Raw genomic sequence first — 57,671 nt, forward strand, 5'->3', positions numbered from 1 at the left:
CTGAAAGTCTCTTAGTTAATTACTTACCTATAAAATAGGATATCATATCATTACTATGCCATTTTTTTTGGTATATTTGGAGTAAATTTAAAATATAAAACGAATGAGTTTTTTTGCAGAGAAAAGAAGGGAAGTAATGTTGCATATCGAGACTTATATGCTTGATATGATGGATTCATACCTGAAACCAATTGATACCAATTGGCAACCATCTGATTTTTTGCCTGATTCAACAAGTGATACATTTTTCCAGGATATAAAAATACTACGTGAAAATGCCAATGATCTATCTTATGATCTTGTGGCAGTATTGATTGGTGATACAATCACAGAAGAGGCCCTGCCTACTTATGAATCCTGGTTGACCATGGTAGATGGCATCACTAAAAATGAAGCTGGCGGATGGATGAAGTGGGTCCGTCACTGGACTGCAGAAGAAAACAGGCACGGTGATTTATTGAATAAATATTTATACCTGTCCGGTAGAGTTGATATGCGTCAGATGGAAATTTCTACTCAATATTTAATAGCCGATGGTTTTGACATTGGTACTGGTCATGACCCTTATAGAAACTTTATTTATACCAGTTTCCAGGAACTGGCTACCAATATCTCTCACAGGAGGGTGGCTTCTTTAGCAAAAAAGGATGGAGATGCTTTATTGTCTAAAATGTGCGGAGTGATAGCCTCTGATGAAGCGAGACACGCAAAGGCTTATAAGGATTTTATGAGCAAGATCTTTGAAGTGGATCCAAATGAAGCCATGATCGCTTTTGAAGACATGATGCGTCAAAAGATTGTGATGCCTGCTCACTTTCTTCGTGAGATGGGAATGAAAATTGGTCAGACTTTTGGACATTTTACTGATGCGGCACAACGTTTAGGAGTTTATACAGCGGTTGATTATGTGGAGATTATGCAGCAGCTGATTGAAGAATGGAAACTGGAAAGCATGCGTGATTTGAATGAGGCGGGCGAAAAGGCGCGGGATTATATCATGGCTTTACCTTCCAGATTACTGCGTGTTGCCGAACGTATGAAGAATCCAACAATGGAATATAAGTTTAGCTGGATACACGCTTAATTACATATTCCTTCTATATTGTCCACCTACTTCATAAAGCGCATTAGAGATTTGACCTAGTGAGCATATTTTACAGGCTTCCATGAGCTCAGAGAAAATATTCTCACCGGCTATGGCAACTTTTTGAAGTCTTCTTAAAGCTTCAGAGGTTTGATCTGCATTTCTTTCCTGAAAGGCTTTTAAGGATTTAATCTGATGTTGCTTTTCTTTTTCAGTAGCCCTGATTACTTCGCCGGGAACAATGGTAGGTGAACCACTCTTGTTTAGAAATGTATTTACACCTACTATTGGATATTCTCCGTTATGTTTCAACATTTCGTAATATAGACTTTCTTCCTGGATCTTACCTCTCTGATACATAGTTTCCATTGCGCCCAGCACTCCACCTCTATCGTTAATTCGCTTGAATTCAAGCAGCACAGCTTCTTCTACCAGATCGGTTAGGTCTTCTATAATGAATGCGCCCTGTAGAGGATTCTCATTCTTTGCAAGCCCCAATTCACGGTTGATGATCAATTGTATGGCCATGGCCCTGCGTACCGATTCCTCCGTAGGAGTGGTAATGGCTTCGTCATAAGCATTAGTATGAAGGGAATTGCAATTGTCATAAATGGCATATAACGCCTGCAGGGTGGTACGGATGTCATTAAAATCTATTTCCTGTGCATGTAGCGACCGGCCTGATGTCTGGATATGATATTTCAATTTTTGCGATCTGTTATTACCCTTATATTTATTTTTGATCGCCTTAGCCCAAATGCGCCGTGCCACACGGCCTATAACTGCATATTCCGGATCGATTCCATTGGAAAAGAAGAAGGATAGATTAGGAGCAAAGTCATCAATGTGCATCCCCCTGCTGAGGTAGTATTCTACAAAGGTAAACCCATTGCTCAACGTAAATGCGAGCTGAGATATTGGATTTGCTCCGGCTTCTGCAATATGGTAGCCGGAGATGGAAACTGAATAGAAATTGCGTACATTTTCGGTAATGAAATAATGCTGAATATCACCCATCATTCTCAGTGCAAATTCTGTAGAAAAAATACAGGTATTTTGGGCCTGATCTTCCTTGAGTATATCGGCCTGCACGGTGCCGCGTACCATACTTATAGCTTTTGTTTTGATTTTTGAGTACACTTCATCCGGTAATACCTGATCGCCGGTCACGCCGAGCAGCATAAGGCCTAATCCATTGTTCCCTTCAGGTAGGTCGCCGCTATATTCAGGTCTTTCTATTCCTTTTGCTTTATAAATGCTGTCGATTTTAGTTTGTATCTGTGCCTGCAGTTTATTTTCTATGATGTATTTCTCACATTGCTGATCTATAGCTGTGTTCATAAAAAAGGCGAGCAGCATTGGCGCAGGACCGTTGATGGTCATAGATACCGAAGTCGAAGCGGCACATAAGTCAAATCCGGAATACAGTTTTTTAGCATCATCAAGAGTGGCAATGCTTACACCGGAATTGCCTATTTTACCGTAGATGTCGGGTCTGATGTGCGGATCTTCACCATATAACGTTACAGAGTCAAAAGCAGTTGACAGGCGATGTGCGGGCTGGCCTAAAGACACGTAGTGAAACCTTTTGTTAGTTCGTTCTGGTCCGCCTTCTCCTGCAAACATACGGGTGGGATCTTCACCTTCTCTCTTTAAGGGAAAAACGCCAGCTGCATAGGGAAATTCACCCGGAACATTTTCTGTCAGCAGCCACCTGAGTGTATCTCCCCAGTCCTGATAGCGGGGTAATGAGACTTTTGGGATTTGTAATTTCGATAAAGATTCATAGAAAAGAGGCTGCTTAATTTCCTTATCCCGTACATTATAATTAAAGTATTCCTGTTTGTATTTCAATTTGGTTTCCGGCCATTCGCGGAGCAGTCGCCTGCAGTCTCCATCAAGCTGCTCTTCCAGATGTTTATAAATCTCTTTTAACGAATCGACCGCTTTGCTCTCAGAGAGACCGGCTTTCGTTTTGTCTTCGGGAAATAATTCGATAACTCCCTGTAGTTGGTAAAGTCTGCGCGCGATTTGGCTTTGTTTATCTACCCAATCATGATACGCCAGACTGGATTCCGCGATCTCAGCAAGATAACGGGTACGATCCGGAGGTATGATGTAGATTTTTTCAGACTGTCCCGCTAAACGCTCCATTTGAGGCTTAAAATCAATCTGTATTTTTTCTTTTATCTGCTGCATCAATGCCGAAAAGAGTTCATTCATGCCCGGATCATTGAACTGGGAGGCCATGGTGCTGAAAACAGGTATGGTTTCGTCTCTCGCCTCGAAGAGATTGTGATTTCGTTTGTATTGCTTGCGAACGTCTCTTAACGCATCCAGTGCACCCCGTTTGTCAGATTTATTGATGGCCACCAGGTCAGCAAAATCAAGCATATCTATTTTTTCCAGTTGGGTGGCGGCACCGAACTCGGGTGTCATTACATACAGGGAAATATCACTATGTTCAGTGATCTCTGTATCAGATTGTCCTATACCAGATGTTTCTACAATAATGAGATCGTAACCAGCCGCTTTGCAGATGTCAATGCTTTCCTGTACATTTTTTGAAAGGGCCAGATTGGCCTGTCGGGTAGCCAGCGAACGCATATAAATCCTTGGATTGTTAATTGCATTCATTCGAATTCTATCACCAAGTAACGCTCCGCCTGTTTTTCTTTTAGAAGGGTCAACAGATATTATAGCCAGTGTTTTGTCTTTTACTTCCATCAGAAAACGCCTAACCAGCTCATCAACCAGTGAGGATTTTCCGGAACCGCCAGTACCAGTTATTCCAAGTACGGGTACTTTGTTTTTTCCACCCAGCTTTTTTAATTCATTGACAAAGGTTTGTGCGCCCTCCGGATCATTTTCGGCCAGTGTAATGGCAGAAGCAATATCTTTAATACTTTTATGCGGAATGGTTTTAAGTCCGCCATCAAGGGACTTTATAGTGCTGAAGTCTGCCTCTTTCAGCATATGATTGATCATCCCCTGCAGACCCATTTTTCTGCCGTCATCTGGTGAATATATTTTGGTAATCCCGTAATTCTCCAGTTCCTTAATTTCTGAGGGAAGGATTACGCCACCTCCTCCGCCAAATATTTTAATGTGAGGAGCTCCACGTTCTTTCAGCAGATCATACATATACTTGAAGTATTCGATATGCCCCCCCTGATAGGAGGTCATAGCAATGCCTTGCACATCTTCCTGGATTGCACAATTTACCACTTCATCGACAGAACGGTTATGCCCGAGGTGGATGACCTCCGCACCTGACGACTGAAGAATCCTGCGCATGATATTGATCGTGGCATCGTGGCCATCAAATAGTGCGGCTGCTGTAACGAAACGTATTTTATGCTTGGGTTTGTAGATTTCGACCTGCTCCATTATGTAGTTTATAACTGGTGCACAAAGTTAAATAAAACTATGCGGAGCAAGTGAAAACAACAACTGAAATACACGTTTGCGATAAATACAAAAGGCCGTTATGGTTTATGTTCCATAACGGCCTTTCATTCTATCTCTGACGGAGTTCTATTGATGGGTGAGTTCAGTTATTGGCTCGCCTACGCAGCCGCTTGGCATTTGAATGTGCAGCATGGCCGCCAGGGTTGCAGCGATGTCCGTCATATAATGTGTTTTATTGGTCTTTCCGGCTTTTACATTCCAACCCATAAATACACAGGGGATGTGTGAATCATAAGGATACCAGGCGCCGTGGGTGGTTCCTGTACTTCCTCCGCCAAAATATCCTGATTTTAATACGTAGTAAATGTCGCCGCTCCTTTTAGCATTATAGCCATAAGTTACAGCTTTCTTAATCGCTTCAGGAAGTGTGGTTGAACTCAGCCTGGTAAGGTCGACCGCATCTGCAATGGCATCCTGTTTTTCCAAGGTCTCCATAGTCAGGGTTTTTATGGCTTCAAAATCCGCTTTGGCCTCTTTAATGGCATCATGATCAAAGTAAAGCTGGCTGTTGCTGGAGGTAACGATAGCCTTTTTGATCTTATACTGCTCAGCGATAGTTGTATTTAAGCTTTTGATCACCTGCGAATCGCTAAATAATCCGCCCGGAAGTTTATTTTCCTTCATAAAACCCGGGACATGTGCTACTCCATGGTCAGCTGACAGGAAGAATAAATAATTTCCTTTGCCAAGTTTGGCATCCAGGTAATTGAAGAAATCCTCGAGGTCTTTATCTAATCTTAAATAGGTATCCTCAGCTTCGACTGAATTGGCACCATACTGATGACCTACATAGTCTGTCGATGAGCAGCTTACCGCCAGGAAATCAGTGGAGCTTCCCTGACCAAGGCCCTCTGCCTGAATGGCTATTTTGGCAAGATCTAAAGTCATAGTATTGCCGTATGGCAGACTTTTGATCATATCAAAGTTTTTGTCAGTATATAATTTAGTCGGATGAGGAAAAGTGGGCGTTTGCTCACCTCTGGCTTTTCCTTCATAAGGTTTGTTGTCTGCTGTGCTTTGCGTATAGGTCTCTATAGGATATAAGGTATTCCAGTTCTGCTCAAAGTATTTATTTGGCATTTTCAGCTTGTTATATTGATCGACCCAGGCAGGAAGTTCAGTCATGTAGTGTGTGCTGGTGATCCAGTTACCCGTACCGCCATCAAACCAATAAGCTGCATTGGCCGAATGACCCGCCGGAAGTATCGCACCCCGGTCTTTAAGAGAGATACCTATGACTTTGCTTTTAAAATTTGTAGCCAGCCTCAGCTCGTCCGTAATCGTAGTAACCAGCATGTTTTTTGGGGACATTAATCCGGCTCTGGTATCACTGCCTACAGTTTTTACAGTAGTATCTTCAGCGCAATAAACATTTCTTTTCAGCTGAGGGTCATACCAGTCATTGCCTATGATGCCATTTATAGCAGGTACAGAACCTGTGTAAATGCTGGAATGTCCGCATGCGGTATAAGTCGGAGTATAGGGTATAAAAGTGTTTTCGGCAGAGAATCCCTGATTTACAAGGCGTCTGAAGCCGCCATTTGAATACCTGTTGTAGTAACGGTAAAGGTAGTCCCACCTCATCTGGTCTACCACTAACCCGACTACCAGTTTCGGTCTGCTCAATTCTGCAGCAGATGATGTTTTTGATAAGGTCTTAACAGATTTTTTCTGAGCGATTGATGTACTGCAAATAAAAAAAATCGCAGTAAATAAAAGATATGTTCTCTTCATTATTGTGTGTTAAAGAATTTTAAAGTTACTTATTCAAAGAGTAGAAAGAACTGGTATTATGTAAAGATTTCATAACACTTCCGCCACTACAAAAGTACTCCCGCCGACAAATATCAGGTCATCGTCGCTTGCATCATTTTTTGCAGCGGTCAGCGCAAGCTGAACACTTTGAAATACATCACCGATGAGCTGCTGGTCAAGCGCTTGTCTGGCCAGTTCAGCAGCGGGCAAAGCTCTTTCCAGATCTGGTTGGCAAAAGTAATACCGTGCATCAGAAGGCAATAATTTCAGCACGCCACCGATATCCTTATCCTTAACCATCCCTATTACAATATGCAAATGGTCATGCGGAGTTTCCCGGATGTTCTGCACAACTTCAGAAATGCCAGCTATATTATGCCCGGTATCACAGATAACGAGCGGATGGTTACCAAGCACCTGCCATCTTCCCTGCAAACCAGTAAGCTCCTTTACATTGCTCAGCCCTGTGCGAACATCCTGATCGCTAATCCGGTATCCCAGTTTATTTAAAACCAATGCAGACTGAACTACTGTCAATATATTTTTAAGCTGATATGACCCCGTAAGGTCAAGCGCCAGTTCCTGAAATAGCACATGATCTTTATCTCTTACGGACAGGCTCAGCAGCTCATTTTCTCTTTGAAAATGCTGAATGCTCAATTGTTCATCAGCAAATACAATTTCACTTCCGGTTTCTTCCGCCTTTTTTATAAAAATCTGATCTGTTTCCGGATGCCGTTCGCCAATCACTACAGGGATCTTGTGTTTAATAATTCCGGCCTTTTCCACTGCGATTTCAGGGAGTGTATTTCCCAAAATATTGGTGTGGTCCAAACTGATGTTGGTAATGATTGAGAGCTCTGGAGTAATGATATTTGTTGAATCCAGCCTGCCACCTAGTCCTACTTCAACAATAGCAATATCTACCTGTTCAGTTTCAAAGTATGAAAATGCCATTGCCACAGTCACTTCAAAAAAAGAGGGGCTGAGTTCTTCAATGATATCGCTTTGCGAAGCGACAAAGTCAACTACAAAGTCCTCGGATATCATAACACCATTGATTCTGATGCGTTCTCTGAAATCTTTTAAATGAGGTGAGGTATACAACCCGGTTTTAAACCCTGCCTGATGAAAAATAGCTGCAAGCATATGTGATGTGGAACCTTTTCCATTGGTTCCACCTACATGGATGCTCTTGAATTTATGTTGTGGATTGCCCAGTTTCTCACACATCACAATGGTGTTGTGTAAGTCTTTTTTAAAGGCTGTCGCACCCACACGGGTAAACATAGGCAGTTTACTGTACAGATAATCCAGAGTTTGATCGTAATTCATTAAAAAAGGTTGGATACCACAAAAATAGAATGCTTGTTCGGTTATTTCACTTTAAAATAGAAAATCACAATTTTAATCTGAACGTCCTTCCCGGCCTCTGATTTTTCCACCTTCGCTTTCATTACCGCATCCTTACATTTCTGCCAGATGTCACGGTCGTTTAGCGTAGTTCCTTTTACTCCCGGTGTAGCATCAAGTACATTTCCATTTCTATCTATCTTAAGCCGTACGGCTACTTTACCCGTTTTTTGCCCGTCATCCTGCGGCAGGACCAGGCCCACAAACTTTCTGATTTCAATGGGTGTCTCTCCAAAACCCGAGCCGCCTTCTCCATAATTCGGTGCATCCGGGTCACCATCTTTGTCACCCTGGTTGCCGGCTACAGCACCCGTTCCGTCGCCACCACCTGTTCCTTTGTTGGCTTTACCTTTATACAAGGCATTTTGATTAATGACGGGCTTGGCCGGTTTGGTTTCAGTAAGAGCAGTAGGAGTAGAAGTTTTGGTCTTGCTTTTTGTATTTACGCTGACTGCCTCCTCCGAATTTTGGGTGACGATCTCTTTTGCACTATTGTCCGATGTCGGAGTTTCCGGCTTAGGCTCTGTTGGCTCCACCTTATCCGGAGGCCTGTTATTTGCATTGGGATCTGCCGAAGGTTCTTCCACACTGGTATAGTCTGTACCCATACCTTCCGGAGAAGTGCCGTAGTTTACTACCATACCACCCATACCAGTTTCAACAGGTTCAAAGTTTCCGATGACCAGAAAGAAACTCAAAAGGAGCAAACCAGCCATGATACCGGTAGAGATTGCCAGTGCCTTTGGGTAATTATTTTCTTCTTTTGGATAGATCATTACTTTTTAGGTTCTACAGCCAGTACAACTTTTAATTTCAGTTTATTAGCCACATCATATACCAGCATGGTATTGTCTATAGAAACACTTCCCGCGGCATAAAGAACAATCGTCAGATCCGGAGCAGCCTTTTGATAGGCTTCTATTTCTGCCGGAAGGTTTTCCAAGGTCGTTGGCTTTTTGTTTATCGTATAATTTAACTTGTCATCTATAGATACAGTAACGGTTTTTTGGGCATTAGATTGTTGGCCTGATTCTGATTTGGGTAACAACAGCTTAACTACCTGTGGATTAACTACAGCCGATGCCAGTAGAAAAAACAAAAGTAGGAAGAACATGATGTCATTCAGCGCAGAAGTGTGTACCTCCACAGTTCCTTTATTTCTCTTGCGTAAATTCATTATTTTCCTGGTTCCTCTAGTAGATCAATAAATTCGATGGCATCTGTTTCCATTCTTAATATGATTCGTTCAACCATCATATTCAGGATATGATAGAGTACATACGCAATAATACCAATGATCAAACCGGTAGCGGAAGTAATCATTTTGGTATATAAACCACCCGATATTGTTCCGATTTCTATAGCGCCTTTGATAGATACATCATGAAAAATAGTAATCACACCGATAATCGTACCTACGAAACCAAGCATCGGCGCAATACCTGCGATAATACCAAGTATACCTATGTTCTTTTCCAGCTTTGAGACCTCATGTTTCCCGTTGTTCTCGATAGCAGCTTCAATGTCCTTAATGGGTCTGCCAATCCGCTTCAACCCTTTTTCAAGCATTCTGGCCAGAGGAGAATTGTTGTTTCTGCATAAAGCGATGGCATTGTCCAGTCTTCCATCATGGATATATTGTTTGATCTGCAGCATCAGGTTAGACTCAGTTTTAGATGCTTTTCTAATGGTAAGGTATCTTTCTACAAAAATCACCAGTCCCAAAAAAGCCAAAAAAGCCAGGGGAAGCATTACCCAGCCACCTTTAAACAGAAGGTCAATAAAGTGGATTTCTGGAGGTGCGGTAGTTACGGCCTGCGTTAAGTTATTAGCGGTATCAACGAGTTGTTTTGCGGTATCCGTGGCACCTTGTAGTAATGTGATCATATTATTTTATTTGTGTGTTTGTGTGTTTGTTCTGATAGATATATAAATCTGGGTTTTTTAACTTAACAACAAGTTCTTTACGCCCTTTCATAGCGCTTGCTTCATCTTGAAACGTTGCGACACTGATCTTTATTCTGCGTTTACCCGGAACCTTAGGAATTACTTTTGCAGTAACGCCAATTGCCTTCATCTGTGTAATGAACCAGTCGGCCTCTTTCTGGTTGATCACAGAGGCTCCAATGACTTCCCACGTGGTCACAGTGTCTGTACTTGAAGCCTGGTTTGGTGCGGCAGCAGTCTCTTTTAAAGAATCGGGGTTAACAATTGCCGTTTGAGCCGTCCTCAAAATACTGTCTGCTTTTGCAGCAGAATCAATCTTTAACTGATTGAGGTTTGCAACCGGACCTTTTGTTTGTCCTTGTTCTTTTCCAGCTTCGCCCTTAAAGAGCTCTGGTTTTATAAAATATGCGGCTACACCGATGGCTAAAAGAATAGCGCCGGCGACAATAACCTTAATATATATTGGTGTTGCTGGTTTATGCTCATTTTCTGCTTCCTCCGGACCGCTTGCAGATTCAATCTGATCAACCTTATGGGTCTTGTCAAAATTCCAGTAATGACCTGCCTTTGCCTCAGCTGCAGGAACCTCGTCTTCAAGAACAGCAGTGTCCTCAGCCGGATCTTCTTCCAAACGTTCTGCTGTTTCTATAAACAGGGGAGATACAGGTTTTTTCTGATGTTTAATCTCAGATATTTCATCATACACAGGCTGTTCGTCAGATTCAGCGGTTCCATCACTCAGATCAGCGTTGTGATCTTCCAAATCTAAGCGTTCATGAAAATGTTCTTCCTGTTCCTTTGCATAAGTTTCCTCCTCTTGAGCGGACTCCTCTTTAAAAGAAGGCAGTCCATAAAATTCAAACCCTAAATTTACTGCTCCGGAAGGAGAGAGGGCTACTCCGTTATCCGAAGCCAAAAGCCGGCCCAGCTCACCAAGATCAGCTTCCCGGTTGTCTTTTACCTGCCGGCGCAGTTCCTCAGCAAATTGTTCTATATAGTAAGATGAGGAGTCGAAAGAAATATTTTTCTTTTTGCTGATGAATTCTGTCAGAGCCTTGGTTTCCTTTACTTCTTCAGTAAATTCAAGTGCATAGCTCGGGGGTAAAAAAGAATGCGTCTGCGCATCATATCTTCCCGGAGATTTCTTTTTATAAATGGTACCCAGCCCAGGGATCCCGACTTCTTTTCGGGTTCTGATAAGCTCGGTAAGGTATGATAAGATCTCCATTCTGGTAAAAATAAATTTTAATTCCGTATCAACCAATTATTAATTAAAAACCCGCCTAGAACGAATAACTTATTCCCCCAAAAATATTCATCCCGATGGTTTGATAATACAGAAACCTGCTGTAGGATGAATCCAGTAAATTGTTAACCTTTATAAATGCCGAGAACTGATTATTTATCTTATAGCTGGCCCCTGCGCCAAGATCTACAAATCCCTTTACGGTCACAACCTGCTCATTTAAAGGATCAGGAATCAAATACGGATTGGCGGGTGCCGCCAGGTAAACCTTAGCTTTGCTATCGTCCTGAATTGCTACAGATGCTGTCAGCGAGATTTGTTTAGTAATATTATACAAGAGATCGGAACTTAGCCGCATTTGCGGTTTGAACCAGCTTTGTGTTTCCGCTGCAGGTTTGTAGTCCTCAAAATTTAGTCTGCCGGTCCATTTTAAAGCATCACTTACCTGTACAGAAAGCTCACCCTCCAGTCCGATAAGCTTCATAGTTCCAAAGTCATAGATTACGTCAAACTTATTAAAGCTGGAAAAGCTGTTTACATAAAGCGGCATGTCTTCGATCCTTTTGTGATAGACCTTCGCCTTATATCCAAATCCCGGGCCCCCAGTACCTTTAATCCCGCCGCTGATGCTCAGTTTCTCAACACTGTTTCTGATCTCTATATTGCTGTTTAGCCATGGATTTTCATCTGTGTACTGCTTCAATGAATTGCGGCTGACATCTCCCTTCACTTCACCAAATATCTGAAGGTAATCCGGTATCAGCGTGAAGTCCGCGGTTACAGCCGGAAAAATCCTGGTGGATGAAAAATCACCAAATTCCTGTACAAAATTAATCCCGGCATTGATTTTAATGCCATGCGTCTGCAGTCTGATGTAAGGATTCAGTTTTAAGATATTGTTACTTACGTTTGCGATCGAATCTTTGTTGCCTCCAAATTCTGCAGAAGCTGCAAGCCCCAGATTGAAACTGCTGATCCGTTTGTTCATGTACCCATTCAAAACAATGGAATTCTCTTTTGCACTGAACTTGTCACTCCAGATATAACCATTTACCTTAGCTGCGTAGCTAAAGGCATCAGGATCATCCGTATATTTATTGACTACTTCTCCTTCAGCCTCAAAGAAGTTCAAAGTTTGCTTCTCAGGATTTGGATTCAATGCAGGATTTGCCTCGTCAATACCGTAAAAATATAAACCATTCCTTTGAAAGTTAACCCTGCCGCTAAGTGTAGCTGTTTCGCCGATACTGCGGCCAAAGATACTTAGTCTTTGCTGGCTCGACTGTTGTTTATTGAGCTTGCCCGATTGACTTAGGTGCTGTAAATAAGCCCCTGCCTGCATGGCTTCATCCTTCCCGGTATTTACATACGCTTCAGCAAATATAGTTTTCGCCGTACCAAAGCCACCTTTTACATAATTATTGATCAGTTCCGCTTCTCTTTCAGCTGCAACTTCCTGAGCCTGCAATTTGTTGATGTCAGAATTCAGTTCCAGCTTCCTGTCGGTAAGACTGTAATTGAACCGTGCCTTGTAAGTTTTTACATCGTTCAGATCCGGACTTCTTCTTAATTTTACAGCCTCAGCCAAAACAGGTTTATAAGGTCTTACCACTTCAATTTCTTCTGTTACTGCTTTTTCCTCCGTCTTGGGTTTTACGGGGTCCTGTGCCATTAAGTGCAGCGTTCCCGAGGCGATCATTAAAACGGTAGTATATATTATTTTATGAAATCTCATATTGCTTGGTCTTATTTGATTTTTTCTAATTTCTCTTTAGCGGTCGGAACAATGTCATCCTTGCCTTCATAGTTGTCTATCAGGCTCAGCAGCGTGCTTTTTGCCTGCAAATTGTCCTTCAGCGCAACATAATTATCAGATAACAGTATAAAAGATTTGGCCACCCAGTAATCATGGGAAGGCATATTGTTGATCAGGTCAAAACAAGTTTTTGTAGAAGTTTTATAATCACCCTTTGCATATTGCAGGAAGGCAAGGTTATATTTCGCCTCGGCACCGGCAACGGTTTTAGTTTTGCTAACCACCGTTGTGAAGGCTTTCGTCGCCTGTGCGGTATCTGCTTTCAGCAGGTAAGCTTTTCCGGCGTACAGTTCTGAACTGTTCTTTTCCTCTTCAGATGCTTTTTCAGATTCCCTGATCAGTTTCACGTACTTCAGCATGTCGTCGGGCATATTCAAAGCATCATAAGCCCTGAGCAGATTATTGATTGCATAACTGTAGTGTGCCTTATAATCGGCAGTAGTTTCCAGTCTTTTTAAATAGACAATGGCCTCATTGTATTTTTTCTGATTCAGGAATACTTCAGAAATACTGACCAGGGAGCGTTCAGTATAGTCACTGGTCCAGTCGTTCAAAATGTATTCATAATCAGGCACCGCCTCTAAAGGCCGGCCCAGCTTTACCAGTGATTCCGCCCTGATGAACTTCGCCTCCTTATCATGTATTGCCTTCGGGTATTTATCAAAATAAGCATTAATGGCTTCAAAAGCACCTTGAAAGTCGCCTTTTAAATAACGGTTGCTCGCTGCCTGAAATACAATACCATCCTGCTCAGCAGCACTGTAGTTGCCCAGAGGAGTGGAGCTGGCATAAGTAATGAAGCCCTCAGAATCACCCCTGTCTACATAAATGTTTTTAATCGACTCCAGTGCCTGTTTAGCTTCTTCTGTACTGGCATACTCCCTGATCACTTTTTTAAATGACTCCAGTGCCTCATCATCCTTATCCTGATTGTACTGGACCAGGCCAATCGTCACCAAAGCTCTTGGCACGTAACTGCTTCTCGGATATTGGCTCACCAGCGTGATCAGGTCAGATTTGGATTTTTCAAAATCCCCCTTGTTGAAATAAGTATAAGCGGTCTCAAATCCGGCATCATCTGCATAATTAGAATTTGGATATTGCTTTAACAGGTCCTGCATGGTCGCGATCTTTGCGTCATTCTGGTTCTCCAGGCCCTGGATCATTCCGCGTTGGAATAATGCATAATCTTCACCCGTAGCACGACTGGCGATAATTTTGTTGTAATTGGCCATTGCGTTGCCATAGCTCTTGCTCACAAAATAAGAATCAGCAAGCCTGATGATCGCATCATTTACTGTTTTTTGATCCTTGTCGTTACCACTTAAAAAACGTTCAAAATAATTAGCCGCTTTCACATACTTTTCATCTTCAAATGCAGCATAAGCCAGTGCGTAATTGGCGAAATTATATACACCCGTTTTTTTAGCGCCTTCCATGGTTAGAAACGTTTCAAAATGCTTTACCGCCTCACCAAATTTCCTCAGCTCATAGGATGCCTCAGCTTTCCAGTAAGTGCTCAAAGCGAGGATTTCTTCATCCTGCGGAAATTTTTCAGACCGTAGAAACATAGAAAGTGCATTTGGGAAAGCGCGCTCATTGTAGAACTCCAGTCCTCTGAAATAGGTAGCCTTCTGATAGGCCTCCTTCGCTTCAGGCGATTTATTTTGCAGAGGCTCTAAAATGTCAACCGCAACCTGGTAGTTTTTGCTGGTCAGTAAAATCTCACCCAGCAGTGTTTTTGCTTCATTGATCTTCCTTGAATTGGGGAATTGCTTTAAAAAGTTTTGAATAGATTCCAGCGCCTGCTGATTAAAATCCAGCTCATAGCTCAGCCGCGTATAGTTCAGCCACGCTTCCTCCTGCACAACCTTATCAAAATCAAGTCTTGATGCCCTGAAAAATGCACTTCTGGCTTTTTCTTTATTTTTCAATTCGATGAATGAGCGGCCCAGCGTATACATACCGCTTTGAAGGTAAACATCATCGGTATCCAGTTTTTCAAGGACAGCAACTGATTCCGTATATTTTTTCTGAAAGAATAAGGAATACCCGTACTGGTAGATGTACAAATTGTTCTTCTTACCCGACTTGTCTTTCGCATAAAATTCCTTAAAATACTTTTCGGCATTGATGTAGTCGGATTTAGCAAAGTAAGAAGCCGCGATGATGCTCAGCATTTCTGATTCGTACTCCTGCTTGGAACTCTTCAAAATAGGGACCGCATAATTAATTACATCATCATAACGCTCATCCAGATAATACATGGAAGTGATGTAGTAAGGATAGCTGGCTTCATAAGTAGGAGAGCCCTTCAGTTTTTCGAAGTTGCTGAGTGCAGTTTTATATTCCTTGTTCAGGTAATTGATGTACGCAAAATAATAAGTGGCACTTTCCTGAAAGGGAGAATCGTCTTTTTTAACCGCTTCAAACAAAGGTTCCGCTTTCTCTATATCATTTTTCATAAAGTAAGCATACCCTTGTTTAAACTGATATTCTAAACGCTGCTTTGCAGAAAACAGGTTAGGGTCAGCCTTTCCGAACCACTCGAGTGCTTTCTCATAATTCTTCTGTGCAAAGTAGGCTTTGCCCACATGAAAATAAGCAAGTTTGGCATTTGGATTCAGCGGGTAGTCTTTGATAAAATTCAGAAAGAGGCTTTCCGCATCGTCATTACCAAGTTCCAGGGCGCAAACCGCTGCATAAAATTTAGCATTTTCTTTAAGCAGGGACAGCTCAGCATTACTTTCAGTCTGTGCTCCGGGCCTTTGCCTGACCTGCTCTACCAGCTTAAACTGCTGTGCGGCGGCTACAAATTTTTCATTATCTAATAACTCTAACCCGGTCTTGTAATTTTTATTGAGGTTAACTAGTATGCTAGACTGCGCAAATGTGGAGGTGACGCCTCCTGCTAGTAACAGCGGAATAAAAAGGTATTTTTTCTGCATTTGTTTCAAATATGGTTGGTACTAAGATAAATATAGTATTGGGTCTTATGGTTACAAGAAATTAACATGTGTTGATAACACTGGATTAACGAAAAGAAAATAGAATTGGTATAAACGACCTTTTTTAGTCATCTAATCTCTTTGAGAAGCCAGTAAATAAAGCACAGCCATTCTGATGGCAACGCCGTTTTCTACCTGTTCCAAAATAATAGACTGTTTACTGTCTGCTACGTCACTGGTGATCTCCACACCACGGTTTATCGGTCCCGGATGCATGACGATGATCTCTTTGTCAAGGCTGTTCAGAATTTGTTTATTCAGGCCGTACATCATGGCATATTCTCTGAGAGAGGGAAAATATTTAATGTCCTGCCGTTCCAGCTGAATGCGGAGCATATTGGCCACATCACACCAGTTCAAAGCTTTAATCAGGTCATGCTCTACTTTTACGCCAAGACTGGAAATGTATTTGGGGATCAAAGTTGTCGGTCCGCAGACCATCACCTCTGCACCCAGTTTCTGAAGGCAGAGGATGTTAGATATCGCCACCCTTGAATGCAGGATATCGCCAACGATCACCACTTTTTTGCCTGCGACGCTGCCCAGCTTCTGGCGAATTGAAAAAGCATCCAGCAAAGCCTGGGTCGGATGTTCGTGCGCCCCGTCACCGGCGTTTACAATCTGTGCTTTTATATGCCTGCTTAAGAACTGACCGGCTCCTGCGTAGGGATGCCTCATCACTACCATGTCCACTTTCATGGCCAGAATATTATTTACGGTATCGATCAGTGTTTCACCCTTGCTTACCGATGAAGAAGACGCAGCGAAATTCACCACATCGGCCGAAAGTCTTTTTTCTGCCAGCTCAAATGAAAGCTTGGTACGGGTAGAGTTTTCAAAGAAAATATTTGCTATGGTGATGTCACGCAGGGAAGGAACTCTTTTTATTGGCCTGTTGATGACATCTTTAAAGTTATCTGCAGTTTCAAAAATCAATTCAATATCATCGCGGTTAATGTCCTTTATACCTAGAAGATGTCGGGTTGATAATTTCTCTGCTGCCATACTATTTATTGCTTTCTGATAATAAGATAACTTTGTCTTCACCCTCGGTCTCCTTCCAGCTCACCCTCACCATCTGCGAGTTCAGACTGTCTACCTGGTGCCCGATATAATCAGGCTCGATCGGCAGCTGTCTGGAAAACCTCCTGTCGATCAACACCATGAGCTCTACTTTGGCGGGTCTGCCATAAGCAAGTAAAGCATCCATGGCAGATCTGATCGTCCTGCCTGTCCACAGTACATCGTCTATGAGGATCACATTTTTTTCTTCTATAATAAAATCTATGTTATTGCTGCTTGCTGATACGATGCCGTCTTTTCTTCTGAAATCATCTCTGAAAAAAGTAATGTCCAGGTCGCCTTTTTTTATGGTGTCTTTTCCAAGGATCTTTGAGAGTTCCTGTTGTACCCTGTTGGCAAAGTACGGGCCTCTCGGCTGGATACCGATTAAAACGGTATTGGAAAAATCATGGTGATTCTCAATTAACTGGTGACAAAGTCGCTTAATTGTGATCTGGAATTTTTGTCCGTCTAGCAGGATTCTTTTTTGCATTGACTAAATAATTGCACAAATATAGCCAAAAAGTTGTAACCCCAAACCCTGAATCAATTTTTAAAAATCTAATTGCCCAAAGCGCTTACACCGGTTAGCACAAGCACAGGAGGTCAATCAGAAAGGTATCGCTGGCTGTAATTGATTTTCAACAGGTCATAGCGTTTCAGCTGTGTTTTTAACCGTTGCCGAAAATCCCCGTAATCTTTCTTCGTTCTTTGGCTCCACAATACTTCGCTCAGGGCGTCCAGTCTGGGGAAAAGCATATATTCTGCTTTAGCGGGGCTGGCAATGTATTCTGACCACAAATTGCCCTGGGCGCCCCAAATGTATTTGCTTTCTTCAGCAGTTAATATTGCCGGCACCGGTTCGTAATTATATACCGTACTTAATGGCAGGAATTTAGCGGCCGTCAGCGAATCCTCTTTCAGAAACTGACTGTGATTAAAATACATAGCGTTCTCCGGAGTCATCACCACCATATGCTTTTGTTTAGCTGCCGCAATGCCACCCTTCTCGCCGCGCCAGCTCATTACTATAGCATTAGGTGCCAGCCCGCCGTCTAAAATTTCGTCCCATCCGATAATAGTTTTGCCTTTACTGTTCACAAATTTTTCTATGCGGTGTATAAAATAACTTTGCAGGGCGCTCTCATCTTTCAGCCCGTTTTCCTTCATGATCTGTTGGGAAATGGCAGATTGTTTCCACCAGATCTTTGAACCCTCATCACCACCGATATGAATGTATTTAGAAGGGAACAGCTCCATTACTTCAGTTAAAACCTCTTCAAGAAACTTAAAAGTTTGTTCAGCAGGCTGGAATACATTGTTGAACTTATTAAAGATTCCCCAGGTCTGGGCGACTTCATATTTTTTCGACGGCTCTGTCCCAAATTCAGGATAGGCGGCTAAAACCGCCATACTATGTGCGGGCATTTCGATTTCCGGAATTACATGAATATAACGGTCTGCCGCATACTTTATCACTTCTTTAACCTCATCCTGAGTGTAATAACCGCCATATCTGAGCCCGTCATTTCCGGTTCCCGGATACAGGCCCGTTATAGTGCCATTTCGCCATGCACCGATATCTGTCAACTTCGGATGCCTTTTGATCTCTATACGCCACCCGTGGTCATCTGTCAGGTGCCAGTGAAAGTAGTTCAATTTATGCATAGCCAGGTAATCGATGTATTTTTTAACAAAAGCGACATCAAAAAAATGACGGCTGACATCCAGGTGCATGCCTCTGTAGGCAAAACGGGGGTAATCAATAATATTAACCGAAGGTATATCCAGCGGCAGGCCTTGTTTTACAGGCAACAATTGCAAAAGTGTCTGAACAGCATAAAATATTCCTTCATCGGTTGAAGCATTGATGGTAATGTTTTTATTTAAGACATCCAGCATATACTGACCAGGATTCTGAGTAGTACTTGCTGTCCTGATCAACCTGATGGTATTCTTTTTCTTTTCATTTACAGCATATGCATCAGTATGCGAGGTAATGCCATAATATTTCAACAGATGATCCTTCAAATACGCAGCCGACCTTTTGAAAGCAGTATCGCTGATCAGGATCATGGTACCGTTGTCTATGGTAAACTTATCACCGGCAGCATTGATATGCAGTTCAGCGGGCTGTGGGATAATTGCCGGGAGCTGAGCCTTCGATGTATTGAACAGCAGGAAGCTGAATATAGCACTGAGCAGTATTTTCATGTGATTCGGATTGTGTGCGCTTCAAAATTACACAAAAAAGAGGGCTGTCCAGATGAACAACCCTCTCAATATTTAGATTTAAAGATTACAGCTTATTTTTTAGCCTTGTTTTCTTCACCTTCCATTTGTTGTTTTAATTGTGCAAGCACGCCTAAATCACCTAATGTAGATTTTTCAACAGAATCTTTAACTTTTTTCACTGCAGTACTAGATGCTTTAGCTTCTTTTTTCTTAGCATTTCTTTCCTCGTTGGCAGCTTCAGCTTTAGCCTCTTCCCAGATACGGGCGTGAGAAACAACGATACGCTTAGCATCTTTGTTGAACTCAATGATTTTGAAGTCATTGGTTTCTTCAGCTTTGATGGTACCACCATCTTCTTTAGCCATGTGTTTTGTTGGTACGAAACCTTCAACACCATAAGGTAAAGCAATCACAGCACCTTTATCAGTTACTTTAACAACAGTTCCCTGGTGGATTGAATCTACAGTAAAGATAGTTTCAAAAGTATCCCAAGGGTTTTCTTCCAGTTGTTTGTGTCCTAAGCTCAGTTTGCGGCTTTCCACATCCAGCTCTAAAACAACTACCGCCAGTGTATCACCTACTTTAGTGAATTCATTAGGGTGGTTTACTTTTTTAGACCATGAAAGATCAGAGATGTGGATCAATCCGTCGATACCTTCTTCGATTTCCACAAACACACCGAAATTAGTCATGTTTTTAACAACAGCAGTATGTTTGCTTCCGATTGGATATTTAGCAGCAACATTTTGCCAAGGATCCTGAGTCAGTTGTTTGATACCTAAACTCATTTTGCGTTCGTCCCTGTCCAAAGTCAATACTTCAGCTTCGATCTCGTCACCAACTTTCAGGAATTCCTGAGGACTGCGCAGGTTTTGTGACCACGACATTTCTGATACGTGGATCAAACCTTCTACACCCGGGATGATTTCTAAGAATGCGCCGTAATCAGCAACAGTAACAATTTTACCTTTTACATGAGAACCGATAGCTAAATTAGCATCTAATGATTCCCAAGGGTGCGGAGTCAATTGTTTTAATCCTAAAGCAATACGTTTTTTCTCGTCATCAAAGTCAAGAACAACCACATTGATTTTTTCATCAAGGCTCAATACTTCTTTTGGATGCTCTATGCGGCCCCATGAAATATCAGTAATGTGAAGTAATCCGTCTACACCACCAAGATCGATGAACACGCCGAAATCTGTGATGTTTTTAACGGTACCTTCAAGAACCTGACCTTTTTCCAGTTTAGATACGATCTCCACTTTTTGGCTTTCCAGGTCATCCTCGATAAGGATTTTATGAGAAACAACTACGTTTTTAAACTCATGGTTGATCTTAACAACCTTGAATTCCATGGTTTTACCCACGTATACATCGTAGTCGCGGATAGGTTTGATGTCAATTTGAGAACCTGGCAAGAACGCCTCAACACCCATGATGTCAACAATAAGACCACCTTTAGTACGGCTTTTAACAAATCCGTTGATGATTCTGTCATTGTCAAGGGCTTCATTGATGGTTTCCCATGATCTCTGAGTCTTAGCTCTTTTACGAGATAAGATCAGCTGGCCGTTTGCGTCTTCAGGAGCTTCCACAAAAACGTCAACTTTGTCGCCAACTTTCAAATCAGGTGTATCACGGAATTCAGAAGTAGATACCAGACCGTCTGATTTAAATCCAACGTTCAGTACTACGTCTTTGTTGTTGATTGAAACAACAGTTCCGCTGATGATTTCACCCTGAGTGATTTGATTGAAAGTATCGGTATACATGTCTTCAAACTTTTTACGGTCTGCGTCACTGTAATTTCCGAAAGCTTTGTCGTCTGCATCCCAGTCAAAATCCTGATCTGGAGTTGCCAATGATGATTTGATCTGTTCGATCGACACTGAATCAGCTTCTGATTCAATGGTTTCTTTTTCCGCCAGGCGAGCATCTGCGCCCTGCAGTTCAGCTGTTTTAGCCTCTAGTTCTTTTTCTGCTACTTGTTTTTTAGCCATTAAAATTAAATCTCCTTTTTCCCGTTAGGGACGGCAAAGATAGAAATTAATATTTTTGCAGCAAAGATTTTTTTTATAAATGTTATTGATATTGAATGATTTGTGTATATCTTATACCATCATTACCTGCGGTTTTAAATGACAGCTATGTCAGTGCAGCAATGATCAGGGTTTCAACCGAAATCCCTCTGGAATTCCAACATAAGATAAAGGTGCTAAATATATCATAATAAGATAATAATTATATCAGTGACCCTGTTATCACCCTGTAAGCACCCTGTTATTACCTTGTCAGTATTTTGTTAAGATAAAACCTAATGTAAGGAAAACCACAGCTGTGCCGCTCTATACTAGCCGTTAATCAATTCTTATTTTTTCTTCCTGTGCCGGCCTCTCCAGATCAGGAAACCGGTAACTGGCAGGCTTGCGGCAACCAGACTCGCGCAGAAGGCCATTATTTTTCCGGGCAGCCCGGCAACAGCGCCGATATGAATGTCATAATTGGCCCGCATCATCTTATCGGCAAAACTGGTGTTGGCAAACCGGCCATAGCTGTGCTTTACGTCCATTTCCTGAAGTGTATACTGGTCATACCACAGGTAATCGGCTTTCCAGTAAGTTTCCGTATCCGGATTCAGTGCCACCTCAATGGCGGCTTTTGGCCCGTCCGGCACATGCACTTCTATGCTGCCCGGGTAGTTTGGATTTTCCTTCATGGTTTTGGCCAGAAGAATATCTATGGCCGGTTTACGACCAGTTACAGTGTTTACCAGTGTACTGTCAGAAAAGCTTTCTTCAAACTGAACCATAGATTTTCCCCCTGCTGTGACCCAGTAAGCAGATTTGGCAAACCACTGAAAGCCCATGACCAGTCCGGAAAAAGCGATAAAGATCAGGATCCAGGTCATATAAAACCCGAAAACATTGTGCAGGTCATAATTTAACCGTTTCCATTTTGCATTCCACTTAATTGTAAAGCGTTTTTTGCTGGCGGCTTTATTTTTTGGCCACCATAAGATCAGGCCCGAACATAAAAGAAAAAAGAACATCAGCGTAGCGCTGGCCAACACTGGCTGACCTATATTTGGAGGAAGCCATAGGTAATAATGACCCATGATCATGATCCTGAAGAAGTCATCATCCATGTTCTTCACCTTTAATACCTCGCCGGAGTAAGGATTAACAAAGACGATCCAGTAATATGCAGGATCCTCAGCATAATAGACTACCGTTGTTGCTTTGCCTTTTTCATAACCCACACTGTGCGCATGTTTCCCGGGTACTTTGGCATCCGCTATGATTTTTAGCTTAGAGGGTTCGATATAAGGCCTGTTTTCGGTTTTTACAAAGCGATAAGGCTGTGTGATGTCTTCGATTTCACGTTCAAAAGCAAGGATGCATCCTGTTATTCCCAAAAAACACACAAATAGCCCGGATGTTAATCCGAGCCATAAATGTATTTGTCCGATCCAGTATTTGAATCTGTATTTCTTATTGATCACCAGGGTGTATTTTTAAAATTTATAAGCGATACTTCCCGCAAAGCTTCTCAGTTTCTGAGGGTTCGCGGTCCCGTATCCGATCCAATATTTTTCGTTGGTCAGGTTGTCTATTTTAGCCCCAAGCCTGATATTGCTGTTTTCATAAAACAGGGAAGCATTCAGCAGCGTATAAGCGGGCAGTATGAAGATGCCACTGCTCAGGCTGTTTACGACCTTGTTGTCACTTGCGTAGTTTCCGCCCAAACCAAAACCAAGCCCTTTAATCGCGTTGTCCGGAAGACGGTAACTGAAGAACAGGTTGGCGAGTATCGGCGAAGAGGCATACGCCGGCCTGCGGCCGTTCACATCCGGATCTTCAGTCTCCATTTTAGAGTCATTGTAACTGAAGCCGCCGACGATATTCAGTCCCCTGAAAGGATTGGCAATAATTTCCGCTTCTATACCTTTGCTGAGTTGGGCCCCATCCTGCACAGAAGCAAATAATCCGGCAGCAGGGAGACTTACATCAGTTCTCAGCATATCTTTTACCTTAATGTCGTAATAACTTATAGTGGCACTTAGTTTACCTTTAAAAGCGTCCAGTTTTATTCCGCCCTCAATTTGATTGGCCTGTTCAAGTTCCGCAATTACCGTTGCGGTTTTTGATGCCGATGAAGGGTCATATTTGGTATATGCACCAGGATTCGTAAAGCTGTTCTGATAATTGGCAAAAATGGAGATCACGTCTTTAATGGGCTGATATACGGCACCAAACTTAGGCGACAGGGCATTTTGGTTGTAAACAGCGTCGTCTGCTCCGCCTGTTTTCCCGCCTTTGCTTTCAAACCTGTCTGCACGTACAGCAGCCAGAATGCTGAATTTATCTGTAATGTTGATGACGTCAGAAAGGTATGCGCTATAGGTATTGGTAATGTTTACAATAGGGTAGGTGAACTCAGGCGTTGAAGTGGCATATTTTTGAGACATATTGATGCCGTTGAAACTGCTGTAATCAAACCCGGGAACATTTAGCGGAACAATATCCCAGCTGCTTCCATAGAAGTTCTGTTTGGCATCGGCCCGGATGAAATCAAGTCCAAGTACCATGCGGTTTCTCAATCCTCCGATTTTGAAATCGCCGTTGAAGTTTTGCTGGACTTCGAGAACATTGTTCTTGCTGTCGCCGGTAGACTGATCTGCGCGAGCCATGTAATTGCTTTTGCCATTTTTAGCAGGATCGGCTTCGATCACTCCGTCGGGAATCAGGTAAAAGTAAGGGGAGAAACCATTGGAAAAGCTGTTCGATGAGGTAAAATTAGTCGATGAAGTAAAAGCTTCGGAGATCTTATAATTGACCTGTGCAAAAAAGTTTGAACTTCTTGAACGCTGGAACAGTCCATCGCCAAGGTAAGATTTTTTATAATCGACAGGAAGATCGTCTGCAGTCCTCACACCGAGATCAGCAGCAGGAAAATAGAAGAAAAAAGCCTGTTTCCCGGTATTGGTACCGTAAAATACTTCAGCATCAAGATTTATAGTAAGTCTGTCGGAAGCATTGTAAGTCAGGCTCGGTGCAAAGACACTGCTTTTGGTAAAACCGATGTCCTGAAAAGTATCTTCATTGTTATAGGCGGCATTGACGCGAAACAGCAACTTATCATTAATGGGCTGATTCAGGTCTAAATGGATCCTCTGGAAATTATTATTACCTCCTGAAAAGGCGACTTCTCCGCCAAAAGTTTCATAAGGTTTTTTGGTTACCCGGTTGATCAGGCCACCGTAAGAGGTTAAGGCACTACCGAAAAGCGTAGCTGAAGGCCCCTTGATCACTTCCAGTCTTTCCAGGTTTACCGCATCGATCTCACTGGTCACGATACCGGCAATGCCATTTCTTAAATTACTTTGCACGATGAATCCGCGGGTGTTATAGTAGCTTCCGCCATCACCACCCCGGCCGGTGGCCTCCCACATCTTTTGCATACCGGGTACGTTCCTTACTGCTTCATCAACATTAAATATCAGCTGATCTGTAAGCAGTTCTTTACTTACAGTGGTGTATACCTGGGGATTTTCAAGTTTGCTGAGCGGAGTTTTGGCGACAAATTCGCTTTGTTTTTTGTTAAAGCGGTTGGTCTTGGTGCTGGAAATGACGATTTCGTCCAGTTGAGAAGAATTTTCATCAAGTGTAAGATTAATACCAGAGATATCGGAATTGGAAACCCGGATAGCCTGGTCTTGTTTCTTAAGACCGATTGCGGAAGCAATCAGCATGTAATTCCCCGCCTTCACCCGTTTAAATGTAAACTCACCGTTTTCAGCGGTCATGGTAGCCTGTCCGCTGCCTTTTAGAACAATGCTGATGCCTGAAGCTGCATTACCGTCCCGGGTGATTACTTTTCCGCTAACCTGATAGGTCGCTTGCTGGGCAAAAAGGCCCAGTGATAAAATAAGGAACAGGGCAGTTAAATTAAATAGTCTAAATTTAATCATATTGTGGATTATAGTTATTTGGATTAATTCTAATTTAACACAAAGAAAGCATCAAAATCTTTATAAACAAAATAAATTAGAATTATTCTAGATAAAGGTGCTTGTTATATCAATCCAATTAATGACTCAGGGGGGGGAATGTTAAACCCGATTTCTTATATTGCAAGATCAATGATGATTGTTTGATGGAGAAAAAGGTATCAATTAAGGATATTGCAAAACAGCTGGGAATTTCTATAAGTACGGTCTCGTTTGTTGTAAATGGCAAAGCCAGGGAAAAAAGAATTAGTGAGGAGCTTACCCAACGGGTTTTGGCCTTGGTGGAAGAGCTGGATTATAAGCCGGATGCACTGGCCAGAAGCTTCAGGACCGGAAAGACCAATATCATTGTTTTTTTGGTAGATGACATATCCAGACCCTTTTTCTCAAATCTTGCCAGATTTATTGATGAAAAGGCTGCTAAAAATGGATATAAGATCATTTACAGCAGTACACGCGGCAGTAAGAAGAAGGCCATAGAACTGCTGCAGATTTTTCAGGACAGACATGTAGACGGATATATCATCGCATTACCGGAAGGTTTGGAAACGGAAGTAGGGGCATTGACGGAAAGCCGTAAGCCGGTTGTGCTATTTGACAGGTATTTTAAGGAACTGAATACCGATTATGTGGTGATCAATAATGAAGAGAGTACTTATAAAGCGACTTGTCATCTGGTCGATAACGGTTATCAAAATATAGGTTTTGTAACTATAGATACCATAGAGCAGCAGATGCTGGACCGGTTAAAGGGCTATGAAAATGCTGTAGCTCAGGCCGGGTTGACTCCAAGTATATTAAAAATCAATTATTTAAATGCTACCACCGGACTTCCTGCGATCATGGATTATCTGACAGGACAAAAGCAACTGGATGCGGTGATTTTTTCAGCAAATTATCTTTGTATGGATGGCCTTCGTGCCATAAGACATATGGGACTGAACATTCCGGATGACCTTGCCGTGCTTTCTTTTGATGACTTTGAATTACTTGAATTCATATCACCTACAATTACCGCTATAGCGCAGCCCCTCGAGGAAATCGCGGAAAATATCATGACCATTTTAATGCAGCGGCTAAACAACCCAAAAACCGTTCATGAATACAGCCAGATCATCTTGCCTACTGCGATGACCTTAAGGCAGTCTACTGCAAAGAAAAAAAGCATAAAAAAAACCGCCTGCTAGCATACAGACGGTTTAGACAAATTTCATATTCGAATCCCTAGTACCTGCACCTTCCGGGACTTTGTGTCTGCGCCTTCCATAACTTCCAAAAAAAATAATGTGTTTTGAGGACATGTGAAATCTTTTCCTTCAAAGATTTCGAGTCCGAAAAACACATTATTTTTTACTGCCATCCCCCTCCGAGGGCTCTGTACAAATTTACTACAGCCTGCAGCTTTTGCAGCCTGTCATTGATACTGCTGAGCTGGGCAGCTAAAAGGCTTTGTTCCGATGTCAGTACATCCGTATAGTTTGTTGCAGAGCTATAACGCAGTAATTCTTTGGTAAAGTCAACGGCCTTGGTCAGAGCGGCGATCTGTTTTGCCCTGGTGGCTTCTTTTTCAGCTGCGGTCTGGTAGGCGTATAAAGCATTGGAAACTTCCTGTCCGCCAGTTAACAAGGTCTGCTGGAAGCTGTAAAATGCCTGCTGCTGCTGTGCCTCTGCAGTTCTAAGCCTGACTTTGTTCTGACCCTTGTTGAAAATTGGCTGGGTAAGTCCGCCGATCAGGTTATAAAATATTGAATTGTCGAAAAAGTTTTTGACATCCAGGCTGGACAAGCCACCATTTGCTGTCAGCGTAAGGGCAGGATAGAAGTATGTCCTGGCAACATTCTTGTTTTCAAATGCAGCACGGAAAGCAAATTCTGCGGCTTGTACATCGGGCCTGTTCTGCAGGAGCTGGGCAGATACCCCGGTCTGTAAACTGCTGTAGGCCATCTGAGCGTCAAGGTTAGACCTTTCAATACCACCAGGCCCTTTTCCCAGCAGGATACTCAGCGCATTTTCACCCTCCCTGATGCTTCTTTTCAGATCAGGAATGGTGACCTGGGCAGCATACAGATTGGCTTCACTTTGCACTACTGCTGCGCCGTTTACTACAGCACCCTCTTTCAGTGACTTCATGGTCTCTACATCTTTTTCCCTGATACCGACGGTCTGCTCGGTGATGGCCAGTTGCTTATCCAATGCCAGCAGGTTATAATAAATATTGGCGATATTGGCAATCAGCTGTGTTTGTACAGCTCTTTTTGCTGCATCTGTCTGCAATAGTGAGGCATAAGCGGCCCGCTTGCTGCTGCTCAGTTTCCCCCAGATGTCTGCCTCCCAGCTCGTACTCAATTGCGCCCTGTAGGTTTGTGTTTCTGTGTTGATATTTACACCCGGCGGAAAGTTCAATGCAGCTTTAGACTGCTTGGCATCTGTGACCGATACATCGGCCGAAAGGCTGGGCAGAAAGGCAGCTTTGCTTTGCAGCAGGGCAGCCTCTGCAATTTTAATCCTTTCTACGGCTTGTTTCAGGTCCAGGTTTTCATTTAGGCCCTGCTGGATTAGTGTTTGCAGTGTCTGGTCTGCAAACAAAGTTTTCCAGGGCAGATCAGCGATGGTAGTTGTGTCTGTAACGGTGTTATCACGGTAGAGTCCATTGCTGTTGAGCGCCGGTCGTTCGTATTTTTTGGTAACACACGCGGTTAATGCAAGTGTGCAGAAACCGATGATGATATATGACTTTTTATGGATTGGGTTCATGTTTTTCATTAAATTAATGTTCACGGGTATCAACTTCCGGAAATTCAAGTTCAGCCTGTTCTTTAACAATTCCATCTTCAAAAGGAGATTTGCTGCTGACCCGTTCCTGAAGGGACTGAAAAATAATGAACAGTGCCGGAATTACAAATACACCAAACAGGGTTCCGATCAGCATTCCTCCAACTGCGCCGGTACCAATAGATTTATTACCAGCGGCACCAACGCCGGTGGAAAGCATCAGCGGCATCAGCCCAAGAATAAATGCAAATGAGGTCATTAAAATCGGACGCAGCCTGGCAGTCGCACCATTGATTGCGGCATCTACGATGCTCATGCCCTTGCGCCTTCTGTCCACCGCAAACTCTACAATCAAAATGGCGTTTTTTGCGAGCAGACCAACCAGCATGATCAGGGTGATCTGGGTATAGATGTTGTTATCTACTTTAAAAATCTTGTCAAAAATAAACACACCGGCCAACCCGATCGGCAGTGAGATCAATACTGCCAGCGGCAGGATGTAGCTTTCATATTGCGCGCAAAGCAGGAAATATACAAAGACAACGCAAAGCAGGAAGATGAAAATAGTCTGACTACCACTGGCTACTTCCTCGCGGGAAAGACCAGAAAATTCATACCCGTAGCCGGCAGGTAAATGTATCGCTGCCTCTTCCTGTACTGCTTTCAATGCATCACCGGAACTGTAGCCCGGGTTTGGACTGCCTGTTACTGCAATAGAGGTAAACAAGTTAAAACGGGAAATGGCCTGTGGTCCGTATACCTTTTTCAAAGTAATGAATTCGCCGATAGGCGCCATATCTCCTTTAGCATTCCTTACGTAAATGCCATTTAAGCTTTGCTCATTTGCCCTGTAGGCTGCGTCTGCCTGGTACATGACACGGTACTGCTTTCCAAACTTATTGAAATTGGAAGCATATACACCGCCATAATAGCCCTGTAAAACGCCCAGTACATCATTTACATTTAACCCGGCCTGTTTTATGGTCGCTACATTGACGTCAATCTGATATTGAGGGAAATTTGGGTTGAAGGAGGTGGATGCATACTGTACTTCCGGTCTTTTGCCCAGTGCGGCAAGAAATCCGTTACCGATGGCATTGAATTTATTGATGTCACCGCCGGTCTTGTCCTGTAGCTGAAATTCAAATCCACCACTGGTACCAAAGCCCTGTATGGTTGGCGGAGCAAAGAAAATGATCTTCGCGCCTTTCATATTTGCAGTCTTGGCAAAAAGTTCCCCAATGATCGCTTTTACATCGCGTTCGCGTTCTTTCCAGGGTTTTAATCTGCTGATTACCATACCGTATGAACTTCCTGAACCACTGATCAGGCTTCGGCCCACAACCCTGATGGAATTGTTTACTTCAGGAATGGTATGTACGATGCTGTCGATTCGTGCGATGACTTCGTTGGTACGTTCCTGAGAGGTGGAGGGCGGAAGGGAAATGTCTGACATGATCGTTCCAAGATCCTCATTTGGTACAAATCCTTTAGGGGTAGTATTCATTGTCCAGATTAATGCCACTGTAAATAGTGCGATGCCTGCGAGGGCAATCCATTTTTTGCGTGCAAGGAAACTGACCGAACGTTTGTACCGGTTGGTCATCAGGTCAAATGACGTATTAAAGGCTGTATAAAAACGCTGCAGTAAATTTTTCTTTTTGCCATGGTCATCGGCATGGGGTTTTAAAAACAGTGCGCAAAGCGCCGGACTCAGTGTAAGTGCGTTGATGGCCGACAAGATGATGGCGATAGCCAGTGTCAAACCGAACTGCTTATAAAATACACCAGACGATCCCTGGATAAAGCTCACAGGGATAAATACCGCTGCCATAACCAGTGTAATCGAAATGATGGCGCCTGTAATGTCCTCCATAGCATCTACAGTCGCCTTCCTGGCCGAAGTATACCCATGATCGAGCTTGGCGTGCACCGCCTCTACCACAACGATGGCATCATCTACGACAATCCCTATGGCAAGTACGAGTGCAAACAAAGTAAGCAAATTGATGGTAAAACCAAATAAGCTCAGAAAAAAGAAAGTACCGATAATTGCAACAGGTACACTAATCGCGGGGATCAGGGTAGACCGGAAGTCCTGAAGGAAAACAAATACAACAATAAATACCAGGATAAACGCTTCTATCAAAGTATGGATTACCTTTTCAATGGACGCATCCAAAAAGTCATTTACGTTTACGATAGGCGCATAATGAACCCCTTTGGGGAAGTTTGCGGATGCATTTTCCAATACCTGTAATGAACCTTCGATCACTTCTTTGGCATTTGAGCCTGCGGTCTGATTGATAGCGACACCCAATGCAGGCTTGCCGTCGAAACGTACAGAACTGGCATAACTTTGTGCACCGAGTTCAATCCGTGCAATATCCTTTAATCTCAAAATCTGCCCGTTGGCGGCTGTTCTGATAATGATGTTGCTAAATTCTGTTTCATTTTTTAACCGGCCGGAATACTTTAAGGTATACTGGAAAGTTTGATTTCCCTGTTCACCAAACTGTCCCGGAGCAGCTTCTATATTCTGTTCAGCCAATGCAAGACTGATGTCGTTTGGAACCAGGCCATAAGTGGCCATCACATCTGGTTTAAGCCAGATCCTCATGGTATAATCCATTAAACCAAAAGCGCTCGCATCACCTACACCGTTGATCCGTTTGATCTGAGGGATCAGGTTGATGTTGGCGTAGTTCTGCAAAAATTTCTGATCATAGGATGCGCTGTCGCTGTAGATCCCGAAGATCAGCAGGTTACTCGCCTGCCTTTTGGCTGTCACTACCCCGGAACGGATCACCTCCGCTGGCAGTAAACTGGTAGCCCTTGATACCCGGTTTTGTACATTGACGGCAGCAAGATCGGGATTGGTACCCAGTTTAAAATTTATCGTAATGGTGGCCGTTCCATCGTTACTGGCGGTAGAAGTCATATAGGTCATGTCCTCCACGCCATTGATCTGCTCTTCCAGAGGAACCACCACACTGTTCATGACCACATCGGCATTGGCGCCCTGGTAGGAAGCCGAAACCTGTACTGTTGGCGGTGCGATGTCAGGATATTGCGATATGGGAAGCGTAATGAGTCCCAGGATACCCAGAATCACTATAATGATGGAAATTACTGTTGATAAAACAGGTTTCTCTATGAATTTCTTAAACATAAATTATTTTTTAAGTTCTGTGTATACAGAATCAGTACTTTGTTCTTCCGGTTTGATCGTGGCGCCATCTTTAAGGCTCTGAAATCCTTCTAAAACAATTTTATCACCAGCTTTAATGCCTCTTGTTGCTACATAAAAATTGCCTTTGGTAATCTCCATGATCTGGACTTCGGTGTTTTTCACAATTCCCTGGCCGTCAACCACATACACAAATTTTTTGCCCTGGAGGTCGGTAGTCGATTTTTGAGGGATCAGTATCGCATTGTCAAGATGCTGGGGGATACGTACAGCAGCACTTGCTCCGCTTCTGAGGATCATTGACGGGTTAGAAAAAGTGGCCCTCAAACTTGCAGATCCTGTATTGGTATTGATCAGCCCGTTGATCGACTCAATTTTACCATTTTGAGCATATATAGTACCATCGGCAAGCACCAGCGATACAGCGGGGATATTTTTCATTTGCTCCGCAAGCGTTTTCCCATTGTAGGTATTTGAGAAATCCAGTAATTGCTTCTCATTCAACGAAAAGTAAGCATAAACTCTTGAGATGTTCGAAACGGTTGTCAGCGGCTCTGCTCCGGTTGGACTCACCAGGCTTCCGGTTTTGAATGGAATGCTTCCGATGACACCATCTACCGGACTGGTGATACGGGTATAGCCCAGGTTTGTTTTTGCGTTCACCAGTTCAGCCCTGGCTTGTGCGAGCGCCGCCTTTCTGCTTTGCAGGGTCAGCTGTGCCGCATCGAGGTCATATTTACTGATGATGTCTTTTTCTACCAGGGGTTTTGTTTTATTTACCTGCAGCTGGGCTGCATTTACATCTGCCTCTGCACTGCTGATGGCGGCATTTGCAGTGCGGACCATTTGTTCATATTGTGGGGCGTTGATGCTGAAAAGCAGCTGACCTTTCTTTACGGTTGCACCTTCATCCACATAAATTTTTTCAATAAAACCATCAACCTTAGGTCTGATGTCGACATTCTGTATGCCTTCAAGGGTTGCGGGGTAATCTGTTCCCAGGGTTGTTGACTGAGGGGCAACCGCAAACACAGGATATGCCTGGACCTGGTCTGCTCCTGCAGGACCTTTCTTTTGATCGCTATTTCCGCATGAACTGATGAAGAGTAAAGCCGGTAATAATAAGTAGAGAGAGTGGAATGTTTTTTTCATTGGAATTTCGTATTTTTATGGGTAAGCCATCAGCTGGCGAAATTATTCATACTTACAAACAGATAAAACATCAAATTGTAATGTTTCGTTTAGTTATTTCTTTGTAACTAAACATTTGCAGAAAAAGTACCAGGTGATTAACTAAGTGAAGACGGAAAAAGCTATACGGGCATATGTCTGTGGACCTGCCGCAAGGCAAATTCCAGTTGTTCGGCTGGTGTGAGGTCAGTATTGTCCAGTACGATAGCATCTTCTGCGCGCGTTAGCGGGCTTTCGAGCCTCGTAGTATCGGCGTAGTCCCTGTGAGCGATGTTTTCAAATACTTCTTCCAGGGTGGTCAGGTTGTCTCCTTTGCTTTGCAGTTCTTTAAAACGGCGCTCGGCTCTGATCTTTGGATCGGCAGTCATAAAAAGCTTTACCTGCGCATCTTCAAATACAGTTGTGCCGATGTCCCGGCCATCCATGACAATATTTTTGGATTTTCCCATGCGCTGCTGCTGCTTTACCATTTCGTGGCGCACTTGTTTATTGGCCGAAACCTCACTTACATTTTCGGATACCGGCATTTGACGGATCTCTTCGGAAACTTCCTCTCCGTTTAAGGTGATGTGCGATTCGTAATCCCTGGAGTGAAAATTCAGCTCGATATGATCAAGTGCGTCTTTTACCGCCCGGGCGTCGTTTACATCGATCTGATTTCTAAGAAAATATAAGGTAACGGCCCTGTACATGGCGCCACTGTCAATATAGATAAAACCTAATTTTTTAGCCAGCGCTTTAGCTAAAGTGCTTTTTCCACAAGATGAATAACCATCTATTGCTACAACCAGGTTTTTTCTCATATAAAACAAAGGTAGTATTTTAGACAATTGGCATTGGTTTATTTTTTATTAAATGAACTACACCGTGCCTGAATTGTTATTTTTGCAGTATGTTGCCGTCAAAAGAAGAACTCATTAAGGTTGTTACTTTCAAAACTTCGAGAAGCGGAGGGAAGGGGGGACAAAATGTAAATAAGGTTTCCAGTAAAGTAGAATTGGTCCTGGACCTGAGCTTTACGCCTTTTTTTACAGAAGAGGAGCGGGTCCTCTTAAGGGAAAAGCTTGCAAACCGGCTTGATCTTGAGGGATGTCTGCATGTTGTCTCGCAGGAAGACCGGAGTCAGCTGATGAACAAAGAGCGGACACTCTTAAAACTGCTTGCCCTGCTGAAATCTGCACTTCACATTCAAAAAAAGAGGAAACCTACCAAAATCCCTAAAGCAATGATCCGAAAAAGACTTGCCGATAAGCAGTCCGTTGGCGCTAAAAAAGAATTGCGCAGGCGTCCGCAGCCTGATTAGATTTAAACTGCAATACCAGTCTTAATTAAACCGGTAGAACATACTGATCGACCCGTATTGGTGTGCTTTTGCGGGACTTTTGATCTCTTTTGTTTTAAAGATCATTCCAAAATCGAATGTAAAACGCTGTGAGCTGTAATTGACACCAAACTGCTGGGCAAAAACTACGGGCTTAATGTCAAAAGTAACCGGGCTGTCCTCATTAAACATACTTCCCTGTACTGTCGCGTCGTAGGCCACAAAATTAAGCTGTGGTTTGGCGTAAAAGAAGAGTTCACGTTTGACGAGTGCTTTTGTTTTTGCATTGTTTCCGATAACGGCCTTGGTATAACCCGAGTTGAACAATTGATTGATCCTGCCTGCCCTGAATAATACTCCTGCTCCGGCGCCGCTAAATGTGGTACCTGCGTTGACATAACCTTCAAAGGAAAAATCCGTAGCCTGGTCAGAGGCCCGGTGAAGCAACCGGGTGTATTGGGCGGAAAGATTTATTGAAAGCTCATTTTTTATCTGATAATCCCAGCCCCCGAGTTCATAGAACCCTATCACGTCGTGCAGTAGTTCCTGACCGCCTTCAGCTAGTGAATTAGGCCCGGTTGTTCCCAATTCAACGCTGGTTTTTAAAATGCGTTCATTGCTTTTAAACCAGCTCATGGCCGCGCCGGCATACAGATAGCCGGCAAATGGCCTGTCCTGCTTGTCCGGGTTCGGGGAGTAGCCTGATATCGGATTATACATCTTCTGACCAGCAGAGATCTCCCAGATCTTTTTTTCAAATCCATGTTTTAGCTTTTGCTGGTCAGTGGCGTGCCTGAAGCTGATAAAAAGCCCATTGGTATAGTATCTGTCTGAGCCCTGTGCCAAATAGGAGTCATTGTCACTTTTAAAGCCAAATTCATTTTTAAATGTCTGTGCAAAAAGAGTGCTGCCTGATAAAAGGAAGAAAAAGACGAAGGCAGGAAGAAGTTTATAGTTCATTGATTGATTAAAAAAACTCCGGCGGCTTGCCGGAGTCCGGTACAATATTTTCAGAATTTAAAATGAATAACCGAAACTGATACCGCCATAATAAGGCAGGAAAAAGTCTTTACTAAAGACCGGGCTCAAGCCTGCCCGGAAAGAAAAACCGCCATCTTCAGGCTGTACCCGGTAAAAAAAGCTCATGGTACCAATTACATTGCTTTCATTTTTATTAAAGAGCACTTCACTGTTGCCGCTGGTACTGATATAAGTTGCTCCAAGCCCCAGCTCAAAAAATTTATTATCTTTTCCAAGCAGATAGTTTAAAGATAACGGCACAGTTGTAATTTTATCGCCGTCCAATGCAAAATAACCGATACCTGCCCTGCCGCCAAGCCCGTCTTTCCGGTTGGTAAACCTGGAATCATAGTTTGCAGTAAAGGTGAGCCCCTGTCCGCCAAGTTCCACGAAAATGTTTTGCGCGCGTTTTCCGGCCTCCTGAGCTAAGGCATTCTGCAAGCTGGTTACCGCAAAAAGAAAACCTAAAAGTAATGTGATCTTTTTCATATGAGTTTGTTGGTTTGAAATGTTTGGTTGCTCAATATTAAGTAAAAATTAACTAGTTTGCAATCACGGCAGTTTTAACCACCAGGTTTTGCGGATTTTTTACTTTGTCTTGTGTCAGCGCCAAATTGATCACCTCATCCATCTCCGTCACATAATGAAAGTTCAGGTCTTTAATGTAACTTTCTTTGATCTCCAGAATATCCTTACGGTTTGATTTGCACAATATAATGTCCTTGATATTTGCACGTTTCGCGGCCAGTATCTTTTCTTTGATCCCGCCTACAGGAAGTACCTTTCCCCTCAGCGTAATTTCGCCTGTCATCGCCAGGTTGGACCTTACTTTCCGTTGGGTAAAAGCAGACGTCAACGCTGTAAGCATTGTTATACCTGCAGACGGACCGTCTTTGGGTGTTGCTCCTGCGGGAACGTGCACGTGGACATCCCACTGGTCAAATAGCGCAAAGTCTATGTTGAACAGATTTGCATGGGCCCTCAGATAAGCCAAAGCGATAATTGCTGATTCTTTCATCACCTCACCCAGATTACCTGTCAGGGTCAGTTTTCCCTTGCCAGGGCTTAAACTTGCTTCGATGAACAGAATATCGCCGCCAACAGATGTCCAGGCAAGACCTGTCACTACGCCTGCTACTTCATTGCCTTCGTAGAGATCCTTGTCGTATAATGGCGCTCCAAGAATGGTCTCCACATCACCGGCGCTTAGATTTGGCTCATAAGGAACCTCCATCGCTATTTTGGTGGCCACGCCCCTTACTAAAGAGCCTATCTTTTTTTCAAGCCCCCTTACGCCGGATTCCCTGGTATAGTCTTCTATTACTTTTTCAATCAGGACATTTTTTACTGTGATATCTTTTGTTTTGATACCGTGCTGCTCCCTTTGCTTCGGCAGCAGGTATTTTTTTGCAATTTCAATTTTCTCTTCAATTGTATAACCATTGACCTCAATGATCTCCATACGGTCGAGCAAGGCGGGTTGAATTGAACTCAGAGAATTGGCAGTAGCTATAAACAGCACATTAGAAAGGTCATAGTCAGTTTCAACATAATGGTCGTTAAATGCACCGTTCTGTTCAGGATCTAATACCTCAAGGAGCGCAGACGAAGGGTCACCCCTGAAATCTGCCCCCACCTTGTCGATCTCATCCAACACAAATACAGGATTGGCAGCACCCGCCTTTTTGATAGACTGAATGATCCGGCCAGGCATAGCCCCGATATAAGTCTTTCGATGCCCCCGGATCTCGGCTTCATCACGGATACCACCCAGCGCCATACGGACATACTTGCGGTTCAGCGCTTTCGCTATTGATTTTCCAAGGGAAGTTTTGCCGACACCCGGAGGGCCTACCAGACAAATGATAGGGGCCTTCATATTGCGCTTTAATTTTAAAACAGCAAGATATTCTATGATTCGTTTCTTGACTTTATCCAGTCCGAAATGGTCTTTGTCCAGAATCCGCTGTGCACGTTTCAGGTCAAAATTGTCTTTCGTGAAGTCATTCCAGGGCAAATCCAGCAATAATTCAAGATAATTGATCTGAACTGAATAATCCGGCGCTGCAGGATTCATTCTGCCCAATTTTTCTAATTCCTTACTGAAATGTTTTTCAACAGGAGCAGCCCATTTTTTCTTCCTGGCACGGACCTGCAGGGTTTCGTATTCCAGGTCAGAAGAATTACCGCCCAGTTCCTCCTGGATGGTTTTCAATTGCTGGTTCAGAAAGTAATCCCTTTGCTGCTTATCCAAATCTGTGCGCACTTTAGACTGTATCTGATTTTTTAGCTCAAGCATTTGCAGTTCAAGCGTAAGCAGTTCCATTACCATTGCAGCACGCTCGCGCAGATTAGTCATTTCAAGCATTTTTTGCTTGTCAGCCACATCCGCGTTCATGTTGGAAGAAATGAAATTGATCAGGAAAGATGTACTTTCAATATTTTTTAGTGCAATGCCTGCTTCACTGGGAATATTCGGAGACAATTGTATGATCTGGGAGGACATTTCCTTAATGGAAGCGACCAGTGTTTTGAACTCTTTATCTGCTTTGTGCTTTGTCTCGTTGAACTTGCTGATAGTCACTTTGATATAAGGCTCAGACTGTACTTCTTCCACCAACCGGAAACGTTGTTTTCCCTGGATGATCACGGTAGTATTCCCATCAGGCATTTGCAGCATTTTTATAATGTGTGCTACGGTTCCCACATTGTTTAACTGTTCAAACGTAGGATCTTCGATAGTTACATCACGCTGTGAAACCACCCCGATTATTCTGTCTCCCTTATAGGCCTCCTTAATCAGCTTTATAGATTTATCTCTGCCGACTGTGATAGGAATCACAACGCCCGGAAAAAGAACTGTATTTCTCAATGGCAGTATTGGCAGTATTTCGGGCGTTTCTTCATTGTTCATATCATCTTCGTCCTGTTGGGACATTAGTGGAAAGAACTCAGTATCTTCATTTATGATAGGAAGTGCATTGCTAAAATCGAATTGATCTTGTTTACTCATTAATTAGCTCATCTAAGTTAAAACGACAATTTGACAGCATGTCGTTCATGAAATTAATAATTGTGTTGAATATGCATATTTTCAACTCCTATGCCAAAAGCAGAATATGTCTTTATCTATGTTAAAAAGTCAGGCTGCAAAAATAATAATCCGGCAGTTTATCATATTTTCATTCATTCAGCGTTATTTAGCATATTTATTAAGTGGTACGATAGTTGACCTGCAATACCTTTATTAAAATAGTTTATTACATTTGTTAAGGGATTGAGTAAACTAAATATATTTATTTTTTATTAAATAAAAGTTAATGAACTATTTCAAACAGACGATAATAATATTGTTAGTTATTTCTGCTAACCGTGCCCTTGCGCAAAACACTTATGATAAGTTGGGCATGCAGGCTTTGGTCAAAGGGGATTTCAAAGGGGCGGTGACCCAACTCGAAAAGGCAGATACAAAAGATCCTAACAATGCCAATGTGTTAAAAATGCTCGGCTATTCCTATTATCAATGCGGGGATTATGAAAATTCAATTTCAACATACAGTAAATTCATTGCTTTAAAACCGTCAGACTATTCAGCTTATTATTACCGCGGAAAGGCAAGATTGAATGTCGCCAATGACCCCAAGGAATCATTAAGCCAGCTTCGTGAAAATTTTTACCTTTCAGCGATTAAGGATTTTACGAAAGCCATTGAGATTAATGGAGAAGAGGACCCTCAGCTATTGCAGAACAGGGGCCTGGCATATAAAGATTACGCAATCTATAAATCCTATAAAATTAAAAAGTCGGCCGAGAAAACGGCTTGCATAGCTTTATTTAATAATTCTGTTGCCGATTTTAACAAGATTCTTTTGGTTCAGCCACTGCGCAAAGATATCATTTCACTTGTAGAGTACGTAAAGGCACAGATCAAGAGCCTGAAGTAATTACCTGAACTTTATGCTGATCTCATAGTTTTTCTTAGCTAGCAATTTTATCTGCTGATTCTTTTTAATCCGGTATAAACTGTCAGGATAATAAGTCAGACTATCCGTTGAGGTGTAAAGCGCATTGTTGTTTCTAATGAGTACCAGGAATCCGGAAGCAGTATTGTTCCTGTAAAATACACAGAGCTCTTTAACAGGTACTTTCTTGTTATCAGATCTGTATATCACTTTGTTTTCAGACCTGGTGACACTGAACATTCCCCTCCAGGATGCTTTGTTAATGTCAGCATTGGAAATAGAGGAAAGTTCTCTTTTCCAATCCGCTATTTTTAAGGCTCTCGTTTCGTAAACACCATTAATTCCTGCGGTTTTCCTAACTGTCGGACCGGCCTTAGTCAGCCTGTTTGCCTCCTTTTCAAAGTAGCCTTTAAGGTCAAAGTATGGGGAAGCATTCTTTTGCTGTTCATCAGTTCCAGCATTGCAACCGAGTAAAAACAAAAGAATGCTGCTGGCTAACAGGGTCTTGTATCTCATTAAACTAAGCTGTTTCCAGTCATGATCTCTGGCTTCCGGATATCCATTATTTTTAAGATAGTAGGCGCAATGTCTCCCAGTTTGCCATCTGCAACGGTCTTATAATCGTTATCAATCAGGATACAAGGCACAAGATTGGTCGTGTGGGCGGTATTTACCGAACCATCTGCGTTTAACATATACTCCGAATTACCATGATCGGCAAGAATGATAAAAGAGTAGCCATTCTCAAGCCCTTTCTTTACTACCTCTTCAGCGCAGCGATCCGCAGTTTCGACCGCCTTTACTACAGCATCAAATACACCGGTGTGACCAACCATATCGGGATTAGCGAAATTCAGGCAGATAAAATCTGCCCAGCGTGTGTCCATTTCTTTTAAAATGGCCTCCGTAATGCCGGCCGCGCTCATTTCAGGTTGCAGATCGTAGGTAGCGACTTTAGGAGAGGGGATAAGGATTCTTTTTTCGTTTTTGAACTCCTGTTCCCTTCCTCCCGAGAAGAAGAAAGTAACATGAGGATATTTTTCAGTCTCTGCAATTCTGATCTGGTTCTTATGATTATTTTCAAGTACCTCACCAAGTGTCTGTGACAGATCATCTTTGGTAAAGATCACATTTACCCCCTTAAAGCTTTCATCATAGGTGGTCATGGTCACATAGTTCAGATTGAGTTTGTGCATGTCAAAGTCAGGGTAATCAGCCTGACTAAGTGCCGAAGTAATCTCTCTTCCCCGGTCTGTCCTGTAATTGAAACAGATCACAACATCATCCGGCTGAATAGTGGCCAGCGCAGACCCATCCGGATTGGTAATGACCAGGGGCCTGATGAACTCATCGGTTATCCCATCCTTATAAGATTGAGCGATAGTCGCGATCGGGTCATTTGTGGGCTGCCCGGTACCTTTGGTCAGCAGATCGTAAGCAAGTTTCACCCTTTCCCACCTATTGTCCCGGTCCATTGCGTAATACCGGCCTATCAGGCTTGCCAGCTTCACCGCTGATGTTTGCAGATGCTGCTGCAGGTCCCCGATAAATTTAATCCCTGAATTGGGATCTGTATCTCTGCCGTCCAGAAACGCATGGACAAATACTTTCGTCAGTCCCTGTTCATCTGCTGCGTCACAAAGCGCTTTCAGGTGATTGATGTGTGCATGGACACCCCCGTCAGACACGAGGCCTATGAAATGAACAGATTTATTGTTGCGCTTCGCATAATTAAAAGCATCCAAAAGAACAGGGTTTTCATGAAGGGTATGGTCACTTATAGCTTTATTTATCCTTCCAAGTTCCTGATACACCACGCGGCCCGCACCTAAATTCATATGGCCGACTTCAGAGTTCCCCATTTGTCCTGCAGGCAAGCCCACTGCTTCTCCGGAAGCCTCTAATTTAGAATTCGGATATTTTTGCAGCAGGGAATCAAAAAATGGGGTATTTGCTGCGTATGCCGCATCGGAATTGTCTTTTTTTCCATATCCCCATCCGTCAAGGATAATTAGTGCTAATTTCTTGTTGTTCATTCGCTGTTGCTTTGATTTAAAAACGGTCAAACTGACTGGACAAATATAAGCCTATTGGCGCTTTTTTTTGAACCATTTTGTTTTTTGTGATCTATTAATGGCATAATTTATGTGCTTGTACAACTGTTAGCTATGTAGAGATTATGAAGCCCTTACTTTCTTTAATTGTACTTTTCGTCAATATTTCGTCTTCTGTTGCTTTCCAGGGGGATGTTATTGATGGTTTATCGGCACATTTTAAAACCGGGAATTCTAAGGAAATTGCTGCAAGCTTTTCTCCGTCTGTAGATTTAATTATAATAGATGAAGAAGATGTGTACTCAAAAGCACAAGCCGAACAAATTTTGAGAAGTTTTTTTTCAAAATATCCTCCGGTAAAATCAGCCGTTATCCACCGCTTAAATACCAATCCTAATTATAGATATGGTGCGCTTTCACTGGCCACAAAAAACGGCACTTTCAGGGTTTCCATTACCATGAAAAAGACTGGAAGTGCTTTTTTTATAACAGAATTGAGAATTGAGACTGAGAAATAGTTCTAAAAATGCTATTTTTGGGTTTAAATTAAAGTTTTGGATAAGCAGATTATAGATAATTTTATAAAAAATGCAATCGCCGAAGACCAGGGCGACGGCGATCACACCTCTCTTTCTACCATACCGGCTTCTGCACAGGGTCAAGCTAAACTGATCATCAAAGAACCAGGCATAATAGCCGGAGTTGAGCTTGCGGAACAAATCTTTGCGCATATTGACCCCTTGTTAAAATTAGAAATATTCATCAGTGACGGGTCTGAAGTTAAATATGGAGATATTGCATTAACAGTTTCCGGGAGCGTCCATGCAATCCTGCTTGCGGAAAGGCTGGTGCTAAACTGCATGCAGCGTATGAGCGGGATCGCTACCAAAACCAACAGCATCGTCCGGTCATTAGCCCCTTATAAAACCAAATTACTCGATACCCGGAAAACTACTCCTGGCCTCAGGTACCTTGAAAAATGGGCAGTCCGTATCGGCGGAGGGGTTAACCACCGAATAGGACTGTACGACATGATCCTGATTAAAGACAATCACGTTGATTATGCCGAGGGCATTACCAATGCCATTAAAGCATCAAATCAATACCTTAGAGATAAACATAAAACGCTTCAGATAGAGATAGAAGTGAGGAACCTTGCGGAGCTTGATGAGGTGTTGCAATACGGAAATGTAGACCGGATTATGCTCGATAATTTTAATTATGAAGACCTGAAGGAAGCCGTTAGGCATATCGCAGGCAAATACATCACCGAAGCATCAGGAGGGATTACTGAGGAGAATGTTACAAAATATGCCAAATGCGGAGTAGATTATATTTCAATAGGTGCCATTACCCACTCTGTAAAAAGTTTAGATATGAGTTTAAAAGCATTTTAGGATATGATCTCCATCTATTCTATATCCGCAGTTATTTTAGCGTACCTGTTTGGGTCAATACCTACGGCTGTATGGCTGGGTCAGGCTTTTTATGGGGTAGATGTCAGGGAATACGGCAGTGGTAATGCCGGTGCCACCAATACTTTCAGGGTATTGGGCAAGAAGGCAGGCATCGCGGTAATGACTATAGATATTGCGAAAGGATACACCGCTACCAAACTTGCCTATTTTATAGGTCTTTCGGTTACAGGCCCACAGCACTCCGCACAATTTGTAAACTACGAACTTGCCTTGGGCGTGACAGCTGTTATGGGACATTTATTTCCGATTTTCGCCGGTTTCAGAGGGGGTAAAGGGGTCGCTACGCTTTTTGGAATGATTTTGGCAGTTAACTTTGAAGCGTCAATGCTTTGCGTTCTGGTTTTCGTGGTGGTATTACTTTTAACAAAATATGTTTCGTTGAGCTCTATATGCGCAGGCTTTACATTTCCGCTCAGTGTTGTGTTCTTGTTTCAGGTCTCCATAAAATCTGAAGTTTTATACGGCATGTGCGTATGTATTTTGATCTTAATTACCCATCAAAAAAACCTGGAACGTCTTTTAAAAGGCAAAGAATCTAAAGTGTATTTATTTAGAAAAAAGGCAAGTTAAAAACTACAGTTTTATGAAAAAGATATTGATAATGGGTGTCATGGCTATTGGGTTAGCCTTTTCATCGTGTTCTACTGTGCCATTAACCGGTAGGAGCAGATTGAACCTTGTTAGTGACGAACAAGTGCTTCCAATGGCTTTTCAGGCCTACGGCGAGTTCCTGGCTGAAAATAAAAGTGTCGTTTTGCCATCTACAAATGCACAGGCACAACGGGTGAAGAATATAGGTAACAGGCTTATTTCAGCTGTGCAAAATTATATGAACAATAACGGTCATGCTGATTTGATAGCCAACTACAAATGGGAAGTAAACGTTGTGCAGAGTAAAGAACTGAATGCCTGGTGTATGCCGGGAGGAAAGATCGTGGTATACACAGGGATATTACCGGTTACCAAAGACGATGCCGGTCTTGCCACGGTAATGGGTCACGAGATCGCGCATGCCATAGCCGGCCATTCAGCTGAGCGTATGTCGCAGCAGATGGTTGCGCAGGGCATCGGTGCTGCCGGAGGGGTTGCCCTATCTAAGAATCCCAAAACACAGTCCATCTTCAATACATTATACGGCATAGGTACGCCTTTGGCTATGTTAAGTTACGGCCGCAATCAGGAATTAGAGGCCGACAGATTAGGGTTGATCTTTATGGCCATGGCGGGGTATAATCCTCAAAATGCAATAAGTTTCTGGCAAAGAATGTCTGCAGCATCGCAGGGAGGCCAGAAACCACCTGAATTCCTGAGCACCCACCCGAGTGACGATACCCGTATCGGAAGAATACAAAATGCACTACCTGAAGCTCAGAAGTATTATAAGCCGAGATAAGTAAAGTATATAATACCGTCATTGCGGGGCACGAAGCAATGACGGTTAACCTCCAATTCTAATTTTCTAGCGCTCTGATCATTGCAGATGCTTTAAGCATGCATTCGTCGTATTCTGAGGCAGCATTTGCTGCATAAGTAATCGCTCCGCCAACCTGGAACGATAGATAACCGTTGGAGGCATTATACAGAATGCTTCTGATGATGACATTAAAATCGAAATCTCCTTCCGGGCTGATATATCCGAAAGCACCTGAATATGCTCCGCGCTTGCTGAACTCAAACTGCTCTATCAATTCCATGGCTTTGATCTTTGGAGCGCCAGTCATTGAACCCATTGGGAAAGCATTTCGTATGGCATCGACAAAATGAATTTCCGGTTCCAGTTTAGCGCTTATGGTCGAGATCATCTGGTAAACCTGCGGAAAGCCATAGATACCAAACAGTTCTTCTACCTTAACACTGCCTTTGATGGCACTCCTGGTCAGGTCGTTTCTTACCAGGTCAACGATCATCACATTTTCTGCCTGTTCTTTGGCGTCCTGTTTCAATCCGGCTTTTATCAGTTCATCTTCCACAGGATCCAAACCTCTTTTAGCCGTTCCCTTTATCGGCTGGGAAATCAGAAGTCTGTCACGTTTACAAAGGAACCTTTCCGGACTGGCCGATAGAATATACTGGTCCCTGATCTTGAAAAAGCCGGAGAATGGGGTCGGCGAGATCTCATTTAGCTTTTGCAAAACGAACAAAGGGTCTATTCGCGCGTTTTTCGCAAAAAACTCCTGGCAGAAATTTACTTCATATATATCTCCGCGGAGGATGTGCTGCTGCAATTCCTCTACAGTTTTTATATAAGTATCTTTAGGTATTCTACTTTCAATATTTAAAGGGCCACTTTCCCCATATCTGACTTGTTGATTGTATATGGCGTCGAATATCTGCGGTCCTCCAATAATTAGTGTTGCTTCATTATCCTTTACAGAAAGCAGGTATTTCGGAACAAAAAAGAAAAGCTCAGGGAAGCCCAGGTTGTCAGCATTATCCGAATGGAGCTGTTCTACTTCGTTTTTAAGGTCATAACCCATCAAACCAAACATCCAGGTCTTTTTATCGTTAAAAAAGGATTTTAAAGACTCAAATGCATTTCCCGGTGATCTGCGCTCCAGGTCATCGTCAATTCCCGCTGCGATCAGAAAGTCAAATCTGCCATATCTGTCAGGATAATTGTTTGAATCAAAGCAGCAGCAGGCATCAAATGTTGCGGCCCAGTGCAGCGCCTTTTTTTTAAAAGAATTGATGTCCCTGATCTTCATTTTGAGTTCGCAAATTTAAAGAATATGGGCCGGAATAATATAAATAAAAAGACGGCCAACGGCCGTCTTCAATTACCTGGTAAATATCCGGATTAGTCCGTTTTTAATTTAAAATCAAAGTCTGTGTTCTGTCGGGCCCTACTGAAAGGAACTTCACAGGTACCTGCAGCTCTTTTTCAAGGAATGCGATGTAATCTGCAAGTTTTGCAGGGATTTCGCTGACCTTGGTGATTTTGGTGACATCGGTTTTCCAGCCTTCTATCTCTTTCAGAACAGGAACAGGCTTAACAGAAATGATATCATACGGCATATAATCGATAGTCTCGCCATTATGTTCATAATGCGTACATGCATAAATGGTGTCAAAGCCATCCAAAACATCTGCTTTCATCATGATCAGTTCTGTCACACCGTTCAGCATGATCGCATATTTTAATGCCGGAAGATCTATCCATCCGCAACGCCGTGCGCGGCCTGTAGTAGCGCCGAACTCATGACCGACGCTGCGCAGGGTCTCTCCCGTTTCGTTGTCAAGCTCAGTAGGGAAAGGGCCACCGCCCACGCGTGTACAGTAAGCCTTAAATATTCCGAAAACATGCCCGATCGTATTTGGTGCAATACCTAATCCGGTACATGCCCCTGCAGTAGTTGTGTTCGAAGAAGTTACAAAAGGATATGATCCAAAATCAACATCCAGTAATGTGCCTTGTGCGCCTTCGGCAAGCACCGTTTTACCTGCTTTAAGGAATCCGTTCACGTAATGTTCACTGTCTACATGAGGGATACTCCTGATGAATTCAATTGCTTCAAAAAAAGCGGCTTCTTTTTCAGTAAGGTCATATTCGAATTCATAGTGAGAAAGGATCTCCTTATGTTTTTCAACCAGTCTGCTGTAGCGTTCTTTGAAATCTGGCAGGGTAGTGTCGCCAACTCTAAGGCCATTACGGCCGGTTTTATCCATGTAAGTCGGGCCTATGCCTTTCAGGGTCGATCCGATTTTATCTTTGCCCATTTTTTGCTCATTTGCCGCGTCCAGTAATTGATGGGTTGGCAATATGAGGTGTGCTTTGCGCGCGATAACCAGTTTGCCTTTGGCAACCGGGTCGTGACCGGCAATTCTCAGATTGTCCAGTTCTCTTTTTAAAATGATCGGGTCTATGACCACGCCATTTCCTATAAGATTCATTGTTTTTTCATTGAAAATACCTGATGGAATGGTATTTAGAACAAACTTTTTGCCATCAAACTCTAAAGTATGTCCGGCATTCGGACCGCCTTGAAAACGAGCTATCAAATCATATTGCGGACTTAGTACATCAACAATTTTTCCCTTGCCTTCGTCGCCCCATTGCAGGCCAAGAAGCACGTCTACTTGCGTCATTATTTAAATTTAAGAATAGAAATATTATAATTGGTTTTTAACTTGCATGTTTAATGTCCGTGTTCTGGCTGTTCATTGCCGCCTTTGCAGCACAGTCAAAGCAAACGCCGTACATGTTCAAAGAATGGTGCTTGATCTCAAATTTGAGCAGATCCCCCACCATACTCTGGATCTGGTGGATACGGGGGTCACAGAATTCTACAACTTTACCGCAATCAATACAGATCACATGGTCATGCTGGTGATAACCATAAGATTTTTCAAACTGCGCCATGTTCTTGCCAAACTGATGTTTGGTGACCAGGTCACATGAAACCAATAGCTCTAGTGTATTGTATACTGTAGCCCTGCTCACACGATATTTTTGATTTTTCATGTGGATATAGAGGGTTTCCACATCAAAGTGATCATCTCTCGAATAGATCTCTTCCAGGATGGCAAAACGCTCAGGCGTTTTCCTCAGGCTTTTATTTTCGAGATAGGCTTCGAATATTTTTCTAACCAGCTCGCTGTTATGGTTTGTAGACATAGTTTTTAAACTCCTTTCAAAGGTACCAATTTTTATATAAAACACCAATGATTTATAGTAAATTACGCGTCAAACCTGGTAACTCCGGTAACCCCTTTTACTCTTAACAGATTTTCAATCAGGTTGTCCAGGTGCTCCTTGTCATTTACAAAGATCATAATAGATCCGTCAAAAATCCCATTATCGGTATCTACAGTTATAGAACGCATATTTACCTTAAAATCGTTTGAAATTACTTTTGTAATGTTGTTGATCAGTCCTACATCATCAATACCGATGATGTGCAGGCCGGTCAAAAATGTCAGTTCCTGCTGTTTGTTCCATTTTGCTTTCACCACCCTGTAGCCATAATTTGCCATCAGTTGCGCAGCATTGGGGCAGTTCGTCCGGTGGATCTTGATCCCTTCATTTACCGTTACAAAGCCAAATACATCATCCCCGGGAATAGGGTTACAGCAGGCTGCCAATGTATAATCTATCTTCTGCAGATCTTCGCCGATCAGCAGCGTATCGGATTCCGGGCCTTTGATCTTGCTCAGCATGGTTTCTATCTGCTGATGCTCATTCCGTTCCGCATTTCCCCGGTTTTCTATTTCTTTTTCACTGGCCAGGTAATCCTTCAGGTCTTTCAGCTCGATCTTTCCATTGGCAACTGCAATAAACAGTTCTTGTGTGGACGGCAATTTAAAGAAATAACTGAGTTTATTTAGATTGTCAGTATTGTAAGTGATCTTCAAGGACTTGAGTTTGCGTTCCAGGGTTTCTTTACCAGTTTCCGCAATCTTTCTCTTTTCTTCTTTTAAAGAAGATTTGATCTTTGACTTTGCCTTGGCTGTTACGACTATATTCAGCCAGTCTTCCTTCGGGGCCTGCTTTCCCGAGGTAATGATCTCTACCTGGTCCCCGTTCTGCAATTTGTAGGATAGCGGAACCAGTTTATGATTTACCTTCGCGCCAATACACTTGGCCCCTACATCCGTGTGGATCTCAAAGGCAAAATCGAGCGCTGTAGCACCCAGAGGCAGCTGCAGCAAAGCACCCTTAGGCGTAAAAATAAAAATCTCATCAGAGAAGAGGTTCATCTTGAAATCGTCCAGGAAATCCAGGGCATTCGCCTCTGGGTTGCTCAGCATTTCCCTTACTTTCATGATCCATTGGTCAAGACCATTGTCATTGCTTGATTCTTTATATTTCCAGTGTGCAGCAAAGCCTTTTTCCGCGATCTCATTCATTCTCTGGGTGCGGATCTGGATCTCTACCCACTGTCCCTTCGGTCCCATTACCGTCGTGTGCAGTGATTCATAACCATTCCCTTTAGGAGAAGACACCCAATCCCGCAGTCTGTCCGGATTGGGACGGTATAAGTCGGTCACAATAGAATAGGCCTTCCAGCAATCTGCTTTCTCACGTTCCGGACTGCTGTCCAATATGATCCTGATGGCAAAAAGATCATAAACCTCCTCGAAAGGAATGTTTTTGCTTTTCATCTTATTCCAGATCGAATGGATGGATTTTGGCCTGCCATAAACATCAGCTTTTAATCCCTGCTCAGCCAGGATCTCGTTGATAGGCTCCACAAATCTTTTGATGAACAAAGTTCTTTCCGTTTTTTTCTCGTTGAGCTGCGTGGCAATGTACTTATAAGTATCCGGCTCCAGGTATTTCATGGAGAGGTCTTCCAGTTCTGATTTAATCGCATAAAGTCCAAGCCTGTGGGCCAGCGGGGCATACAGATAAATTGTTTCAGAAGCTATTTTCAGCTGTTTCTGTCTGGGCATAAAATCCATAGTCCGCATGTTGTGCAGACGGTCTGCCAGCTTAATCAGGATTACCCGTACATCATCTGCCAGCGTCAGCAACATTTTTCTGAAATTTTCAGCCTGCAGGGAGCTGTTGTAATCAAATACGCCTGATATTTTGGTCAGACCGTCAATGATCTTGGCTGTCTTTTTTCCAAACTCCCGCTCTATGTCCTCCAGGGTGATATCTGTGTCCTCCACTACATCATGAAGCAGTGCACAAACAATGGAAGTAGTGCCGAGGCCAATTTCCTCAGCCGCGATCTGTGCTACAGCTATCGGATGATAAATATAAGGTTCCCCGGATTTCCTGCGCATGTTCTTATGGCTCTCCAGCGCCATGTCGAATGCTTTCCTGATCTCTTTTTTGTCCCCCCTCTGCATCGTTGGCTTACAAGCGCGCAAAAGCGCCCTGTACCGTTTCAGGATCTCTAGTTTCTCCGCTTCTAAATCTATCACCAATGCGTTCTTCATCTATCTGTCAGTTTCAATATGTTTTTAACTTATCCCGTCCAATGAAATGCTTATTCCATTTTTATGCAAATATGATACTAATATGAACAATAATTTTTCAATAATTATGTTTTCTCATAGTTCAGGTGCTATTGTATTAATTACGTAAAATATATGGCCATATGCTGCTAAAACCTTATATTAGACTATAAATAAAAACTAAAATATAAAATTAGCCGTACTTTTGCAGGGGATATAAATTTATGAAATTTTATAGGTTATTTATTCTGTTAATTGTCATTATTACTTGCGCCGACGCAAAAGCGCAAAGTGGATATGCGTCTGTAAAGTTGCCTGTACTTGGCAAAAATGACACAATACGCGTAGCCGGTACTAATGTTGACGGAGAGATGATCCCCTGGATAGCCCTCCATGAAGTAGTTATCTATGCAAACCGCATATTTAAGTCCCCGGCCGAGAGGGCTGCCTATAACAGGCTCAGGTATAATGTAATGAAAGTTATGCCCTATGCGCTATATGCTAAAAGAAGGTATGAGCAGTTGGAAAAAGACATCGCGCTGGCTACCGAAAAAAAACAGCAAAAGGCACTGGTAAAACAATGCGATAAGGAGATCAAAGAAATGTTCAACCGGGAAATCAAAGAGCTTACCATCACGCAGGGCCAGATCCTGACCAAATTAATAGACCGCGAGGTGGGCAGGACCACATACGATATCGTGAAAGAAACAAAAGGGGGCTTCACTGCCTTTCTGTATCAGTCTGTGGCGAGGGTAGTCGGGCACAACCTAAAGAACACTTATAATCCCCAGGAGGAAAGAGACATAGAATCCATCATTGTATCATCAGGTTTTTACCAGTAACCACATGTCTGAACCTTCAAAAAGTATACACCAGTTCAAAGCAAAATTGATCACTGGCAAGGATAAAAACCTTTCCGACTATAAAGACAAAGTACTTCTGGTAGTAAACATCGCTTCAGCATGCGGTTTTGTGGGCCAGCTCAAAGAACTGCAGGAACTCCGGGAAGAGTTTAAGACGCAGGGCTTTGAAGTACTTGGATTCCCGTCCAACGATTTTGGCAGACAGGAGCCGCTTGAGGGTGCTGACATCAGTGCTTTTTGCAAGGACAATTATGGAGTACAGTTTCCGGTATTTGACAAAATGATGGTAAGGGGTGAAGAGGCAAACCCTATCTTTAAGTTTCTGACCAAAACATCCACACCAAGATGGAACTTTCATAAATACCTGATCAACAGAAAAGGAGAGGTAGTGGATTACTTTTTTCCGTTTACCAGCCCCCAGTCTTCCAAAGTGAAAAAGAAAATACAAAAATTGTTAAAATGAAATTAGACATATTAGTGCTTGCCGTTCATCCCGACGACGCTGAACTGGGTTGTTCAGGAACTATTTTAAAACACATAGCAGAAGGAAAGAAGGTTGGTATAGTTGATTTTACCAGGGGTGAGCTTGGTACCAGGGGTTCAGCAGAAATCCGCGACAGGGAAGCCGCAGACTCCGCAAAAATACTTGGTCTGGATGCCCGTGAAAATCTGAAGTTCAGGGATGGGTTCTTCAGCAACGACGAAGCTCATCAGCTGGAAGTCATCAGAATGATCCGGAAATATCAGCCGGAGATCGTACTTGCCAATGCCCTTCATGACAGGCATCCGGACCATGGACGCGCAGGAGATCTTGCCAATGACGCTTGTTTCCTGTCAGGCCTTTCAAAGATCCACACGCAGCTGGATGGGAATGAGCAGGAAGCCTGGCGCCCCGGATTAATGCTTCAATACATCCAGGACCGCTACATCCGGCCAGATATCATCATAGACATTACGCCGTATATAGAAACAAAGATCGCGGCTATAAAAGCATACAAGACCCAATTTTTTAACCCGGATGAAGACGGTCCCGAAACATATATCTCGTCACCGGATTTCTTTGAAAGTGTAATCGGCAGGGCAAGGGAGTTCGGCAAGTCCATAGGCACCACGTATGCAGAAGGTTTTACTTCCCGCAAGCTGTTGGGTGTTGACAATCTTTTTAATTTGCTGTAAGCCAACAAAAAGGGTTCCGGTTTGTTTTAATTAGCAAACTCCAAATATGGCCAGTATCTTCTCATCCTTAAAAACAGCCTATACACTCTTCAAAAGTGTTGATTTTGCAAAACTGGATGCGCTTTCTAAAAAAGTAGACATTACAAAGATTGTAGACTCGGTAGCGGGCCTCGATGATGCCCAATTGCAGGGCTTAATGAAAATGGTGGCAATCCCGGCGAAAAAAAGAGAATTACCGCCTGTAGAAGGTGATTTTTATCATCTTGGCGATGAAGCGCTCAAAGAGGAGGACAGAGAACTGCAGCTGAAGGTCAGGGCATTTTTAGAAAAGGAGGTTAAACCAATCGTCAACCACTATTGGCTCCGGGCAGAATTTCCGTTTGAGCTCATTCCAAAAATAGCAGAACTGAACATCTGCGGCCTGACCTATCAGGGTTATGGCTGCCCCAATAAATCAAATCTCATGGAGGGGTTCCTGGCCATGGAAATGGCTCGGATAGACACGTCGATCTCTACTTTTTTTGGTGTTCAGAGCGGATTGGCAATGGGCTCGATCTATCTTTTAGGCTCGGAAGCACAAAAAGCGCAATGGCTGCCATCCATGCAACAACTGAAAACCCTGGGTGCTTTTGGTTTAACGGAGCCGGAAGTTGGCTCGGGTGTAGCAGGCGGCCTTACTACGACAGCCAAAAGGCAGGGCAGCAAATGGGTACTCAATGGCCAGAAGAAATGGATCGGCAATGCGACCTTCGCCGATGTGACCATCATCTGGGCCCGTGATGTTGATGACAATGAAGTAAAGGGCTTTTTGGTGAAAAAAGGAACCAAAGGTTTTGCCGTTGAAAAGATGATGGATAAAATGGCACTCCGGATTGTTCAAAACGGCCTGATCACACTGACCGGCTGCGAGATAGGTGAAGAAGACAGACTTCAAAATGCAAATTCATTTAAAGATACCGCCAAAGTACTAAAGATGACCAGAGCAGGGGTAGCCTGGCAGGCAGTAGGCTGCGCGCGCGGTGCCTATGAAAGTGCATTGCACTATACCAGGACCAGAAAGCAGTTTGGCAAACCCATCGCTTCCTATCAGCTCATTCAAAACCACCTGGTCGAAATGCTGTCCAACCTGACGGCTATGCAAACGCTGTGTTTCCGTTTGTCTCAGCTCCAGGATCAGGGCCTGCTGACAGATGAGCACGCCTCACTGGCAAAAGTATTCTGTTCCATGCGTACCCGGGATGTAGTGAGCCGCGCCCGTGAAGTTATGGGTGGCAACGGCATATTACTCGAATATGATGTAGCCCGATTTGTAGCCGACGCGGAGGCCATTTATTCCTATGAAGGAACCAAGGAAATCAATACCCTAATCGTCGGCCGTGCCATTACCGGTTTCTCAGCTTTTGTTTAGCCCGGGCAAGATCTTTTCCATTGCCGCTATACCCTCATCGATATGTTTCTTCCCGATACAGAGCGCTGGCCTGAACCTTATCGTCTGATTGCCGCAACCCAGGAACATCACATTGTGCTGTAAGCCTTTTTCTATAAAGGCATCGCGCATAGCTTTATCCGGAAAATCAAAAGCACACAGTAAGCCTCTCCCGCGCACATTACTCATGTGGCTATGTTTCGCAGCAAGCTTCTCTAACTGTGCTTTCAGATATTCACCAACTACGGCGGCATTTTCACAAAGATGATCTTCGGCTATGATCTGCAGGATCTGCGATGAACGTACCATATCTACCAAATTCCCTCCCCAGGTAGAGTTGATCCTGGACGATACTTTAAATACGTTATTTTCGACCTCGTCTACCTTTTTTCCAACCAATATGCCGCATACCTGCATTTTTTTTCCAAATGCCACAATATCCGGACGCGCTTTTTCACTAAAATGCTGATGGCACCAGAATTTACCGGTCAGTCCTACTCCGGTCTGCACTTCATCATAGATCAGAAAAGCCTCATTTTTATCGGCGAGGGCCTTTAATTCTACCAAAAACTCCTCCCTGAAGTGATTATCTCCGCCTTCCGATTGAATCGGTTCAATGATAATTGCGCAGATTTCATCTTTGTGATCAATAAAAGCCTGTTTTACCTGGGATAAGGACTGCGCTTCAGTTTCCATGACCTGACGCAGGTTTTCACCCTCCAGTGGAAATTTTAAAACGGGAGTTGAAACCCTCGGCCAGTCAAACCTGGCAAACCATTTGGTTTTATCCGGCAATGTATTGGTGAGACTCAGTGTATAGCCGGTCCTGCCATGAAAAGCCTTTTCAAAATGAAGGACCTTAAAGCCTTTTTCTTTAGTATAGCCGCGGGCAAAGTTCTTTTGTACCTTCCAGTCCATCGCTACTTTTAGTGCGTTTTCTATGGCCAGTCCCCCGCCAGCTATAAAAAAAGCATGTGGCAGATAGTCCGGAATTCCATGTTTGGAAAAGGTATCTACAAATTGCGCATACTGCTGGGTATAGACATCAGAATTTGAAGGATTTGCTAAAGCTGCCAGCAGCAGATTTTTCTTAAATTCCTCATCATTGATCATTTTCGGGTGATTGTAGCCCAGCGGCACAGACGCAAAGCAGGTAAAAAAATCGAGTAGTGTGCGTTTGTTTTTCGAGTCATAGATATAAGCTCCCTGACTTTTTTCCATGTCATAGGTCAGGTCAAAGCCATCGGCTAAAATATGCTTGCTCAAAGTTTCATTTACCTGTTCAGGATTTACCGTTAACTGATACATAATTTGATGTTTTGGTGCAAGCCAAATGTAATCAAAACCGCTCAAAATAAACAAATTAGGCGCTTTTTGAACGCGCTGTGTAAATATGGGTTTAAACAGTTTAAAGTTGGTTTTTGAAATGAAATGGGTTTTGGTCTTTTTTAGTTTTTTTATAAATGTTGTTTTTTAATCTCGAAACAGCGCTCAATAAGTTTTAGATTAATTTGACAATTTTGCTGATCTTCATGCCATGAAACTATTACTGGAGGCAATAATACCCAAAGAAAGAATTAAAACGCGCCTCATTGATCTTGTAGCATCTGCTTCAGATGCAGGTTTTTATTATTTAAGGCCGAAGGCAGTTGTGCAGCCGGTGTCTGAACCAGAGATAAAAGCACTGTTCAGCTTTTCTCATTCACATAAAGTTCCTTTAACATTCAGGACAGGCGGGACAAGTCTTTCAGGACAAGCCATCACCGACGGAATTTTGGTGGACCTGAGTCAGTACTGGAATAAAATAAGTATCGAAGAAGGCGGAGAACTGGTGAGGGTGCAGCCGGGGATAACCGGCAGCATGGTCAATGGTCATTTGAAACCTTATAAAAGAAAGATCGGGCCGGATCCATCAAGTATTGATGCCGCGATGATGGGTGGTATCCTGTCTAATAATTCGAGCGGGATGTGCTGCGGGGTGAAACTGAATTCCTATCATACGACCAAACACATCCGTTTTATTTTGCCGGACGGCAAGACTTTTACTACGGAAAACGAAACAGATTACACGAGATTTGAGCAGGAATGCTCCCATATTTATGGGGTCGTTAAAGACATACAAGGGCAGCTTGCGGCAAATGCACATCTGTATGAACTGATCCGCAAAAAATACCAGACCAAGAATACGGTAGGTTATTCATTGAATGCCTTCATTGATCATCAGCATCCGCTGGATGTGCTTTCGCACCTTCTGATCGGTGCCGAAGGGACACTTGGTTTTATTGCGGAAGCAGTGATGCAGACGGTTCCTGATTATCCTTATAAAACTACCGCATTTTTATATTTCCCGGATATTTACGCGGCTTGTCAGGCCATCATTCCGTTAACTGTTTCAGGAGCTGAAGCGGTTGAGTTGATGGACAGGGCTTCATTACGGTCAATGGACAGTTTGAAAGGTGTTCCTGAAAGGTTAAAGACTTTGCCTAAGACTGCAGCTGCATTGCTGGTTGAGTTTCAGGCAAACAGCCTGGAAGAACTGCGGGCCAAGCGGGATTTATTTCTCTCTTCGGCATCCACTTTGTCTATGCTGGAACCGCCGGTATTTACGGAGGATGTAAAGGAGCAGGCTTTCTTTTGGAAACTTCGTAAGGGAATGTTTCCTGCGGTTGGCGCGGTAAGGGCAGGAGGCACGACGGTCATACTGGAAGATATCGCGTTTCCTGTAGCAAAACTGGGCGATGCTATTCTTGATCTTCAGGCTCTGTTTAAGAAATTTGATTATAACGAAGCGATCATTTTCGGTCATGCCAAAGACGGGAATATCCACTTTGTCGTAACACAGGCTTTTCATACAGCCACAGAAATTGAACGTTATGACTTGTTTATGCAGGATGTGGTCAAACTGGTGGTAGAAGCCTATGATGGCACTTTGAAGGCTGAGCACGGAACCGGCAGGAACATGGCGCCCTTTATAGAAACCGAATGGGGAGCTGAGGCTTATCAGATCATGAAAAGACTCAAACAAACCATTGATCCTGAAAATCTGCTCAATCCCGGAGTAATCATCAATGAACATAAGAACGCTCACATTATGAATTTAAAGCCTCTGCCTTCGGTAGAGCAGGAAGTGGACAAATGCATCGAGTGCGGCTATTGCGAACATAAGTGCCCAAGCCGGAACATTACCCTTACTCCGAGACAGCGGATAGTAGTAAGAAGAGAACTGGCCGGTTTAAAAGCATCGGGCAATAAAAAAGAATTTGACCTGCTGGCCAGGGAATATCAGTATGACGGGCTGGACACTTGCGCGGTAGACGGCTTATGTGCTACAGCCTGTCCGGTAGACATCAACACAGGAGACCTGGTAAAAAGACTAAGAAGGGAAAGCCACAGCAACACGGCAAACAGCTTGGCATTGACAGTCGCAAAGAATTTTGGTGCAACCGCCTTTGCGGTTGGGCTTGCGGTAAAGGCCGGAGACGGTATCAACCATGTTTTTGGCGAATCAACAATGAGGAATATTACGGGCGGCCTGAAGAAGATTATCCCGGCAGTTCCTTTATGGAGTAACCAATTGCAGGCGGCAAGAGGTAAAATTAAAGGACATGATGAAGGGTCTGTTGTTTATTTTCCAACCTGCATCAACAGGATGATGGGCGGTGCAAAAGACCATAAAAAAAGTGTTCCGCAAACATTTATGAGTGTCTCTGATAAAGCAGGGATTAAAGTGCTTGTTCCTGATGACATCAACGGAATGTGCTGCGGACAACTGTTCTCTTCCAAGGGTTACAGTAATGCTTATGCATATACTTCCAATGAAACGGTCAGGAAACTCTGGAAATGGACATCCGGCGGGAAATTCCCCGTCGTCCTTGACGTTAGCTCATGTACACATACTTTGCAGCATTGCCGGACGGTACTCACAGATGAAAATAAAGATTATTTTGACCAGCTGAATATCATTGACAGCATAGATTATTTGTTTGACCAGGTCGTGCCAAAGCTGAAAGATGTGCGCAAAAAGGACAGCATTGTGCTGCATCCGGTGTGTACATTAAAAAAAATGGGACTTGAAGGCAAATTATTCCAGCTGGCCAGCCATTTTGCAAATAAGGTGGACATCCCATTGATGACCGGCTGCTGCGGAATGGCCGGTGACAGAGGATTTTTATTTCCGGAACTTACTGCATCAGCGACAGCTCCGGAAGCCGGAGAGGTAAAGAACAAAACCTATTCTGGTTACTATTCTACTGCTAAAACCTGTGAAATGGCCATGTCTGATGCGGTTGGAAAAAACTATGAATCCATCCTTTACCTGGTTGATGAATTAATTTAATAATGAATATGGACCGTACTGATAAGCAGTGGTATACCATTAACAACCCTGATAAGCTGGATTCGCCCGCGCTGATCATCTATCCGGACAGGGTTAAAAAGAATATAGGCACTATCGTAAAAATGATAGACGATCCGTCAAGGCTCAGACCACATGTTAAAACCCATAAGACAAAAGAAGCTGCACGTCTGATGATGGCGGCCGGGATCAATAAATTTAAATGCGCAACCATAGCAGAGGCGGAAATGCTCGGAATGTGCAATGCGGAGGATGTATTGCTTGCTTATCAGCCCAACGGACCCAAGCTAGGCAGGTTGATAGCTGTGATTAAACAATACCCCGAAACAAAATTTTCCTGTTTAATTGATAACTTGGAAAGTGCCGGGGAAATATCAGGTCAGGCATTGTCCAATGGACTGCGCATACCGGTGTACATAGACCTGAATGTTGGGATGGATAGAACAGGTATTAAGCCGGACGGCAGAGCCATGAGCTTGTATGAAGAAACTACACTTTTAAAGGGTATTGAAATTCTGGGCTTTCATGCCTATGACGGACACGTTCACGAACGGGATCTTGAAATGAGAAAGAAGCTAAGTGAACAGATATTTAGTCCTGTCGAAAAACTAAAGAGGGGACTGGAAAACAAGGGGTTCCGACCAATCCGCATCGTGATAGGCGGCTCACCCACATTTCCAATATATGCTAAGAAGACGGAAGTAGAATGCAGTCCCGGAACTTTTATTTTTTGGGACAAAGGCTACCAGGATTTGCTTCCTGAGCAGAATTTTTTACCCGCGGCACTGATTTTAAGCCGTGTCATTTCAATGCCGGATGAAACTAAAATATGCATCGATCTGGGGCATAAATCCATTGCAGCCGAAAATGACCTGCAAAAAAGGCTGTACTTTTTAAATGCCCCGGAT

Annotated in this window: 43 protein-coding genes (1 of these 43 running past the window's edge); 14 read left to right on the forward strand and 29 right to left on the reverse strand. The window is 43.2% G+C overall.

Annotated features, from left to right (window positions below):
* The first annotated feature begins 103 nt into the window (after nt 1–103).
* Nucleotides 104–1,084, forward strand: coding sequence for an acyl-ACP desaturase (locus tag QEP08_RS07285; protein ID WP_285056919.1), 981 nt, complete (start codon nt 104–106; stop codon nt 1,082–1,084).
* On the opposite strand, the gene QEP08_RS07290 is transcribed toward QEP08_RS07285, so the two are convergent.
* The 15 genes from QEP08_RS07290 to QEP08_RS07360 all read right to left on the reverse strand — a co-directional run bounded on the left by QEP08_RS07290 (nt 1,085) and on the right by QEP08_RS07360 (nt 25,011).
* Entirely contained in the window at nt 1,085–4,474 is a 3,390-nt protein-coding gene (locus tag QEP08_RS07290; RefSeq protein WP_285056921.1) for a methylmalonyl-CoA mutase family protein, read from the reverse strand.
* 147 nt (nt 4,475–4,621) lie between these two features.
* Complete coding sequence (pafA, locus tag QEP08_RS07295) at nt 4,622–6,289, reverse strand: alkaline phosphatase PafA (RefSeq protein ID WP_285056923.1); 1,668 nt, start codon at nt 6,287–6,289, stop codon at nt 4,622–4,624.
* Nucleotides 6,290–6,358: 69 nt separating this feature from the next.
* A complete protein-coding gene (locus QEP08_RS07300) occupies nt 6,359–7,645 on the reverse strand; it encodes a bifunctional folylpolyglutamate synthase/dihydrofolate synthase (RefSeq protein WP_285056925.1) in 1,287 nt (428 codons plus the stop codon).
* Nucleotides 7,646–7,686: 41 nt separating this feature from the next.
* Nucleotides 7,687–8,499 (reverse strand): energy transducer TonB, encoded by an 813-nt coding sequence (locus QEP08_RS07305; RefSeq protein WP_285056926.1) that lies wholly within the window; start codon nt 8,497–8,499, stop codon nt 7,687–7,689.
* Nucleotides 8,499–8,900: an ExbD/TolR family protein gene (locus QEP08_RS07310; protein WP_285056928.1), complete on the reverse strand. Its 402-nt coding sequence runs from the start codon at nt 8,898–8,900 to the stop codon at nt 8,499–8,501. The genes QEP08_RS07305 and QEP08_RS07310 overlap by 1 nt, the downstream gene beginning before the upstream one ends.
* A complete protein-coding gene (locus QEP08_RS07315; RefSeq protein ID WP_285056930.1) occupies nt 8,900–9,610 on the reverse strand; it encodes a MotA/TolQ/ExbB proton channel family protein in 711 nt (236 codons plus the stop codon). Before QEP08_RS07315 ends, QEP08_RS07310 begins: the two co-directional genes overlap by 1 nt.
* A 1-nt stretch (nt 9,611) precedes the next feature.
* On the reverse strand, nt 9,612–10,898 hold the full coding sequence (locus QEP08_RS07320; RefSeq protein ID WP_285056932.1) for an HU domain-containing protein: 1,287 nt from the start codon (nt 10,896–10,898) through the stop codon (nt 9,612–9,614).
* Nucleotides 10,899–10,953: 55 nt separating this feature from the next.
* Nucleotides 10,954–12,651: a TonB-dependent receptor gene (locus tag QEP08_RS07325; RefSeq protein ID WP_285056934.1), complete on the reverse strand. Its 1,698-nt coding sequence runs from the start codon at nt 12,649–12,651 to the stop codon at nt 10,954–10,956.
* Between the two features lie 11 nt (nt 12,652–12,662).
* Nucleotides 12,663–15,680: a tetratricopeptide repeat protein gene (locus QEP08_RS07330; RefSeq protein ID WP_285056936.1), complete on the reverse strand. Its 3,018-nt coding sequence runs from the start codon at nt 15,678–15,680 to the stop codon at nt 12,663–12,665.
* A 132-nt stretch (nt 15,681–15,812) separates the two neighbouring features.
* A complete protein-coding gene (locus QEP08_RS07335) occupies nt 15,813–16,745 on the reverse strand; it encodes an aspartate carbamoyltransferase catalytic subunit (RefSeq protein WP_285056938.1) in 933 nt (310 codons plus the stop codon).
* A 1-nt stretch (nt 16,746) separates the two neighbouring features.
* On the reverse strand, nt 16,747–17,295 hold the full coding sequence (pyrR, locus tag QEP08_RS07340) for a bifunctional pyr operon transcriptional regulator/uracil phosphoribosyltransferase PyrR (RefSeq protein WP_285056940.1): 549 nt from the start codon (nt 17,293–17,295) through the stop codon (nt 16,747–16,749).
* A gap of 113 nt (nt 17,296–17,408) precedes the next feature.
* Entirely contained in the window at nt 17,409–19,016 is a 1,608-nt protein-coding gene (locus QEP08_RS07345; RefSeq protein ID WP_285056942.1) for a beta-N-acetylhexosaminidase, read from the reverse strand.
* 92 nt (nt 19,017–19,108) lie between these two features.
* Complete coding sequence (rpsA, locus tag QEP08_RS07350; protein WP_285056944.1) at nt 19,109–21,040, reverse strand: 30S ribosomal protein S1; 1,932 nt, start codon at nt 21,038–21,040, stop codon at nt 19,109–19,111.
* Between the two features lie 368 nt (nt 21,041–21,408).
* Complete coding sequence (locus tag QEP08_RS07355; RefSeq protein WP_285056946.1) at nt 21,409–22,542, reverse strand: PepSY-associated TM helix domain-containing protein; 1,134 nt, start codon at nt 22,540–22,542, stop codon at nt 21,409–21,411.
* A gap of 12 nt (nt 22,543–22,554) precedes the next feature.
* Nucleotides 22,555–25,011: a TonB-dependent receptor gene (locus QEP08_RS07360; RefSeq protein WP_285056947.1), complete on the reverse strand. Its 2,457-nt coding sequence runs from the start codon at nt 25,009–25,011 to the stop codon at nt 22,555–22,557.
* A gap of 185 nt (nt 25,012–25,196) precedes the next feature.
* Between QEP08_RS07360 and QEP08_RS07365 the strand changes: the two genes are divergently transcribed.
* Entirely contained in the window at nt 25,197–26,237 is a 1,041-nt protein-coding gene (locus QEP08_RS07365) for a LacI family DNA-binding transcriptional regulator (RefSeq protein ID WP_285056949.1), read from the forward strand.
* Nucleotides 26,238–26,400: 163 nt separating this feature from the next.
* Here QEP08_RS07365 and QEP08_RS07370 read toward each other — a convergent pair whose 3' ends face one another.
* The 4 genes from QEP08_RS07370 to cmk form a co-directional block, all read right to left on the reverse strand.
* The gene (locus tag QEP08_RS07370; RefSeq protein ID WP_285056951.1) at nt 26,401–27,813 is read right to left on the reverse strand and encodes an efflux transporter outer membrane subunit; all 1,413 of its coding nucleotides are present in this window, start codon (nt 27,811–27,813) and stop codon (nt 26,401–26,403) included.
* Nucleotides 27,814–27,817: 4 nt separating this feature from the next.
* On the reverse strand, nt 27,818–30,994 hold the full coding sequence (locus QEP08_RS07375) for an efflux RND transporter permease subunit (RefSeq protein ID WP_285056953.1): 3,177 nt from the start codon (nt 30,992–30,994) through the stop codon (nt 27,818–27,820).
* Between the two features lie 3 nt (nt 30,995–30,997).
* The gene (locus QEP08_RS07380) at nt 30,998–32,164 is read right to left on the reverse strand and encodes an efflux RND transporter periplasmic adaptor subunit (RefSeq protein ID WP_285056956.1); all 1,167 of its coding nucleotides are present in this window, start codon (nt 32,162–32,164) and stop codon (nt 30,998–31,000) included.
* A 161-nt stretch (nt 32,165–32,325) separates the two neighbouring features.
* Nucleotides 32,326–33,006, reverse strand: coding sequence for a (d)CMP kinase (gene cmk / locus QEP08_RS07385; RefSeq protein ID WP_285056958.1), 681 nt, complete (start codon nt 33,004–33,006; stop codon nt 32,326–32,328).
* A gap of 89 nt (nt 33,007–33,095) precedes the next feature.
* On the opposite strand from cmk, the gene QEP08_RS07390 reads away from it, so the two are divergent.
* Nucleotides 33,096–33,506: a peptide chain release factor-like protein gene (locus tag QEP08_RS07390; RefSeq protein WP_285056960.1), complete on the forward strand. Its 411-nt coding sequence runs from the start codon at nt 33,096–33,098 to the stop codon at nt 33,504–33,506.
* Nucleotides 33,507–33,527: 21 nt separating this feature from the next.
* Here the strand turns inward: QEP08_RS07390 and QEP08_RS07395 are convergent, their stop codons facing one another.
* Genes QEP08_RS07395 through lon form a run of 3 tightly spaced genes read right to left on the reverse strand, consistent with a single transcriptional unit; the run spans nt 33,528 to nt 37,557 of the window.
* The gene (locus QEP08_RS07395; RefSeq protein WP_285056961.1) at nt 33,528–34,484 is read right to left on the reverse strand and encodes a lipid A deacylase LpxR family protein; all 957 of its coding nucleotides are present in this window, start codon (nt 34,482–34,484) and stop codon (nt 33,528–33,530) included.
* 57 nt (nt 34,485–34,541) lie between these two features.
* Entirely contained in the window at nt 34,542–35,033 is a 492-nt protein-coding gene (locus QEP08_RS07400; protein ID WP_285056963.1) for a hypothetical protein, read from the reverse strand.
* 52 nt (nt 35,034–35,085) lie between these two features.
* Nucleotides 35,086–37,557: an endopeptidase La gene (lon, locus tag QEP08_RS07405; protein WP_285056965.1), complete on the reverse strand. Its 2,472-nt coding sequence runs from the start codon at nt 37,555–37,557 to the stop codon at nt 35,086–35,088.
* Nucleotides 37,558–37,864: 307 nt separating this feature from the next.
* Here lon and QEP08_RS07410 point away from each other — a divergent pair, with 307 nt between their 5' ends.
* A complete protein-coding gene (locus QEP08_RS07410) occupies nt 37,865–38,488 on the forward strand; it encodes a tetratricopeptide repeat protein (RefSeq protein WP_285056967.1) in 624 nt (207 codons plus the stop codon).
* Here QEP08_RS07410 and QEP08_RS07415 read toward each other — a convergent pair whose 3' ends face one another.
* Both QEP08_RS07415 and gpmI read right to left on the reverse strand, forming a co-directional pair.
* Nucleotides 38,489–39,022 (reverse strand): hypothetical protein, encoded by a 534-nt coding sequence (locus QEP08_RS07415; RefSeq protein ID WP_285056969.1) that lies wholly within the window; start codon nt 39,020–39,022, stop codon nt 38,489–38,491. It lies immediately after the preceding gene.
* Nucleotides 39,022–40,542 carry a 2,3-bisphosphoglycerate-independent phosphoglycerate mutase gene (gene gpmI / locus QEP08_RS07420; protein WP_285056972.1) on the reverse strand — a complete coding sequence of 507 codons (1,521 nt, stop codon included), beginning with the start codon at nt 40,540–40,542 and terminating at the stop codon, nt 39,022–39,024. The genes QEP08_RS07415 and gpmI overlap by 1 nt, the downstream gene beginning before the upstream one ends.
* Nucleotides 40,543–40,685: 143 nt before the next feature.
* Between gpmI and QEP08_RS07425 the strand changes: the two genes are divergently transcribed.
* Genes QEP08_RS07425 through QEP08_RS07440 form a run of 4 tightly spaced genes read left to right on the forward strand, consistent with a single transcriptional unit; the run spans nt 40,686 to nt 43,431 of the window.
* A complete protein-coding gene (locus QEP08_RS07425) occupies nt 40,686–41,078 on the forward strand; it encodes a DUF4783 domain-containing protein (RefSeq protein ID WP_285056973.1) in 393 nt (130 codons plus the stop codon).
* A gap of 36 nt (nt 41,079–41,114) precedes the next feature.
* Complete coding sequence (gene nadC, locus QEP08_RS07430) at nt 41,115–41,957, forward strand: carboxylating nicotinate-nucleotide diphosphorylase (RefSeq protein WP_285056975.1); 843 nt, start codon at nt 41,115–41,117, stop codon at nt 41,955–41,957.
* A gap of 3 nt (nt 41,958–41,960) precedes the next feature.
* Nucleotides 41,961–42,608 (forward strand): glycerol-3-phosphate 1-O-acyltransferase PlsY, encoded by a 648-nt coding sequence (gene plsY / locus QEP08_RS07435; RefSeq protein ID WP_285056977.1) that lies wholly within the window; start codon nt 41,961–41,963, stop codon nt 42,606–42,608.
* 13 nt (nt 42,609–42,621) lie between these two features.
* Nucleotides 42,622–43,431 carry a M48 family metallopeptidase gene (locus tag QEP08_RS07440; RefSeq protein ID WP_285056978.1) on the forward strand — a complete coding sequence of 270 codons (810 nt, stop codon included), beginning with the start codon at nt 42,622–42,624 and terminating at the stop codon, nt 43,429–43,431.
* Nucleotides 43,432–43,489: 58 nt separating this feature from the next.
* Here the strand turns inward: QEP08_RS07440 and QEP08_RS07445 are convergent, their stop codons facing one another.
* The 4 genes from QEP08_RS07445 to QEP08_RS07460 form a co-directional block, all read right to left on the reverse strand.
* Complete coding sequence (locus tag QEP08_RS07445) at nt 43,490–44,743, reverse strand: anthranilate synthase component I family protein (RefSeq protein ID WP_285056980.1); 1,254 nt, start codon at nt 44,741–44,743, stop codon at nt 43,490–43,492.
* 103 nt (nt 44,744–44,846) lie between these two features.
* On the reverse strand, nt 44,847–46,124 hold the full coding sequence (locus tag QEP08_RS07450; RefSeq protein ID WP_285056981.1) for an adenylosuccinate synthase: 1,278 nt from the start codon (nt 46,122–46,124) through the stop codon (nt 44,847–44,849).
* A gap of 37 nt (nt 46,125–46,161) precedes the next feature.
* Nucleotides 46,162–46,653, reverse strand: coding sequence for a Fur family transcriptional regulator (locus tag QEP08_RS07455; protein WP_285056983.1), 492 nt, complete (start codon nt 46,651–46,653; stop codon nt 46,162–46,164).
* A gap of 62 nt (nt 46,654–46,715) precedes the next feature.
* Nucleotides 46,716–48,926 carry a RelA/SpoT family protein gene (locus QEP08_RS07460; protein ID WP_285056986.1) on the reverse strand — a complete coding sequence of 737 codons (2,211 nt, stop codon included), beginning with the start codon at nt 48,924–48,926 and terminating at the stop codon, nt 46,716–46,718.
* A gap of 242 nt (nt 48,927–49,168) precedes the next feature.
* Between QEP08_RS07460 and QEP08_RS07465 the strand changes: the two genes are divergently transcribed.
* Genes QEP08_RS07465 through QEP08_RS07480 form a run of 4 tightly spaced genes read left to right on the forward strand, consistent with a single transcriptional unit; the run spans nt 49,169 to nt 52,391 of the window.
* Nucleotides 49,169–49,786, forward strand: a complete 618-nt coding sequence (locus tag QEP08_RS07465) for a DUF4294 domain-containing protein (RefSeq protein ID WP_285056988.1) — start codon at nt 49,169–49,171, stop codon at nt 49,784–49,786.
* 4 nt (nt 49,787–49,790) lie between these two features.
* Complete coding sequence (locus tag QEP08_RS07470) at nt 49,791–50,270, forward strand: glutathione peroxidase (protein WP_285056990.1); 480 nt, start codon at nt 49,791–49,793, stop codon at nt 50,268–50,270.
* Nucleotides 50,267–50,983 carry a bacillithiol biosynthesis deacetylase BshB1 gene (bshB1, locus tag QEP08_RS07475; RefSeq protein WP_285056991.1) on the forward strand — a complete coding sequence of 239 codons (717 nt, stop codon included), beginning with the start codon at nt 50,267–50,269 and terminating at the stop codon, nt 50,981–50,983. The genes QEP08_RS07470 and bshB1 overlap by 4 nt, the downstream gene beginning before the upstream one ends.
* A gap of 46 nt (nt 50,984–51,029) precedes the next feature.
* Nucleotides 51,030–52,391, forward strand: a complete 1,362-nt coding sequence (locus QEP08_RS07480) for an acyl-CoA dehydrogenase family protein (protein ID WP_285056992.1) — start codon at nt 51,030–51,032, stop codon at nt 52,389–52,391.
* Here the strand turns inward: QEP08_RS07480 and lat are convergent.
* On the reverse strand, nt 52,377–53,717 hold the full coding sequence (gene lat, locus QEP08_RS07485; RefSeq protein WP_285056994.1) for an L-lysine 6-transaminase: 1,341 nt from the start codon (nt 53,715–53,717) through the stop codon (nt 52,377–52,379). The genes QEP08_RS07480 and lat overlap by 15 nt on opposite strands.
* Nucleotides 53,718–53,946: 229 nt before the next feature.
* Here lat and QEP08_RS07490 point away from each other — a divergent pair, with 229 nt between their 5' ends.
* Together QEP08_RS07490 and QEP08_RS07495 are read left to right on the forward strand one after the other, a co-directional pair.
* Nucleotides 53,947–56,745 carry an FAD-binding and (Fe-S)-binding domain-containing protein gene (locus tag QEP08_RS07490; RefSeq protein ID WP_285056996.1) on the forward strand — a complete coding sequence of 933 codons (2,799 nt, stop codon included), beginning with the start codon at nt 53,947–53,949 and terminating at the stop codon, nt 56,743–56,745.
* An 8-nt stretch (nt 56,746–56,753) separates the two neighbouring features.
* A protein-coding gene (locus tag QEP08_RS07495; protein ID WP_285056998.1) for a D-TA family PLP-dependent enzyme crosses the window boundary here: on the forward strand, nt 56,754–57,671 show its 5' portion. 204 nt of this gene lie beyond the right edge of the window; only the first 918 of its 1,122 coding nucleotides appear in the window; it begins with the start codon at nt 56,754–56,756; its stop codon lies beyond the right edge, outside the window.

It is taken from the genome of Pedobacter ginsengisoli (genome assembly GCF_030244015.1).
Classification (GTDB): domain Bacteria; phylum Bacteroidota; class Bacteroidia; order Sphingobacteriales; family Sphingobacteriaceae; genus Pedobacter; species Pedobacter ginsengisoli.

Bases quoted from the DNA above. Each gene is read 5' to 3' on its own strand.
- QEP08_RS07285 (WP_285056919.1), top strand. From the start codon at position 104: ATGAGTTTTTTTGCAGAGAAAAGAAGGGAAGTAATGTTGCATATCGAG.
- QEP08_RS07290 (WP_285056921.1), bottom strand. From the start codon at position 4,474: ATGGAGCAGGTCGAAATCTACAAACCCAAGCATAAAATACGTTTCGTT.
- pafA (WP_285056923.1), bottom strand. From the start codon at position 6,289: ATGAAGAGAACATATCTTTTATTTACTGCGATTTTTTTTATTTGCAGT.
- QEP08_RS07300 (WP_285056925.1), bottom strand. From the start codon at position 7,645: ATGAATTACGATCAAACTCTGGATTATCTGTACAGTAAACTGCCTATG.
- QEP08_RS07305 (WP_285056926.1), bottom strand. From the start codon at position 8,499: ATGATCTATCCAAAAGAAGAAAATAATTACCCAAAGGCACTGGCAATC.
- QEP08_RS07310 (WP_285056928.1), bottom strand. From the start codon at position 8,900: ATGAATTTACGCAAGAGAAATAAAGGAACTGTGGAGGTACACACTTCT.
- QEP08_RS07315 (WP_285056930.1), bottom strand. From the start codon at position 9,610: ATGATCACATTACTACAAGGTGCCACGGATACCGCAAAACAACTCGTT.
- QEP08_RS07320 (WP_285056932.1), bottom strand. From the start codon at position 10,898: ATGGAGATCTTATCATACCTTACCGAGCTTATCAGAACCCGAAAAGAA.
- QEP08_RS07325 (WP_285056934.1), bottom strand. From the start codon at position 12,651: ATGAGATTTCATAAAATAATATATACTACCGTTTTAATGATCGCCTCG.
- QEP08_RS07330 (WP_285056936.1), bottom strand. From the start codon at position 15,680: ATGCAGAAAAAATACCTTTTTATTCCGCTGTTACTAGCAGGAGGCGTC.
- QEP08_RS07335 (WP_285056938.1), bottom strand. From the start codon at position 16,745: ATGGCAGCAGAGAAATTATCAACCCGACATCTTCTAGGTATAAAGGAC.
- pyrR (WP_285056940.1), bottom strand. From the start codon at position 17,295: ATGCAAAAAAGAATCCTGCTAGACGGACAAAAATTCCAGATCACAATT.
- QEP08_RS07345 (WP_285056942.1), bottom strand. From the start codon at position 19,016: ATGAAAATACTGCTCAGTGCTATATTCAGCTTCCTGCTGTTCAATACA.
- rpsA (WP_285056944.1), bottom strand. From the start codon at position 21,040: ATGGCTAAAAAACAAGTAGCAGAAAAAGAACTAGAGGCTAAAACAGCT.
- QEP08_RS07360 (WP_285056947.1), bottom strand. From the start codon at position 25,011: ATGATTAAATTTAGACTATTTAATTTAACTGCCCTGTTCCTTATTTTA.
- QEP08_RS07365 (WP_285056949.1), top strand. From the start codon at position 25,197: ATGGAGAAAAAGGTATCAATTAAGGATATTGCAAAACAGCTGGGAATT.
- QEP08_RS07370 (WP_285056951.1), bottom strand. From the start codon at position 27,813: ATGAAAAACATGAACCCAATCCATAAAAAGTCATATATCATCATCGGT.
- QEP08_RS07375 (WP_285056953.1), bottom strand. From the start codon at position 30,994: ATGTTTAAGAAATTCATAGAGAAACCTGTTTTATCAACAGTAATTTCC.
- QEP08_RS07380 (WP_285056956.1), bottom strand. From the start codon at position 32,164: ATGAAAAAAACATTCCACTCTCTCTACTTATTATTACCGGCTTTACTC.
- cmk (WP_285056958.1), bottom strand. From the start codon at position 33,006: ATGAGAAAAAACCTGGTTGTAGCAATAGATGGTTATTCATCTTGTGGA.
- QEP08_RS07390 (WP_285056960.1), top strand. From the start codon at position 33,096: ATGTTGCCGTCAAAAGAAGAACTCATTAAGGTTGTTACTTTCAAAACT.
- QEP08_RS07395 (WP_285056961.1), bottom strand. From the start codon at position 34,484: ATGAACTATAAACTTCTTCCTGCCTTCGTCTTTTTCTTCCTTTTATCA.
- QEP08_RS07400 (WP_285056963.1), bottom strand. From the start codon at position 35,033: ATGAAAAAGATCACATTACTTTTAGGTTTTCTTTTTGCGGTAACCAGC.
- lon (WP_285056965.1), bottom strand. From the start codon at position 37,557: ATGAGTAAACAAGATCAATTCGATTTTAGCAATGCACTTCCTATCATA.
- QEP08_RS07410 (WP_285056967.1), top strand. From the start codon at position 37,865: ATGAACTATTTCAAACAGACGATAATAATATTGTTAGTTATTTCTGCT.
- QEP08_RS07415 (WP_285056969.1), bottom strand. From the start codon at position 39,022: ATGAGATACAAGACCCTGTTAGCCAGCAGCATTCTTTTGTTTTTACTC.
- gpmI (WP_285056972.1), bottom strand. From the start codon at position 40,542: ATGAACAACAAGAAATTAGCACTAATTATCCTTGACGGATGGGGATAT.
- QEP08_RS07425 (WP_285056973.1), top strand. From the start codon at position 40,686: ATGAAGCCCTTACTTTCTTTAATTGTACTTTTCGTCAATATTTCGTCT.
- plsY (WP_285056977.1), top strand. From the start codon at position 41,961: ATGATCTCCATCTATTCTATATCCGCAGTTATTTTAGCGTACCTGTTT.
- QEP08_RS07440 (WP_285056978.1), top strand. From the start codon at position 42,622: ATGAAAAAGATATTGATAATGGGTGTCATGGCTATTGGGTTAGCCTTT.
- QEP08_RS07445 (WP_285056980.1), bottom strand. From the start codon at position 44,743: ATGAAGATCAGGGACATCAATTCTTTTAAAAAAAAGGCGCTGCACTGG.
- QEP08_RS07450 (WP_285056981.1), bottom strand. From the start codon at position 46,124: ATGACGCAAGTAGACGTGCTTCTTGGCCTGCAATGGGGCGACGAAGGC.
- QEP08_RS07455 (WP_285056983.1), bottom strand. From the start codon at position 46,653: ATGTCTACAAACCATAACAGCGAGCTGGTTAGAAAAATATTCGAAGCC.
- QEP08_RS07460 (WP_285056986.1), bottom strand. From the start codon at position 48,926: ATGAAGAACGCATTGGTGATAGATTTAGAAGCGGAGAAACTAGAGATC.
- QEP08_RS07465 (WP_285056988.1), top strand. From the start codon at position 49,169: ATGAAATTTTATAGGTTATTTATTCTGTTAATTGTCATTATTACTTGC.
- QEP08_RS07470 (WP_285056990.1), top strand. From the start codon at position 49,791: ATGTCTGAACCTTCAAAAAGTATACACCAGTTCAAAGCAAAATTGATC.
- bshB1 (WP_285056991.1), top strand. From the start codon at position 50,267: ATGAAATTAGACATATTAGTGCTTGCCGTTCATCCCGACGACGCTGAA.
- QEP08_RS07480 (WP_285056992.1), top strand. From the start codon at position 51,030: ATGGCCAGTATCTTCTCATCCTTAAAAACAGCCTATACACTCTTCAAA.
- lat (WP_285056994.1), bottom strand. From the start codon at position 53,717: ATGTATCAGTTAACGGTAAATCCTGAACAGGTAAATGAAACTTTGAGC.
- QEP08_RS07490 (WP_285056996.1), top strand. From the start codon at position 53,947: ATGAAACTATTACTGGAGGCAATAATACCCAAAGAAAGAATTAAAACG.